Source organism: Paenibacillus sp. FSL L8-0708 (assembly GCF_038009325.1).
Taxonomy (GTDB): Bacteria; Bacillota; Bacilli; order Paenibacillales; family Paenibacillaceae; genus Paenibacillus_AQ; species Paenibacillus_AQ odorifer.
Genome location: NZ_JBBPBC010000002.1, coordinates 173015 through 218770, shown reverse-complemented (window position 1 = coordinate 218770; position 45756 = coordinate 173015). Strand labels below are relative to the sequence as shown.

The following is a 45756-nucleotide window of genomic DNA, read 5'->3' as shown; positions in this document are numbered from 1 at the left end:
CCGTTCGTATTATGAGGTCACCAGATCTTTCTGGTCGACCTTTTTTTTGTATGGTCGTAAGATAGCGGTAGCCGGGGATCGAACGTTTCTGCCCGTGGGACTTGGATCCCGAGAGCTATTCTGTTCATCCCCCCTACTTGTTCAACCATGGTTAGGCTGGTTGGGACGTTGATCCCGTATCACATGCGATAGTGTGGAAGACAAGAAGGTTAGGGGTTGCCGGTGAAAATACTACAGGAGTGATGTCATGAATCCAGTCATTGGTTTGGATGTGTCCAAGGGAGAGAGCCATGCACAAGCTTTTTTAGACCGTGGAGTACCTCATGGGAAGATCTTTAAATTTAATCATGATCTAGAGGGATTATCGTCTTTTCTTAATTATGTTAGAGCAGTGGAATCAGCTGCTGGGGTGAGCCCTTGCATTGTAATGGAGGCAACAGGTCATTATCATAGCCCTGTTGTTCAGTTTCTGGATGAGCACCAGTATCTATACATCGTCATTAATCCGTTAATCTCATATGAGGCCAAAAAAACTAATTTAAGACGGGTCAAGACGGATGCTGCTGATGCCTATCAACTTGGGGCACTGTTCTATAAAGAAGAGTTTGAACCCATCAAAAAACGGGGTCAGCATCTCATGAATTTACGCTATCTAACACGACAGTATGAATCCCTAACGGGTATGTATGTTCAAGCAAAACTACAATTCCAGGCCATTCTGGATCAAGTTTTTCCCGAATACCATGGCGTGTTTGGTGACCTTTATTCGAAAGTTTCACTTCGATTTCTAGCCTTACACCCGACGTCTAAAGAAGTCCTGGGTATGACTGTGGAAGAGATTACAACAACAATCCAACGTCTTACTGGACGCGGAAGATCCGTCTCATGGTGTTTGGAACGCGCTCAAATCCTAGCGGCTGCAGCAAGGCGAAATCCCTTTAAGGAGACGGCTTTTCCAAGTCATTTGATCTCCATGCAGCTGCTCATCAAATTACTTCTTCAATACCAGGACCATCTATCAGACCTTGATAAATCGATAGAGACCCTGGCTGAAGAGTTACTTGAATATGATTTAATCCAATCGATACCCGGTATCGGCACGAAAATTGCTGCAACAATTTTGGCTGAGATTGGAGAAATCGATCGGTTCGATCACGCAAAGAAGCTGGTGGCCTTTGCTGGTGTTGATCCCAGTGTATTTGCTTCAGGTAAGTTTGTGGCAACCCAAAATCGAATCACGAAACATGGCTCGAGAAGGCTTCGTACAGCCCTGTATCAAGCTGTGCGCTGTGGTATTCGTAGTAATAGAAACAAGAAATTAAGAGCTTACTACGATAAAAAGCGTGCGGAAGGAAAGCTGTTCAAAGTAGCGGTAATTGCTTGTGTAAACAAACTCATCCACTGGATTTTTGCCATCTTAACTTCAAAAGAAGCATTTCGTCTAGAATGAGCAGCATGAAATAGAAAAAGATGAAATATATTCCTGTGCCGAAGGGGACGGTTATTTGTCATATCTTTTTTTAAGTATACCACTTCAGGAATCGGCCATTAATAATTAAATATTGACAAGCTATTAGCTGGAATAGCTTAATGATGCTTCGTCAGTCTAATACTTTATTTTCTCAGTCTAGAACTTTATTTGTTCAGTCTAACACTTTATTTCCCAGTCTATAACCTTATTTTCTTCTGACACCGATATCGCCTATCTCTGCGAGGAAACCGGCCACTGTATCTCTACCGACTCCTGTGATTGCTAGCAAATGATTAACGCCAGGAATCTGATGGAGAAGTTGATCTAGCTTCGTTTCAAGCTCTGCGAACTTACATTGAATCAATTGATACTGCGCCAACAACAACTGAAGTTCCATCTTGGCCAATTCTGTTCCTTGCTTAATGCCTACCGAACGGTTAGCCGCTGATTTCAGGCTCGTTATGCGCCCCAGCCCTGCACCTCGCTTTGCCACTTCTCGTAGGTGCCCCAGTAGAAACTCATCCGGTAACTTAACGAGTTCATGCGGCAACAGGTTAAGGCTGAGCATCTGAATTGCCGATTTACATTCCCAATCCTTAAACACCGTGAGGAATTCAGGAAAATACCGATCTAGCCAGTTATGGACTCGCCCTTGCACAACGCGCAAGTCAGTCGACAGGTGTTCGCGAATTTTCATAGCTTCACGCAGCTCTGCATAGATGCCTTGTGGAATATTCGGTACGGCGTATCTCCCGTCTTTGACAAGCTGTGCGATGACCTTGGCGTCCTTAATGTCGTTCTTAGTTGGTGAATTGTCGTCTAATTCTTTACTCTTTTTAACGTGCAACGGATTTACCACGCCAAAGACAATCGTCTGTTCTCTCAGGTAGTGTGCAAGATTCAGCCAATACTGACCGGTGGGTTCCATACCTACCACGACGTCTTCGCATCCGTGTTCCGACATAATTTTCCGGAACCAGTTTACGAACAACTCAAACCCTTCCAAGCTGTTTTCAAACGAAATTGGCTTCCCGAATTCAACCCCACGAAAGTCTTGTGCTCGAGCCACATGTTTGAACTTTGCAATGTCCACACCAACAATGAGTGTGGAGGAAGTGATTTGAGTAATTCGCTGATTTTGATTAAAATGCATAGTGTAGTCTCCTTGGAATGTATTTGGATCTGTCGCTGGCCAGCAACTGAGATCCTTTTATATCTTACCAAGGAGTCTTTTTGTTTCTCAAACCCGATATTTCTTCATAATAGGAATGCTGCCCGTTAGCTGAATGAAAAGCCTATCAGTCTAATAATTTATTTTCTCTGAACATATATCCCCCTCCCGAGCTCCCCACTGGAGTCTTACCTTAGCGGTATCAGACAGATACTTTAAATTACGCGCCAGGACAACCACAAATCAATCCTTGTCTCTCTAGGAGTTTTTATGTGGCATTCAAATTATTTTTCTTCGAGTTTTAATAATACATCCTGCAAAATTGAAATTAGATTTTTTCTTAGTATTAAATCTTGAATTAAGACTTCCTCTTTTACTTCCTGATATGCCCTACTCATTACTGTCACTAGCATAAGGACTACCAATGATAGAAGAAATATACCAATAAAAATATAACCCTGAGCATTATACTTTATTACATCAGGACTTTTATATAGATAAGGAAGATATTGATTTATGTTTGGAACTGTCAATGTAAGCAGTATGCTTGGAGCGATCAAAGGTGCCAGTTTTCTATTTTTCACTTCTAATTCATATGAATCGATTAACTTTTCAATTTTCCATTTATAATGTAATCCATTGTCTAGCAAAAATGTTTGAATTAATTCTATTTGAAGAAGATTAAATTGTTCTCCTCTCCAACCCTTTAAGGGAACCATAAGCTCAAGCTCATTCTCAAGAAATGTTCTCGCCGCTAAGTCTAATTTCCTTTTCCCCCAAACAAATAGAAATATAGAAAGTGGAAATAATAGAAGGGAGTAGTTAAAAAGCACTTTATTCCAATGATAAGAAAATGATGCGCCAGCAACTAAGAATAAACAAAATACCATGAACCAAAAAAATAAATTAAACATTTTGTATTCTTTCTTAACATAAACAAAAACCAAGGCATACGCACGTACGTTGTCCTTGTAATAATCGAGCAACTTTCCCTTCACAGTTCGCACCTCATAGAAATAAAATAAGTAAAGTATATCATCCATTGAAATATAATCCATTTTCAGCATTATGTATGTGACGATAAATAGAATTTCCCTTAAATAAAAAAAGCCCCAAATTGGGGCGATAACTCATTCTATGCTGCTAGAAGATTCGTGATTTCCTGTAAACATTGGATGTTGTCTGTTTTGATTAATACTTTTACAATCTCATCAATACGGCTGTACACAGTAAATGTACTCTCATTCTCAATCATTTCGATTTTTTGAACGAAGCCTTTGCTGTTGAAGTAATAGTGGGTAATAATCTTCTTACCTTCATCAAAAAAAACCACTTCCGCCTTAGTTCCCTGCATGTAAGCGTCGAAATTAACACTTAGATAATCCGGATCTCTAAGGTTCTCCAATAAATCCTGTGGCCACACTGAATTTTTGTAAATTAATTCATGTAATTCGTTTGTAATTTCGATCATATTGCTCACTCCTTTACAATGTGGATTGTATCATTTCAGCTAAGTGCTTAACAAGCTCATCTAGATAATCTTGTGCTCTGAAATAATTATCCAATGTCCAAACATCTCTCTGACCAAATTCCTCTTTTAATTTATCATTAAGATAGAGTGCAATTAGAGCAGCGTTATCCAGCTCCTCATTATTCTTCAAATAAAAGTACTTTGAAGGTAATGCTTTAGCAAATTCTCGCCCCTCTTTTTCAACCCCAAATTCACTAATTAGTTTGGCAGGAAGGTTCATACGTACGTTTTCATGGAACTCCTTGCGGACAAACATACGGTACTTTTTGGGCGATTTGAGTAACGGATTCTCATCTCTTGGCTTCTCTTGCGTTATGATGAACTTTCTTATTTCTTCTTCTGATGAATTTGGAAGAAGGCTTTTGAATGACTCAATTTTTAATTTTATTTCCGCTTCAAATTTCTCGTTTTCTTCAGTTAATGCTGTAGACAAATAGTATTCTGATTCCGTGTCCAATGTTCCTAATAATTCCACATCAGCAATACCTTTATTATATTTTTGGCCTAAGTCCCTTGTCAGGGATCTTTCAAACTTCTCTTGCTCTTTAACTTTTTCTATTACTTCTTTAATTTTGAGTTCTTTCTGATATTCCCTCCACAAAGGATCAAGACCAAGATCTCTGTGAGCTATAACAGTTCCAATATTATCTGAAGGTTTAACTACATCGGGACCATCAATATATCTTAATATGCGTCCTATAAACTGAGAATACGGTGCAAGTGATTTAAAGGGTCTAAATATAGCAGCAACTGATAGAAAAATATGATCATATCCTTCACCTAGCATTGCCACGTGAATAATTACATCGCATCTATTATTCTCGACATCAGATAATATCCTCTTTCTCGTTTCAGGTTCTAACTCACTATGGATCAATCGAGCCCTGAGCCCCTGTTCTTGATACATTGTTTCAAGTGTTTCTCCGTGATTAATACTACAAGCTACAGCAATGATTTTATGTGGAATTGTTGATCCAATTCTTTTTGAATTTAAAGCACTTATACTTTCATTTATTATTTGTTCATTACATTCTTTTGAAAGAGCTACGCTTCGAGCTATGTAATTTTCATCTTTAATACCAAGTTCCCGTAATTGATTTATTGTATACTTTCGAGTAAAGTCGTTATCTATTGTTAAGTAAACTTCTTCAGGGAGTAATTTGAAGTTTTCTAATGATTTTACGATGTTTTGTTGCATGGCTCTTCCAAGTCCATAATCAGTTATAATTTTACCTTCTATAGGCTTTCTATCGGTTCTGAATGGCGTACCAGTAACTTTCACCACTTTTGATTTGCTAAAATAATTCAGAGCATTTTGCCAAGTTTCTGCTGGAGAATGGTGGGCTTCATCGATAATAATCATATCAAAAAAATTAGGACCGACTTTTTTTAGAAGAGAGTTTCTAAAACGCGAGCTTAATTTATGAATGTTTAAAATAATGATATTGCTATTTTCTAATTCTTCTTGATTAATGTCGTTATCAAATTCATTCACAATTGGTAAGTCTTTAAATTCATTAAACACCTTTCTTTTAAGCCAGAAGTTTCCTGGTTCGGACGGGTCCAGTGATTCAACAACATGATCCTTAATAACAAGTTGTGGAGTAATTATTAGAACACGTCCTTGACACATTCCATACGGAACCAAGCCTATTACTCCAGTTTTCCCGGCACCAGTCGGTAAGATGATAACTGCATCCCTACTCGAACCCTCTTCTTTAAAATGATTAAAGGCATCAATATAAGCTAAAACTTGTGGCTCTCTTAGTTCATCATTTTCCACTATTGCAGGTTTAGCATTCATGAAATAATTGATATCAAATGGCATATTACTTCCTCCATTGTTGTTATTTAATACCACTTTTTTGTAATTATTTCGCCATACAGAAGCATTCACCTTTATATATTTGGAATTTTTTTAAAAATTTCATTTTTAATTATCCTTATCCATAGATCCGGTTGCCACTTTAGGAGTATATTGAATTCCCAATATATCCATATACTAGTATGAAATAGCCAATTCTGAACAAATGAAACGTATCTTCAATGAAAATCCCGTACCTTTAATCGGGTACGGGATTTTCTCAATCTATTGAGAATTCTATTAAAAAATAGTTAATCATCAGACTCCATGTTTACTAATAATCCTATATATGAATGCAACTGAGGTCGAACCTTAAGAACTTTTTCATAAGTAAGGCCTATTTTTTCACAAACCGCTTTTTTGGTTAAAACCATATTCCCCAATACCCTTATTTCTTCAACAGCCATTTTCGCCTTTTCTTTTAATACATTTATCTCGTTTTCGTACATACGTTGTCTTGATGCTATATACTGCTGATCAATGTATTCAAACACTGATAAATGCTTACGCTTCAAATCCTCACCACGTATACTCAGATCATTATAGATATCACTTTTTTTCCAATCTTGTTCTTCTTTTGCACATTGCCTGATAAATTCTTTAGCTCGTTCGATTAATCTTACGTTCTCATTTTCTAGCAAGCCCATTTTCACCTTTTGGTTATGTAAAACTATTGGTTTATTAAAACCATAATATAATAATTGTCCCTTGGTTATATCTAGTGTCGCAGCCACTTCCTCCATGTTAACCACAGTATTTTGAATCAAATAATGTTCAAGTAATTCTTTGTTTACTATAGGCTTACTCTTATTTTTTTTGCGGCTTGTTCTTTTCCTATACTGATGGCTATCAAAAAATAAAAACTGCTTTACCTCTTTCATAGCCAAAGCACTATAATATTCAAAAGCATCCCATCCAAATCGCTTTTTAGCTGTTATACGCAGTTGACCTCCTTCGCTTATCATTTCTTTAAAACATTGCACTGCATTTGCTGGAGCTATTTGCACCATCGGATAAAATTGTGTCCCAATATAGTAATCCGAGTAGCATAAATCTTTCCATAACTTCTCTCCTATTATTCCTATCCTTTTTTGAATTTCTTTATGAGAAGCAAGTTGTTTCTTTAAATCATGAATTCCCTGAATCCTTTTTATTACATTATTAACATTTTCCCATTTCCCCGTTTCTTTGGAATAACCATACTCCATGTAGCAATCAGTACACACTGAACATTCGTCATAGGATTTACGATCTGTAAACCAATAAGGGTGAGTCACTCGAGACATTCTTTTATTCGTTTGGAAAGATGGACACCACGGTGCTAAACACTCGCCTAGCGGTTTTAGCGTAGCTCTTTTTCTTGGGTATAGCATGATATCTTCAATGATCTGATCCGTTAGTTGAATTTCATTTAATCCCCATAACGATTTTTCTGTTAATGTCACCACTTTAAATACTGTTGCTAATGAAACATTTTTCTTACCGGCCTTTATTGCCAATCTAAAGTTGTACAACCCGCCTTCCCTAAACAAGTTTTCTTTTTCAAAAGATTTATTTTGAACGGCATACATGAGTTTAAGCCCTAATAATTGACCTGCTGAGAAGTGATTATGTTTAGGCATTCGTTCGTTAGTAAGTAGCCACTTCCAAGAAAGATTATACGGGCTGTTTTGTTGCATTAGGAAAGATGCTGTGTTTTTACAGCTTTCAGTAGTCATTATCTTTTCACAATGTGGACACCTTCCTTCAAAAAAGCTGGCATTTGAATACTTAAAAGATTCCTTACAATGGGGACATCGATCAATTAATAAGCTTTGATGTTTTTCGCAATAGTCCACTCCTATAACATTCCAAATGAGTTTATGCCCTTCGCCTTGAGCAACACATTCAGCGCAGATTTTTCTTGATATCCCGTTAATATATTCACGGCCATACACAGTCTCAAAGTTAACCTTCGTTATATCCACTTCGCTAGTCGATAACTTTCTTATTAGTATATAATATGTAAGGAGTTCAAGTATTTCTTCAGATTGCCCTGTAACATAAGCTGTTTTTTTTAAGTCCAGATGTGTATACGGGTTTGAATCTAATGATTTCATAATCCTTTTACGACACTTCCCCCCCGTTTTATTTGAACGTATTAATGGCCATATGCTTTCAAATGATATACTATTCACTTGGCAACAACGAAAAAGATAGCTACTTAAAGACTCCCCATCCTGAGGCTTCAACCGTATAGTAAATCTCATTATTTCCCCTCCACTATTCATTAAAAAAGCTTCTTCATTTAGAAGAAGCGGCTTTCTCTACCAGTAATGTCTCCAGTTCATCCTCGATTAAATCGCCATAAATGTTGTTTTTTGCTGCTTCAAGATCTTCAATCTTCAAGATAGGACATTGCTCTACAGTCAAGTCAAACAATCCCGCTAGTCGATATGCCTCAATTAATATTTGAACAACCAGGCCAATAACTCCCTTACTCCAATTATGGAAAAGTTGGGGCAGGTAAGAATCTGGATCGCCTAATCCGATTGGTTCGGGTGGTTGCAGATTACGTTCCATTTCTTGCATAAATTCAATAAACGTTTCATCACACTCTTTGTATCTATTTAAGCGCATCACAGGATAACGGCGTAAATACTGAAAATCAGAAGTTCTTAAGCTATCGATTACTGGAGTTCCTACACATACTAGAGAAACATGAGCTGAATTCGCAACGTGCTTGATGTGCTCCATAGCTTCATCACCTCGCATGGTGCGACCCTTTACAATATAATTCATCTCGTCTAAAATGATCATCTCTACCTTTTGCTGCTCAATTAAGGTAAAAGCTTGGCGCTTAACATCCCCGATTGTCTTTTTGCCCATTAATGTAGGTGCCCCAAGTGCTCTGACCATGCTTTGATAGAATTCCATCACTGTAAAGGGGTTGGGCAATTCCATAACGATTACAGGCTTAATATCTATTTCTGTCCCGTCCTCGTACGTTTGTGTATAGCCGACGTTTGCATCCATATATTTGTTAATCAAATGGGATTTCCCTATACCGGAATGTCCGATTAGAAACAAATGTCTGGGATACCGCTTTTTATCTCCAATTTTCTGATGCGCCCTCATTGAATCGAAAATTTCCCAGGTTTTTTTTACGGATGGAGATTCAACATGCAATTTCTTTAGTCTTTCAGCAAACTCTTCTTTAGTAGTATTCATGAACATTTACCCCTCTCTATTGTTTCTTGCTTGTTTTGCTAATGCTAAAATGTCACTTGCTTTTGGTTTAATTACAATACCAGCCTTAGGCTGAGCATAGTCTACGGACACATCCAATTTCATCTTTTGTGCTTTCTTTCTGGCACTTCTATTTTTCCTGTATTTTTCTGTAAGCTCTCCTCTCAATTTTCCACGTAGGCGTTGAACGTCTTCATTACTTGGTAATCCCTTTGCTTTTTCCTCCGATTCATTCTTCCACCTCACCCTAAGTGCCTTGTACACATGAAGGTTCATCCCATCAAGCAAATCAACTGCAGGTTGCTGTGCGTAGACCTCGATGTATTGTTGTAGTTCGGGATGCAAAAAGTATATTTTGGAGATGTCATCCGGATCATATTTGATTTTGTATTTGGTTTCTCTAGGTCCAATGAACAGGTTGAGACTGTCCGATTTATACGATACATTGTTCAATACCACTCCATCCTTCGTGTAAGGCTTCATATACGTTGGGAGCAGTTCCATTCGATAATCTTCTTCATCCTTGTCAAGAACAAAACGTGGAAGGCCGAACTCTTTACACCCTTCGGTAAACCGAACCATTGGCTTATTTTCATCAAGAGGCAGCCCGCCATGTGTTTCATAGTGGTAGATATCGACAATATGCTGAGTAATAAAATTTTGTAATTCATCTAAGGTAAGTACAGCTTCTTCTTCCGATTTGTATTCACCTTTATCTGCAACATTCGACTTCCTGGTCCCATCCAATTGATGAATAAGATCGTCATTTAGCCTTTTGAAGAAGCGTTCGATAACGCCGGAATAATGAGGTGTTTTTTTGGGTCTAAACATTAAATGTGATTTCATAACTTCATTAACAACGCGCTCAAACTCAATACTGCGGAAGTCCTTACCGTTATCAACCATAATATTGTATGGAATTCCATGGACTACCCATTCACTTTCAGTACCATTGCGTTCTTTCGATTTCTTAAGAAACATCCCCTGCAGGAGAGCCTTTCGTAATACATTTGAAGAAGGATCTTCAAATGAAATATACAAACACCAGATACACCTGGAGTATAAATCGATTCCGACAGTAATGAATGGTCTGCCAATTTCGCATCCCGTCTTACCATCGATGACGTCAACATCAAGCTGTGTATGGTCGATAGCAACAATATGTAAAGGAAACATCGCTTCTTCGTTAGTAAATCCTCGCTGCACCGGTTCATATTCCCTCACGGCCTTTGCCCCTTCACGCATGCGATCTCGTATTTGGGGGTCAATGCGATCTAAGAGTTTGTAAATCGTACTCCTAGCGGGTTTTTCAAGCCCTTCCCGCAAACATCTGTCTTCAATTCTGTGATATGTCTCTTTTTTTGAAATCTTTTTGAGCTTAAGATATTCCTGCTCAATAACATCTTTGAGGACTGGGTGAGTTTCAGGAGGAAGTCTAGTTGTGATAATATCAAGGACCAGATCTTTTTTTGAAGGATGACATATTTGAAGCGTGTAGTTGTCTTTACGCTGCAGATGTCCTTTTCCATACTCCGGTATTAACCCCAACTCTCCTCGGCTCTCCAATTGTTCAGCTCTTCGGTAACCGGCAAGATATCTTTTAATCGTTCTTTTGTTTAGTCGGTGCTGATCTGCAATTCGCGTAATTAACGTTTCTTGATGCACACCTTCAAGTGTTTCACTCTCTTTAATAAGGTTTGAGTATTTTTCCAGAAAGAATAATCTCGCTTTTACATTTTTTCGAACTTTGTAATCTTCCAGTACTATAATAGGGCGAATAATTTCAAAGCGTTTTGAAACCGTACTCTGAAATTGCTCCGTGATTATATCCAGTAAATGCTTTCGTTTAGGGTCTTTATTCTTCTGAATCTCACTTCCTTCTGCAGCAAACATTGGATGGCTAATCAGCTTATAGTAATCCATTTCAAAAGTTTCCCCATCCCCTTCTGTTCGTTTTAAAACCACATTTGGGGGAGTTATAGAAATGACCGTATGCTTTCTACCGAATACACTAATTTCACTATTAACTTTAAGCTCAAAGGAATGCATCTGAACGACTTCCTTTCTCAAGGTATTTAGAAATCCCCGTCGCTCCTGCATTATTAATAGTTACTACACTCATAGAGGTAATGGGCACTGATAAATCTGTCGACAAAATACTTTTTGCAATCATATGGAAAATCACTGGTTTGGCCTGATATGGTTGATAGTCTGGCTGATAGAATTCTGATAATTCAAGAATCGAAGCACTTCGTCGATAATGCAAAAAAGATTGGATGCGATTCACGAGATCTACGGGGATAATGTCTAAGTGAAGAAAGTTAACCAAGAACTTAATATTTTTCTGTAGGTGAATCGGAATGTTCTTAGGATACAGGACACTATACTCCCACCCCTTTGATCGAGCATAATCCTTGCAGATTTCTTGAAGTTTTAAAAAAGAGACATCCTCCAGCAACTTTGGATCTGGTTCTTTAATCTGTATAAGCCAGGGAACATGATTTTCTCTAAAAACTAAAACATCCGGAACATGGACACTCTCTTTAATGACCCCATGCTCACTTAGGAACCGAACCGGTATTTCTACGGGCTGCTCATAAAACCGAATAACCTCTGGGGCCAGGTCTAGCAAAAAGAAAAACAGCTTCTCGTTGTTAGATTCGTAACGCATCCCTCTTTGCATTTTGTAGCCTTGATAGACGCCAAACATATGACGATGATAAAAGCTATTTTTGTTATCTACTTTCCGTTTAGCTTGGTACTCCTGATCTTCCATTTCCCAACTTCCCTTATTAGACCAATCCATAATGCACCTCCGTAACATATTGTTTTACAAAAAAATAAATTTATGTAACATAAAAATTGACAAGTCCTTTGAAGCCATATTAAACCCACTTCGTGTTACAGTCAACATTTTTTAGGTAAAGCAAAACGTGATTTGCAGTTTTTTATATGCTAAAATTATAATAGTCAATGAAATGAGGGATATTATGATACATTTTGGTAATCGGTTAAGAGAATTACGTACTAGCTGTGACTGGAGCCAACAGGACTTAGCAGATCGGTTAGAAATATCAAAACAAGCTATTTCTAACTGGGAACGGGACGCTGCAAAACCCGACATAAATCAGGTTGTTCGACTTGCTGAGGTCTTTAATATTTCAACTGATTCCTTACTTGGCATGGATAAAAACCCCTCCTATTTCCATCCACAGGGCCGAAGCCAGCTTATCCTAGCTCGTTCGAAGCACTGGGATTGGATTTTCCAAGATTCATATGATTTAATCGATGTCCTTCAATCTGGATATCAATTTCATGTTGGCAACCGGCCTTTATCTACGGATGAGTTGAATGTGTATTGTGAATTAATTAAAGTGACAGAAAGAGCATTAGCAAAAAAAGAAACTGCGCATCAGTGGGAAATTGATGAAATAGTATCTGAGGTAGAAGAAAAAAGTGAACTAAAAGCCGATATAAACGGATCAGGAAAAGTCAGTTTTCAATAAAACTAAATCTATTCATTAATTCAGCCTCTCTCTCATTTTTCACGAAATCCGAAATCCGATATTTCGCAACAAAAAAATATTGAATGTTAAAAAAATCTTTGAGTTGCTCGGATATCGGAACGGATTTCTTGAATTAAAGCTATAAGATTCGGTGCAATCTTTCGAATTACAGCTGGTTTTACTCCGATATATTCGTATATATCATTTGTATGAATATCACCTGCTTCTTCCTCCAAGAATAAGTTGATACGCCTCTCCCATTCTACTTCCATTTCTTTGTGCTCACGCTGCTTAACTGCTTTTTTGCAATCTTCTATAGTATGTAACATCCCCCATTTGCGAAGGGTATTGTCACTGATCCCAATTTGTTTTACTACTTTCAAGTTAGTGATCTTGCCCCCTTTCAGATGGATATCAGTGCAGATATCTTCAATTTGTTTAGAAACAGCATTGTTATATTTCCTTGGAGGTTGAACCACTTTACGCTTAATAAGCGGAGGGCTACTCACCATTTTCAGTTGTAAATGACCTGTTAGCCGGGCAGTAAACGTACCAGGTACTTTCAGCTGTATAAAATCATCAATCGACCATTTGTTTATAAATAATAAATCAAATATCTGTAGTAGATGAACTCGTCTGAGGGAGCTTCCTCTTGCCTGCTGTAATAAGTATTCTGCGCAAGCCCTTCCTCCCATTCGGTTTTTTAGTTGCTCATTATCGATTGGTTGATCCTTATCCACCAGCATATAAATTAATTTCTGTGCTACCTGCTGAGTATTCATGTATGGTATTGATTCATCCTGAAGTCTAGTGAACGAGTCCCGGATAAAGCTTTCATATATATCGTCCTTATTCACTTTTCGCTCCTTCCCCTCTCCCCCCAGGTATCCACTGCAATACGGACAAAGCGAACAATCCCGTAGATGTGTTAATTTAATTGGTTTTCTACAATGAGTACATACTTCATTTAGATGCAGATTATGATCAGGACAATAGGATATAACTTTCAAGTTCCACATAAGCTTCCTGTATTTGTACTCATATATACATTGTGGGCAATATGCATAGTCTATACGTATCATTTCTCTCATTATCTTTGTTGAAGAGATCTCACCATCGTCTACAAAATGACTGATGGTGGACCATAAAGAGTGCTGTTTTAGCTTACTTGAGCTCACTCCTATATACTGCTCCATGCTTTTGAAATTCAATATATTTTTAGCAATGCAGTCAATTCTAGCAATGTCTGCTTGCTTCAACGTCTTTTTTGAAGGATGTAGAAAACAGTATAATAATGAGAGCATTGAATGCCCATTTCGATCGGCTAATCGCTGGAGAAACCCTCCTAATGCCTCCCCATCATAAGGTGTTAATCTCACTCCTAAGTTCATCTTTTTCCTCCCTTATATATCAGATCATATCTATCATTATTTATCCGAAATCCGATATTTATACTATGAGAAAAAAATTTTACATAGCTTCCTAGTCTTGGTCAAGGAATAAAAACGCCTATAACTCGTAAGTACTTACGAGTTATAGGCGTTTTTAACAAATATACATAAACAATTAAATACCCAATGCCTTTCCTTGTCCTCAAATTAATCCCCTTAGGTGGCCAATGAATATCTGATTAGAATCTGTCGGATCATATTTTCTATGGACTGCCTTGTTTAGCTCATGTACTAACATTGCAAACTCTCTTGCATTGAGATAGAAGCCATATATTCTTTTAATAGATCGATAAAATTGAATTAATAATTCTTTTGCTTTACCGGGTTCGTAACCAAGACTTTGCAAGTGCTCTAATATATCTTGAATATATGGCCGATCCAACATATGAATGTTATGCAATTATTGACCTCCTCAAATTTCATCAATAAAATGATATCTAACACGATAATTAGTTTTATCCATTACACTCCCGGTTCAGCATCATTAAATACCCCTCTTGAGAAATATTGATCTGCGCAGCTCTTCACAAGGACTTCTCGATTTTCCTCATAAATTTTTAGCAGCTGATTTATGACGAAAATTCGTTGAACATTATCTTCTGCAAACATGAATAGTTGCCGTTTATAATAATTGATTTGACTTTGATCCGTGCCGGAATACTTGGTGTTTTTTTCATAAATACTGAGTAGTTGTAGATGCAGCTCATAAACATTTTTATAATCCACCTCTTACACCCTTTCTGAAAGTACAGCGATTAATAAACCATTATCCCCTCCTTACTAATTATTACTCTCATCTTTATTGATAAATTTTGATTCATCTTTATTTAAAAGGCCCCTGCTTGATATGATTGGTATGACATTTTCTCGACAGTATTATCCACTAATATGAATCGTTGAAGAGACTTATCAAGTAAAAACAACTACCATATTGACAAGTCGCTATAAAAAAATCTAATGTATATTGTTACTGCTAGCCCATAATGTCCAGAGGTTGACGGCATGAGTTGTCCTGCTATTGACGGTCAATCTGTCCGCAGCGAGGGAGAAAAACAGGGAGAATTATGACAATTCTCCCTGAATCACACGCTTGACCATATGGTCGTCCACAATCCGGTGCTTATTCTGTGCGCCGTAGATTAAGGCGTGCGTGCATAGCTTGTTCACCAGCCGGGCGGCTCCGCTGGAGTAACGGTAGATTTCATCTATCGCCGCCTCCGTAAACAACTCGTGTGCTGCACCCGCAGCGCTCAAATGCCTCTTCATATAGGCTCCCATTTCTGCGCGGTCCAGATGTGGAAGATAACACTGCATATCGATTCGCTGGCGGATCGCCGCGTACGCTTGTAGCCCCAGTCGGTCCCAGAGTTCACTTTGTCCAACCAGAATCAAGGCCATAGGGCTCTGGGAATCCATTTTCATATTCAGCAGAAAGCGCAGCTCCTCCAGCATCTCCCGGTCCAATAAATGGGCTTCATCTACCACCACCACGGGCTGCAGCCGGTGAATCCCCCGCATAAGCTCAATCTCCCGGTGCAGTTGCCGTTTGGCATCCCCTCGGTAAAATTTCGACTCACATCCAAGCTGTTCGAGCAGCCCTTTGTAAAAGTGGCGCGGTGTTAGTTTGGAATCCGACAGGTATAAAAGCTTAAACCTCGTCTCGTCTAGCTCCTCGCCTAGCCGCCGAATCGTCGTTGTCTTTCCCGTTCCGCAGTCTCCCGTAAGCACGGCAAACCACTGACGCTCTGCCACATAAGCGAGGCGCCCGAGCGTTTCGTCCTGTGCAACAGCCGCATACAGTTCAGGTACGGCAAGATCTCTGGAAAACGGTGCGCGGTGCAACTCATAGAAGGACTCAAACATCTTCGTCCTCCCTTTGCACCCGGCGGTACGTCACCGCAGGTGCTTCTCGTTCCTTCCGGCGCTGGTGCCGGATTTCTGCGGCCTCCAGCAGTCTCGAGCTGCCTGTCAAAGAGGCGCCCAGGTGTTCCGGCAACGCTGGCCGGGTTCCCGCACGTTCTCCCACGACCATCTCGCGAACCCGCCACGGAGCTCGGCCTTCGTATTCAATCGTCAGCTCGGTGGTGTCTGCCGGGTCATAAATGACTTCGACCGTACAGCCCATCACGCTCAGCCCGACTTCGTATTTCCGGTTCATAAAGCTAATGCAGCCGGATTTGTCGACTTTACGTTTTTCGCTATGCAGGAACGCGTCTGTCAAAGTGTCCGGGTCCATGAACCGCAGCGCTTTCGGGTCACTGCGAAACGCGGTTTCCGGACTTCGTTTGTCCGCTAGCGCCGAATGAGGCTTGTGCTGGTAGCACTCCGAGAGCCACACCTCAAATCGCTCATTGAGCCGTTGAAGTGTCTTTGGCTTCTCCAGGGCGACTTCGCTCAAAAACGAATCGACGACTTGGTTAAATCGCTCCACTTTCCCCTTCGCTTCGGGTGAATACGGCTTGGTGTAGAGCAGCCGTGTCCCCAGCTTGGAGCAGGTTCTTGTCATCCCTTGGTTGCGGTACTGCTTCCCGTTGTCGAAATAGACGGCCTCGGGAACTCCATATTTTTGGATCGCCTGACGAAATGCGGATTCCACCAGACGCTGGTCCATGACGGGTACAAATTCACCGTGCACAATAAACCGCGTGGCGTCGTCAATAAATACTACCAAGAACACTTGCTTCATCGTTCCGCCTTCGCCAAGGGGCAGATACGGGCCATACTTCAGGTCAGATTGCCACAGCTGGTTGCGGTGGCGCTGCTGAAAGCGCCGGGCGGCCACGCCCGATTCAGCGTACATTCGTAAATGACGCGAACTGTAGCCACGGGCCGTCAGCCGTTCCTGAAGCGTACTTCGCTTGACTTGGCCAGGGGCAATTCGGCCTTCCCATTCCAGAATTTGAATGAGCTGCGCCACACTGCGGCCGGGGACCTCCCGGCGCAAGAGGATCGCCTGTTCCAGGACGTCTGTCGGTATCGCTTCGTCCGAGGGCTGTTTTCCTTTGCCTTTGGGCTTCAGCCCGGTAAATCCCTCGCTTCGGTAACTCGCCATATACCGGCGTAGCGTGCGTTCGGAGAGTCCGGTCTGTTCACAGATTTTCGTCTTCATCTCCCGGGCTTTGGCCGGGTCTAAACCGTCCGCAAGCAGAGGAGCGAGAAGTTGCATCCGCTCGGCGGCTAGGGCTTCGGCTTTGGTTTGGTCTTTCATGGGGGGCGACTCCTTCCTTCTTTGAACTCAAGGAGAGTCTACCGCAGAGGTGGGGCGGACAGGTAGGCAAAACGGGTATGTACCCATAACTGGGCGTTGGCGATGGGGCGGACAAGTCTGGCCAGCCAGCCGGGTCCTTCGTGGTGAAAGATCTCTTTGGAGACAACGGGCGGAGTAAAGGAAGCCTCTCGGGGCAGAGAAGCCACACTGGTAAATCGGACGCTCAGCGCTTGCAAGGCCAGCATGAAGTAGACGGCAAGAACCCGAAACCAGGATTTCCAGCGTCTTAATGTAGACGTTTCTGCGCAGACGCTCACGGACGCCTCCGGCTCCGTGAGCACCTGTTCCATACTGCTAGATTCGTAGCGTTTGTAAGGCACGAGTAGATCCGGAAGCTCGTGGTGAATCTTGCGGCATCCCGCACACCGTAGCCTGCGAATCACGAGCCGGCGCAGCTCACCGTCCCCACCCCGGACCTTCCGTTCCCGGCTACCGATCACCACTAGTTTTTCTGTGCAGCACGGGCAGGGCACCTCCTCCGCACCCCTCACAAAAAACACCAGGGATCTTTTCAACCAGCGCATACTTTGTTACAATGACCATGTCTAGTGATGAAGGATATTTCCGGCGCGGCCTGTTCCAGCAGGTAACCAACGCCACGGAGGTATCCTTTTTCCTTTGTTAGAATACGGTCATTATATCCGGCAACTTCCGGACAGGCAATCCCACCAGCTTCGCGGCGTTATGATTCAGCAGAAACAGTATATCTCTACTATAATCAAAATAAGCTTAGCCTAAAGCTGCCCTTATTTTGAATGTTCTAGGACTACAACTTATATTCCTTGCTAACAGATGATTTACAGCCACCATCACTTCATGTACAAAGAGTAAATGTCGAGGATGTTATTCAAACCACACAGCAATTCTTTAACTTCTGCACTTTTCTCTGAACCAGAATCTTGATGTGCGTAAGTGTTTGTTGTTGTTGACATTTTAGGACTACCAGAGGATATGAAATAATCTTCTGGTAGATCAAATGTTTTATTGATCTTTATAATTTTTGTATTGTATTGCTTAGAATAAAGTCCTCCACCATTGATGATCTGATCAATGGTATTTCGATCGATATTCGTTAATTTTGACAAAGATAATTTGGAATAACCTTTCAGCCGAAGAAATGTCACTAAGTTTTCAGCAATCGTTTCACGATGATCGGAAAAATTTAAGTTCATGCTCTCCCCCCTTTAAACAGTTTACTTTAGTTTTTTCCTAATACTGATCCATTAAGTATAAATTATTAAACTTTTTTTCAGGTGTAGTATTGAGTTTTCAGCTACTATCACACGGATGCTTCCGTTAGGAGTCCCCCTTTAATTTTAAAAAAACAGCAGCAGTCGTTGACACAAAAATAATGTCTATGACTGCTGCTGTTTAAATAAAACTCTCGTATCCCATAAACACAACTATATATCTACTGGTTGTTAAAATTGCTATTTTTCTTACACAATCTTTCTAGATACCATTTTATGAAGTTTCCCTGTTACTGATAACTCTGCATCTGGATTTTAAACACCAAAAAAACATAATTCTAAATTCTATCTCAAAGCCCTCTGTATTTCTTCAATTTTCACCTGAGTAAACAGATATCTTTTACGCCTATTCTTAAATGTAACCGTTTGGTCAGGCATAATCCCTGCTCTTGAAGTAACAATTTTAGCCTTTTCTCTACAACATGCATTATCTTTATTATTTCCGAAAAATAATATCCTTTTATTTCCTGACAATCATCCGCTATCCCTGTATAGACATAATCTCTTATCTTCATGACAATTCGGGACAAACAGGGCTTAGAACAAGCCTCGCTTAACAGCAAAGACAAATATCAAAAGCCGAATTAAAAAGATGAACGGCTTAGCTACCGGCTACCCCCCACTATCCCCGGTATCCGCAGCTTCCTCTTCCGCCGTAGATACCGGAATATCCTCGCCGTATGCATTGAGAGGGCTAAGCTTCAGCTGTACAAGCCTTTTACCGTTCTGGGTTGATTCTGTCTGCTCGGTGATATACCCTTCGCCTTCGACGGAAATCTTGACCTTCAGCAGATTGAACACCTCCAGCGCATCACGCAGCGACTGTCCCCGGAGGTCAGGAATGGATGCCTGGTCGCCCTGCTGACTTAACAGATAGATCCGCTGTCCCGAAGCAAGTAGGGTGCCCGCCTCCGGATACTGGCTGACCACGTTGCTTCCGCCTCCGACCGTTTCAAAATCAAAGCCCTGATCAATCAGCATTTTTCTGGCCGCCTGCACCATTTTGCCGGTCAGATCGGGTGCGGAGCGCTGCGCGGAAGGTGCATTCTTGGCGGATATGGAAACACTGCCTCCATCGCCCGTTGTAACTTTTGGCACACCCATATATGACAATGCCTCGGATACGATCTCTTTAAACACCGGTCCCGCCGCAGCACCACCGCCAGCAGCATTAGCAGGCTCGTCTATGCCGACATAGACCACAATCTTCGGATTATTAGCCGGTGCGTATCCGAGAAAGACCGATTGCACCTTGTTGCGGTCATACCCGCCCTTACCGTCAGGTTTAATCGCCGTACCGGTCTTGCCTGCTACCCTATAGCCTTCAATGTACGCACGACGGCCGGTTCCATGGACCAGGTCTGCAACGACCTGCTCCAGATAGCTGCCGGTTTCACTGGCGCTTTCCTCGGAAATAACCTGACGTACCACCTGCGGCTGGGTTACGGTAGTCTTGCCGGTATTGGGATTGGTGGTCTCCTTGACCACGTGCGGCACCATCAGCTTGCCGCCGTTGGCAATGGCCGAGATGGCGGTAAGCTGCTGAATCGGAGTAACAAGCACTTTGCCGTGCCCGTATGCGATCGTCGCATTCTCCGAAGCATTGTTTGGTGTCGGATTGACGATTCCGCTGATTTCGCCCGGCAGGTCAATACCGGTAAGATCGTTAAATCCGAAATCATCCACGTATTGCAGCAGCCTTTCCGGACCGAGCATTTCATAGCCAAGCTTGACGAAGGCCACGTTACTTGAACGCTTCACGCCTTCCAGGAAGGTGATTTCGCCATAACCGCTTCTCTTCTGGTCATACAGCGGCTTGCCGTACCCCTTGATGCGGATAGAACCGGACATGAAGGTTGCGTCCGGATTGAACAAATTCTCCTCCACCGCTCCGGCAAGCGGTACAATCTTGAACGTGGAGCCTGGTTCAAATCTCGTTTTGATGGCATGGTTGAAGAATACCCCTGGATCGGAGGCATATTTCCAGAACTCATTCGGGTTAAAGGTCGGCATATTCGCCATCCCCAATATTTCCATGGTGCTGGGATCCGCGGCAATTACCGTAATACTCTTGGGCTTATATTCTTCATAGGCCCTCTGCATTGCCTGTTCGATATAATACTGGATTGTGCTATCGATCGTCAGCTTGAAAGTACTTCCATTGACCACCGGATGGTAAGTATCCTCCGAGTCAGGCAGCTTGATGCCTTTGGCGTCGCTCTGGTAGAATAGCTTGCCATCCGCACCCTTAAGTTGCTTGTCAAAATATTTTTCGAATCCCATCACCGCATTTCCGTCGCGGTCCGTATAACCCAAAATATGTGCAGCCAGTGTTTGTTGCGGATAATAGCGCTTCTGTTCTCTAATCAGGCCGACGCCAGTCTCCAGAATGTCATGTTCATCCTTCAGTTTCTCAATGAACTCGTTGACCTTGTCGCGCAGTTCCTGGTCTATCTTCCAGCCTTCATTACGGATCTCCCGGTTCTTCAGATACTTTCCGTTCTCGTCTTTGGCTTCCACGAGCGCTTTAAGCTCATCCTCAGGCTTGCCGAGCAGTTTATGCAGGCCGGTGATAACCTCTTCCCCGATGCCGAGCGCGGTAATCACTTCCGGATTGACCACTACCGTATATGCCGGCACATCGCTGGCCAACACCTTGCCGTTGCGGTCCTCAATCGTGCCACGTACCGCTTTAGTCACTGAAGTATGGGCCCATTGCACTGCGGCCTTGGCTTGCCAGGAATCACGCTCCAGCACCTGAATCCAGAACACTCTGACGAGCAAAACAAGAAAAAAGAAGGTAATACACCCTCCTATAAACAGCGTGCGAAGCTTTATTCTCTTCACCATAAGCAAACCTCACAAACATATATATTGCGATTTCCGGCAAATCGCTCGTTAAATGTCCCCATCCGCGTTAGCAATCTGTTATTTAGTCTCGGCAATGCTCTGGTCTCGATTGACTGCGCCTTTATATTCAGAACATAGATATGGACGTAACGCCAGGCAAGAGGGCAGCCACGAGAGAAAAAACGATCACCGCCATCATATTTAGCAAATACCCAGTATTCCTTTTCGATGAGCCGTTTCCTAGAGGCCATGCGCTGAGCATCTTCAATCGACTGGAACAGCTTGCAGCTTCGCTGAGAAGGAATATCTGCTGTAAAGGGGGTGAATATGCATACGCTACCAGTGAGAAAAGCGGCTGAATGAGTTATTCCCTCCCAGAATCAGGTAATAGGTGATGCACAAGAATTCTTGTAGGTGTTAGGGAAACAAGTCTTGAGATCGGTTTCAACGCCGGTGGCCTGTCCGATTTGATTCAAAAAGGTAAGATGCGCCGTAGGAACTGCGCTGAAAGCGGGTGATCGGTAGGAGGCCTCGCTTTTAGCAGGGTCGCCAGACTCCGTCACCGACACTCTGCAATACGCATGGAGGGTACGAACTCTCCTGTCTTTAGATTGACTCTCCCGATGAGCGTTCGCTTGGAGCAGGATTGCTGGTTTTCCTTGTCCCAGTAGGGCTCATTGTTGTAGACATAGGTAATGGCTGGTTTTTTATTAGTTTGATAAATAATCGCCCTAATAAGCACCAGCCTCGTTACACATTGTACAATGTACAATAAGGTAAAATCAACCATTTTTGCGAATCTCTTGTCACTACGCTATTTTCAGAACTTAGTGATAGACAAATGAAGCATTTGTGTAAAGTCTCCATTTCTCAGTATGCAAACGCATTCTGTAGTTTGCGGTTTCGGCGCACTCAAAATATGGGCGGCATCTTGGAGAGGTTTCTGCCAATGCTTCCACTTTGTTGTAAAGGGAGCGGCGGAAGCTATTATCCTCTTCTTTAGCGCCTCGTTCAAGCAAGTGTTGAATTGCTAATGCTTCTTCGTATACCCGAATGCCAGGGAGATCGAGCGGCATTCCTTCTGGGAGTCGTTACCTCCGAAAGAAACTGCAAGCATTTGGGAGATTCCCCGTTGTTCAGAAATATAACTTCTTAAGACTTTTTTCGGTTACATAAATTAGATGATTAATTGGCCTGAACGGTGCTTGGCCTATGGCGGTTGTCAAACCTTTTAAATTGAACAATATTTATCATAAGAACAGCCCTTGCTAAAGTTGATTTCGTAATAATTTATCTGCCCATAGCTTGTAAATTAACCGTAGATTACTTGACCCATACGTTGAAAGATAGTAACTTCGCCACTTAGTCTGTAAAAAAAGTACTTTTCTCGGTTAATCTGATTATCAAAATGATATTTTAAGAAATCCACTTACTTGGAATATTTTTATTATTCAATATATTTTACATAAATAGGATATTGGTAGAGTACATTTCCATCCTCATATAAGCGGATATAATGATTCCCTGGCTTCGAAATAATGGATTTAAAAGTAAAATTGCTATCGATACCCTTATTAATTCCACTCTCTCTTTTATTCACAAGTTCTTCTTCGCTAAAGAATCTTGCTGTCTCAGTATCATCAAATATTGCGACTAAAAGATTAACTCGATCTTTGTTATTAAAAAACCAAAGTTTAATGAATATATTAAATTCAAAAACAGTTGGAAACACGTCACACTCAATATAATTTAAAATTTGATAAATAGAATGTTTTTTTTCATGTGGGTCAAACTTAATTGTTTCTGCTATAAGAAGAGAAGCCATAATATCAACTGACATTTCAAATTCCTCCCTTTAATAATTTGTCTTATATAACTGACAGTAAAGAGTTATGCAATTAAGAGCGGTTAATCCTCATCAAATCAGGATGTATCCTGATAAATTTTATTTTCTTTATAGATATATGCACATTTTTTTGTACAAACAGGTGAAAAATAGACTGTCGTAAATAAACACTACGTTAGTCTCAGAGACTACGGCATGAGGGGGACAGGAAAATAGTCATGGTGTCAGCACTGAACGTAAGACGACAAACTATAGCATTCCTCACGCAATGTATTGAATCGTGACATGTCCTTAGATCTTGAAGCGGCACCTGTACAAGCGAATGATATCCGTGACCGCCAGAGTAAGATCTGTACTGACTAGAATAGAGCAACGGCCCTAATGCTTCAACAGTACACAGCGTAATTCCTAATACCAGCCGCCTTAGCATGTCATTGACAAACCAATCGAACGTAGCATGTCTGAGAAAACGAAAAGGAAGTAGAAGGTTATTCAAATATTTGAAAGAGAAATCGCTTTCCATTTACACTAAAATCCAAAAAAACATAAGATTTGTTTTCATGCATAATTTATTGATATGGACAAGTAAGAGAAATTCTTAATCGGTATTGATACCAAATTTGATAGGCAATTACAGAGTTACCGTAACGATTTGAACTTCAATAAAAAATCCTTGGGGTTAGCATAGTTACTGCCGTAGCGCTCATTGATGAAATAGGCATTGATATGGAGTAGTTCACCAGCGATGAATACCTGACATCTGGGCAGGTATCACGCCCGTAAATAACGAAAGTGCAGAAAAAAGGTTGATTATTGGTTCCCACCTTTTGAAGAATCAGAAATCTTATGTTGAGGGGAGGCGAAGTCTTTCTCTTAGAATAGCTAACTTAACAGGATTACCAATACTTCTTATATATGTAGCTTTTCCTTATACAGAGAGATTACGAGCATCCCATTGTTTTTTCGGAAACTTAGCACCATACAAATGTCTTCACTCTTCCTTAAATTTTTTTAAATAAATTTATTTGATCTAACTCGACCAACCATGTATTTAATTGAATCTATCAAATACTCCATATCTTTTAAACGAATTGATTCATGAAAACTGAGTCTAATACTACTAGAAGATATTTCAAAATCTCCATTCATTGACATAAGAACCCGACTAGCCTGCTTGGATGATGAACAAGCAGACTGTGAAGATGCAATAATACCCCTTTTTTCTAATATGCTAAGCAATATTGCAGAAGGGATCCCCTTGTAAGAAAAATTATATATATGAGGTGAACAGTCCCCATTTTTCGGACTATTTACTGTAAGCTCAGGAACACCCCTCACAAATTCATCCAACATATTATGTAAATTAGTGAGATAACCCCATCTGTTTCCCTGTTTTGTAATGGAAATTTTCAAAGCCTCTGTAAGACTCAGAACTCCCGGTACGTTAGTAGTACCTGGTCTAATCCCATTTTCCTGATTCCCTCCAAAAAACATTGGTGATATTGGCACATGTTCTTTCACAACCAAGGCACCAATTCCCTTAGGAGCACCAATTTTATGGCCTGAAATTGTATATAAGTCTATAAATTCTAAATTCAAAGGGAGTTTACCAATCGCCTGTACTCCATCAACATGAAAATATATATTTGATTTATTTTTAACCAAATCCCCAATTTCCTGTATGGGTTGAGTAGAACCCGTTTCATTATTAACGTGCATAATACTAATAAGAACAGTATTGTCTTTTATTGAATTTCTAACATCATTAACACTTACCAATCCGTTCTCATTAACGGGTAAAAAGGTTACTTCAACACCCTCCGCTTCAAGGATTTTACAACAATTGTAAACAGAGGAATGTTCTGTGTCCGATGAAATTATATGCAGCTCTTTTTTAAAAGACTTTTTCATTGAGTGAATAAGGCCAATAATTGCGATATTATTGCTCTCCGTTGCCCCTGAAGTAAAGATCACTTCCGATGGATTGATATACAATAAATCTGAGATATCTTGTCTGGATTTATCAACAAGACTTTTGATATTCTGGCCTAATATATGTGTTGAAGAAGGATTCATATATAACCTTTCAGTACTATCTAAAAAAACTTGAAACACCTCAGGGTAAAGTGGCGTTGAAGCGCAGTAATCAAAATATAGTTTTTCCATTTTATCCTCCGATATTTTTAAAAATTTATATGTCTTTATTCCACTAAACATTCTTGAGATCAAATAAGCTTTTAATATCAGTTATATTATTAATGAATTTCGTCTCAACGATTGTCCCTTCGTTATTCCAAGCCATTAGGTTAGGAGTTTTATTGATTTTTAAATCATTCACAAAAAAATCCAAATCTGTATTAATTGTCGGTATCTTTAAGTTAAAATGTGTAATGATATTTTGCATTTCTTCATTTGATGAATCGAAAATTAGAACACAACCATTTTTAGATAAGCTCTCTTCTTCCTTTTTTAATTCAGGTAATAATTCTATACAACGCAAACAATATACTGAAAGGAAGATAGCTATATTAAAGTTCTCAAAAATCAATTCTTTCGAAACAATTAATTGTTTAATTAATGTAAGTTCTGTTTCATTACTTTTATTCTTTGGATTATTAAACAGGTTAGAAAAATCAACTTTCATCATTATCCCCCCACATTTTCGAGTATTCTCCATTTTTTTGAATTAGTTCGTGGTGAGGGCCCTCTTCAATTATCATTCCATTTTTGAAGACAAATATTTTATCTGCCAGCGAAGCTAATTTCAAATCATGAGTTACATAAATAATTATTTTTTCCCGCTTTATTTTCCCTAAATATTCAAATATTTCTCTTTGCGTAAAGGGATCAATTTCGGCAGTTCCCTCATCTATAATTAATAAGTCACTATTTTTGTAGAAAGCTCTGCTTAATGCAATTCTTTGCCACTGTCCACCAGAAATCTGCTTTGAATACAGATACTGGTTTCCCAGAGTTACATCTAATTTGTCATACAAATCTTCTTGAATTAAAAAGGAGTTTTCACTTAAAAATCTATGAATCGACTCTTTTTCCAACTCATCTATTTCATCTAATTTTATATTTTCATAGATTGTTAGCGGAAATCTTGAAAAATCCTGATTATGAATAGATACTTTCTTTTGGAAAGAAGATCTCTCCAATTCGCACATGTCCGTTGAATTCACAAAAAAAGAATTACGTGGAACTGCATGTAATCCTGCCAACAACTTCGCCAATGTAGATTTACCCGAGCCATTATCTCCTACAAATGAAATTAGGCTGCCCTTTGATGCGAAAAAATTAATATTAGACAGAATTTCATTTTCATAATTAGGATAAGAAAAATCCAGGTTTTTTAACTCGAGAGTTTGTATCGTAGAGACTTGTACCTTCCCATTAATAGAGTCATCATATTTAGAAAAGAACTCTTTAATATTGGCAACAAAAATTGAAAAATTTTTAAATCCACTTACCGGTCTATTAAGTGTTTTGATATTTGTTTCAACTACACCAATAGCTGAGGTTATAGCTACTAAATCTCCCAGAGTTAATTCACCATGAATTAACCTAAATACCACATGGATTTGAATAAAAAAGTATATGAGCGGAAATATAGTGCCTATTAAGGAATTTCTATAAAGGTATTTTCTATAATAATTAAAAGTATTCGTCATTATATCACTATATGCTTTTCTCCATTTTTCAATAAAGAAATTACGGTTTGAAAATATAATCATTTCTTTTTGATTAGAAGGCTCCGTTAATAATGTCGATAAATTACTTGCTTCCATACTTTTTTGTATTAAGTTGCGCATATATTGATCAGTATCATTAGCATATTTTATATAATGATAAATTAATGGTACTGCACATAAAATTAAGGAAGCTGAATAATACCAAGCATACTGGCTTATTAAATACAAATATATCGCAAGTACACTTATATTTTGAATTATAGAAAATAAAGCCTCGACTAATTGCGGTAAACGACTAATGGTTTGACGGAATACGTTTAAATCATTTCTATACGCAGGCGTTTCAACCAAAGTTATAGTGATTGGTCTTAATATTTCCATTAAATATTGTTCTATTTTCGTAGAATATATAAGATTTAATTTTTGCTGAATATAATAAGACAACTCAGAAATAAAAGTTTGAGAAAATTTAATTATCAACATAGCTAAGCAAAGAATTAATATTAAATTAAAACCACTCTCAATCGTGAGGGAATCAAATATTTCTTTAGTTATTTTAAAACTTCCATAAGCAATACACGGTGAAATTAACAGAATTAAAATATTCACAATAAATGGTTTTACATTTCCCTTAATCAAATATAATAACCATTGCCTTATAGTTCTCATATTTCCCATCCAGCCGAGTAAGAGAACGGTTCCATTATTGCAAGAATACTATTTTTTGTACTACATGCATTTGATGTAATAATTTCTCTTTTTCGATTAATACCATACCCCCACGGAAAGCCATTGATATTATATTCGCGTTGCATGGAGGATAAACTAGCATAATACACTTTAGACTCACCAAAAACTCTTTTTAAAGTTTTTATATTTTCCTCAGATGTATTAACAAGTAATATAAAATTGAAATTTTTATAGCAATCCTTAAATTCGGACATTACTTCCAATGTAGTTTCACATGCATCGCAAGTTGTTGTTAAGAGAAAAATAAATAAATGATTATCCAAAAAATCATATAAAAACAAAGAGTTATCTATTTTAACATTTGGAATTTTATCTCCAATATTAAAATATTCAGTCTTTTTTAAAAACAAGTAAATCCCACCTTATTCCCTTAATTATCTCCAAAAAAAATAAAGAGAGGGTCCCCCCCCTCATTATTTTTCTAACAACAAGTGCTTGGGTCCGTATACCCTTCCCCAGTGTTGATTCTAATCTGAGTGGTATACGATGGAGTTGCGCAAATTAAGACTGTTTCTGTCCAACGATTTCGACCTTTCGAGTCAACCGGACAAGGTGAAGTTCCGCATCTCGAAATAAAATCGGTACCAACCTCATTAAACCCGGATGGACAAGTTGCCATATTCAATCACCTCCTTTATTTTCCATTGTAAATGAGGAATCTTGAAAAAAACAGGTTTTTTTGTCATAAAATGCTATAAATTATATTGTTAATTACATTTTATCGTTAACATAGAAAATTACCCTGAATTTAGAAAATGAGGAATAACGTTCAAATCAGTAAGCTGAGATTGAGGTATCCGAACCAAATATAGGGAATTAATCCATAAGAATGGCCACGTGCAAGGCCTACAGGAGCGACGATTCCAGCCCATATGATTTTGCCACTGTACTGAAAACTAGACCTGAATGAACCCAGAGATCATAAAAAAAGAAGACCGACTCCTTAAAAGATAAAGGATTCGGTCTCATTGGACTTTTTCAGTGTCCAAACATAACGAAACGGGATTTTTTATCAGTGGGTACGATGGGTTTTTGTAACGTCCCAAATGCTATCTCTGATTTTATCGGTACCGAAGTATTCTTCATAACCCCGTTCGATTATGACACAGCGAATTTGAAGTTGTATATCCCGTCAGGCAGCTTCGCATCAAAATTATTTTCGCCACATTGATTCTCCCCAGTGGAGCCCGGACGTATTGGTCAGGTTGGCCAAAACCCTATTTCAAACAGAGTGACCGTGTTGTTGTTCGCCTTATCCCATGACGAACCAGTGCTTGTTACGCTTGAAACGAGAATGAACTGTTCTCCCGCCAATAAGTGTCTCAGTTCGTAGACTCATATAATTGGCAAAGTTATAATTCACACGATTGGTTTCCCATTGCGCAGTGTGCGAGACGGTACCGGCAATGCCCATTACATTCACATTCAATGTGTGTGATATACAAAAGGTGCCGTTTTATGATCGCTCAGGGTCAGTGTCACCGTATAGGTTCCTCCTGCGTCGCCTTTTCTATTGAGGATTTCTGCGCAGGACAAATGATCTATTATGTGCTTCCCCCTTTGGTTTTTGAATCCAAATGATAATAAAAATATGTAACTAGCGTTAGCGTTCGATTCGAAGGACACATGTATGATGATCGGTGATTTATTAAGTCGTGCATGTCAAACCATTAGCATTTATTAGTAAACTCCCTAAAACAAGATCAACTGGTCTGGTGATGGGCGCCCCACCAAACTTACAGAGGAACAACGTCCTTCGAGATTTGAACAGCAACAGTGAACTAAGGTAGTCTTTGAAGCCATCACACTTGGACTATTCTCCTAGTGGCCGAGTGGATTAAATGGGGATTTGTATCACCATAAGCTTATGTGGAACCAATGCTCTACCGCGTTTTTTTTTGCGAAATTTGTAACTTCGGCATGTCTAATGAATTCGCGAAAGAATAGAACTTTCCTTCCAACAATTGCGAGTAAGCAACCACTTAGTTGGTTGGCTGCCACGCTAAACTGCCCGTTAGCCATCCATGTCGCTCACGCGACACCACAGATTATGAAAGTAATTGCGTTCTTCCATGGGAGCTTAATGAAAACTTGACAGTCTATTATATTATTTCCCACGAATACTAATCCAAAAGAAAGATTACCTAAAGAAGATAATCAACCAGTAATATCTTAAAGATTTAATACTAAAAAAGCCCATCCAGTATCGGATGAGCTTTTATGCCCGTTGGTTTATTTTATTGACTACGTCTATTATATCTTCCAATGGTTACAATGGTCATCAACATCCCCATAAATCCGATACCAGTTAATATGCCTTGCGAGAAATCCATTATATTGCTTCCGTTGGATTGAATGATTTGACTAGCCATAATCGATGAAAATGAAGCTAAGAAAAGCATACATTTTGTTGTTGTTTTTTATTCATTATCCCCACTCCTATTTTATGGTTTAAGAAAACTTTATTTAATCATTAATAGATTACCTCGACTCGAGTATCGTTAATTTTTCCTGGAGCTATTTAGTTTAAATTTAGCATAGTCAAGAATCTCTAATTGGGCTTCATGGGAAAGTATCTTCATGACATTAATTAACTCTTCCACATTACTTATTGTGTCTTTAAAAATAATCTTCGCTGATTGATTATCTTCAAATCCTTTTAAAATAAATTCTAAACTGGCTCCATACTTTTCATGTATAGATAGAACCGTTTCAACCGAGGGATTACAATGGCCTTGTTCTATATCGCTCAAAGTCCCTTGTGAGATATCTATTTGCTTGGAAAAGTCAATTTGGGTTAATCCCATTCTTTTTCTTAATAATCGAATGTTTTCTCCAATTTTATTCATAACTCCCCCAAATTTCTGATTCGGAAAGTGCTATTTCATATTCACACGATAGGATTCTCACTCCTATGAAAAGACACTTTCCGAAAATTTGAAATTCTAAGCAATAAATGCCCAAAACCCTTGATGTATAAGCATTTATCCTAATACTTATTATGAACTCTGTGACAATTCTTCAGATTTTTTATGACATTAGTACGTCCTGTGTATGACAACATTACGTATTACCCACACCATTCTTCAATATTTTCAAATACCTTGATCTTTTGTTCTAGCATTTCTAAACCTTCAGATATGTTTTTTGCAGAAACTACTGGTAACCATGATCCTTCGTTATTAAAGTAAGATGCCAGTTCAATTGCTTCAATATCAGCACCTTCTGTGATTTCTCTGATTTGGTCCAACTGTTCAGCAAGAGGCGAAGCAATCACCCATAGTTCTGTGCCATACCGAAATCGCCAGCTTTGAATATTCCAACCTTCATTACTTACCAATTTGTCGATTGTATTCAATGTCATTGAAAATCCCACCTTTATTTAATGTCTGGAACTAAGCAGAAACCTAACTTTAATTAAATCTCATTCAATAGACCGGTAAACAAAAGAGAAAATTCTTCTGCTTCTTCTTTAGAATATATTACATCTAAAAAATTTTAATAAAAGTTCGAACATAAATATCAGTGATGTTTAATTGTGTTTTGATTTTTTTAGTGCAAGATCAATTAAAACAATAATAATCACAAAAGCCTCCAGTGAAATCAGGGATCTTCCGATAAAGGACAACGGAAGAAACCAATTCATCCATACTGAGATAAGAATTAATAGCATTAGTGCAAAAGCAAATATATTAATCCATTTAGTTGCAAATCGATTTAACATTATGTAACACCCTCCCAATGTCTTATTTCGTTTGACGCTAAAGATCTGACTATAAATGGATTACGTACTCTATCAGATATTTGTTGCAATTTTTAATGGTTTTCGCTCATTTCTTGTAAAAAAACGAAAAGAAGGTTTTTTCACAAGTTAGTTCTAAGTTTTTGAGAGCTGTATCTTTCTCTTTTTCTAAATATCAATTATCATTATTGAGGTCTGTTATTTCTTCAAACAGTTTTATATCCTCGAGGTAAAAATGCCTTAAACTGTCTGCTGTAAATACACGCACCATCATCCCTCTTAATACAATTTAATATTTTGTAATTTCACCAGACGTTCGTCACCTGGATAATGCTTTTTAAGGTATAGAAGAAATGCATCATTTAATTTTTCATGTAACATTTTTGTAGTTTCAAAAATCAGTTTAGAATTATTAAGGATTTTCAAATTACTTTCCCATTCTCTCAGATCATCAGGCGTGCTCTGATTAAGCACGTCTCTCACTCTAAGTCGTTTTAACTGTTCACGAGCTTCTTTGCTCTGGGGGAATATTATTAAGGAATTGAGAATATTACGAATATAACTCATTCAAATCTACCTCCATACAACTTAATATTCAAACGGTGTTCATTCGGATTTGATTGGATAATTCTCCATGATTTCAGCCAATAAACGTTTTGCTTCTTCCGGATCTTCCGGAAGAGTAATCGCCTCTGCCTTTCCTTCTTTCACAAGCTCATCTAGCATTACTTGCGGGTTGAACTTTCGTTCAGATTTAGAGACGGTTTCGAACCATTCTTTCGCTCCAGGTACATTTTCAAAAGTTCTATTGAAATCATCTTTTTGCATATAAATCCTCCTTAAGATACTTAATATTCATTGAAGATCATTGCCCTCATAGGCGTGATTTAACTATTCTCCGTCTTTAGTTGAAAGAACATCAGTTCCGCAATCGTGTTGACTGAATCGATTATATTCATTCGTCCAAACTTGACAGCGTGGACACCACATTGTTACGACTTGTATTCTTTTTATTTTTGCCATCGCTCCGCAACGGCAATAAAAAAACTGGGTTCCATCCAGGTATTCTATTTGTGATGGTTTGTCAAAAATGTGATAGTGCTTACCTGTCAATTTTTCAAGGAGCTCATAGAGCCATTCTTTCATATGATCACTCCATGTTCATTTTGTTTCATTATCGTTTTCAGAGTCATAGAGGATTTCAGATCTCAATCCTCCGCCTGGCTGGTGCGGTCATGGTAGCAAATATAAAACTGGGGTCCTTCTTTTAGCGAATTTCACGTTTGAAAAATGGATAAGAGGATGCATCTTCTAATTCACTATCGAAGTTTTTATTATTTATTTCTTCAAGTGTACAATCAACACGAAGTGAAGTATTTATTCGATAATCTACAACTACTTTGCCATTATATCTTTCGATTTGCCCTTCTTTGAAGTCTCTTAACTCTTTAGAAAATACATAATCAACGGACTTAGGAGCAATAGTTTTTAGTTCTAAAAGCTTTGTCTTTATATAATCAAATGTTGCACGAGCATATTTTTCTGTCTTTACACGAGACGGAAATATCCCCTTGTGTGTTACATCATTACGGAAGGTTATATATTTATCTTTCATTAGAATAGGTGTTCGTTTAAATGTAATAAGGTAGAGCATGATGTAAGCGCCGTATTGCCGTTCAGACTGTTTACTTATCGCTTTCCAAGAATTTTGATACTCATCATCGAATGTTTGGCTAATAATTCTAAATACGTCTGAAGAATCGCTTTGCTCACCCCCATGTTCGTGGGCAAAAACAGCAATAGAGAATTCATGGAATCGTTCTATAGCAGCCGCGAAATTTGCTGCTGCTTCACGAGAATAACCATCGTTTAATGCATAGAGTCCCATTTCAAAAAGCATTTCAAAGCTATGATTTCTTAAAACAAGAACATTTTCATGACCTTCTTTGCAAGTAAACTCATAAACTTTTTCTTCAGTTAATTCTAATTCATACAGATGATCGTCAGCTTCATCTTCAAGGCTATTGCACATAGGGCATTTCGTTAACATTTTCATTGTAACCTCCGAGGTTTAATCTGGACGCAGTGTATAAAAACATTGATACGTCAGACTTCTAATATTTCTTAATCTCTATTTCGCTTTTCTTCAAAGTCAGTCAAAATTTGATGCAGAAGTTTGTGTTTAAAATGCCGGTATATACTCGAAGCAATATACCAAAGATTCGCGGATTAGATTCGGGTTCCTTCTTGGCATCTTACTTTGCCGCCTTACACTGATGGTATTTATGATTTGTACCAATCGAATGATAGATCGACTTTTTCCATTGCCGAGAGGATGGCCACCCTACAGTTGATATGAAAGGAGCAGGAACGTTCATAACACTTCTACACTATAAATACTAATATAATAATATATTAATTAAGTAATATGGGGAGTTAAGATTATTCAGCTCCTTTTGGTAAGTATCATGCCAATGCATAATTTCTAATAATTAATCCGATAACAAATAACAATATACCAAATACGAAAATATATATCTTTTTTTCTTTATGATCGAATATTTCCACGATAAGTATGAAAAAACTTGTAGCAAATAAACAGTAGGCTAATAATATGAGTAAAGAAGATATCATATCGATCTCCTTACATTGTTTCGCTTCTCTTCAAAGTCAGTCAAAATTTGCTCCGGAAGTTTACGTTTCAAATGTGCCGGTATATGTTCAAAGCAATATACCAATGATTCGCGGTTTAAGTTCGGAATCCTTCCTAGCAGCTCCCACTCGGTATTAGTCAGGTTCGTTTTACACTTCAGGCATTTATGGTTTGAAACCGCAAATGATTGCATTGGAGCGGCTCCATCCTCCACTCCTGCAGGTGGTCCATTCTGTAGTAAATGTGCAAGCGCTGGGTTCCCTGCCCAGTCCTCAAGCTTGTAGGGGGCGAGATCCTTCCAACCCATCTCATAAGTATCAATCGCGTCGATGAAAGCTTCATTGACTGCCTGATCGACCGCTGTACGAATTAACTTGGGCTCGGCAGCAGGATCTCCATTCATAATCGATACTCCGTAGCCATCACGAGTATAGGGTCCAATACGGATCTGTACGATCGCCTTTACATAGCGGTGTGGCACACTAATATCCAGCTCCTTAATCTCCTTATCCCACTCACTGCCTGTTGCAGTCTCAAGTCGATCTGTATAGACCTGGTTGGGGATATAAACCCCCTTCTTATCTTTTCGGTGTGTTACTGTCCCTTCCGGAAAGCGCTGCTTCAGCAAAGCTATGATCTCCTGATAGTTATCCATCCTCTCATACCTTTCTATTAGTCATATTTTTTCATGATTTTAGAGAACCGTTCATAAACCTGAATGGCCATGTTTACTCTTTCCGGTAATTCACGCAGGAGTTGCTGGAAATACTCTTCTCCGGAAGGTGTGATTTCATAGTAGCGGTTATACCGGTTATCGTCTTCCCACCTACTTGTGGCATGCCCCTTCTCAGCTAGCTTCTTCAATCGCTGTGACAGATAAGAGTCATTCACGCCCACACCATCAAGAGACTGAATAATAACCTGGTCAATTTGCTTGCCATAACGCTCGCCCTTCTGCAGCTCAGCCAGAACCATGAAATCAATGACTTGCTGAACTTTAACGACTGAACCAAGCGTAGACTCTTTTTCTACCTTATCTGTATTTCTCATTTGTCTGTATCCTTTCTATAATCCAATCGCTATGCGTATGGAAAGAAAAATGAAGTTTTAAATTACTTTTAGTTTGTTCATAGCATTTTGGAAAGCATTCTGGTATAAATCAATCAGATTGGCAAGAACAATAGTAAAGTCATTTTGATTTCCGTATTTCTGCTGAATCTCATGAAGCTCTAAGGCTGATGGTGAGAAGTAGTCATACATTTTTGCAATATCAGTTTCACTAATTCCTCTAAAGTGAATCTCAGGAGCCTCTATGACTTCGAAATACCAAACATCATCGTTGTTCAGTTGATCTATAGAATACTTTCTCAGTAGTTGATCACGAACCCAAGTAACATGGCCTTTAAGTATCCAAGGCATTTGTCTTTTCAAGTGATCACCATCCAGTCTGTAACGTCTCAATGTCTTCTCCCTACCAGTAACTTGCCCGATGGGGGAGAGCTTAAACCCCGCTCCTAGAACAGAGATACAAACTCCCAAAGAAAACTCCTTATACTCCTAATTATACCATAACACACGTGATAATAACATACGTGTTAGCACGTATTCACATTATTTAGCCGCATCATTCCCCTCTTTATCTGTATCTCCTCCCTTTATACCGCACTTCAACACTCTCCGTACTTAGACTCCACTTAGTAACAGAATTCAACTCTACATCTATATCCGTGTTTATTCTTTTGCTATCTACGTATCCAGTCGAAAAGTTCAACTCTACTACTAAATCCGGATCAAGTTACAATTTTAGATGGTTTGGGGGGCGGAGCGGCGCGGAAGGCAAAAATCGGGTTAAAAGGTAAACCCAAAAGATCCAAAAATGCAGGTTACAACTGCAGGAGTTTATTATCGGCTATGTTGAAGAAATGGGTTCAGAAATAGACATAGGAATCATAGTCTTTCCTGGATAGATGATAGATTCGTGAATATGCTTACGTGCAGTGTCCCAAAGGGACAATACACATAAATAGAATTATCGATGTAGCTAAGCAGCCGTATCGAACGAACAAAATAGTAGCAAACAATCAGTGAAAGAAGTAGAAATGCGGGGATCAAGCTCGTAGGAGCGGGACGCTGGGGACGGTATGCGTGTAAACACGTATGTTTAAAACACGTATTCATACGGAAATATATGTTTATGAGCCTTGTTTTACAAAGGAATTAGGCCTGAATACGTATGCTGTTATAACTGTATACATATTGTTGATGTCACGCGAAATTCTGAATGGTTAAACCGTAATAGTTCGTATGAACGCACTAGACCTATCCATAATAAACCCAGAGCAGTCTAGGCAATAAAGACTTAGACTACCCTGCTTTATGAACAAACTTTTAAATCAATGGAACCAGATTAAAAAAATAGCTGTAATTTTAAGAACAACGGTTTAAGACAAGTTCCCTTATTTATATCTTTGGTATAAATTTATCTGGGTTCATTTTGATTTGAGTCGCGATAATGCTATGCACCTTCTCAATATCCTCATAGGTGCTTTCCCAATCTAAGAATGAGTCATTAAGTGGATCTATAAAATTATCCTTTTCCTCGTAATCTATCCATTCTAAGGTTACTGCAGCCTGTTTCCAAAAGTCATCCTCATTTTCTTTTAATGATTCTTTATAGTAACTGAGTTTTTCTAGGATTGTTTCGTCAGATCCATCCTTTATAACATTCTCACCAAAAATTTTTGTAACCTTTTTCAGCGCGTCTCCATAGTTCGGAAGTGTGCCTACAAGCCAGTTCTCCAGTTCATAAATCAAACTATTGTATTGATTTACTTTGTTTTCAAATTTACGGAAAATCTCTGAACGTGATGCTTTGAGTTCTAAAAAAACTACATAGTTCCTTAATAGATCTATTTCTTCGGTTGCCTCGTCAAAGGCTCTTTTACTATTATATAATTCGACGTGCAGATCTTGTGCTTCGCGAATCGCCATATTAAGATTGCTATTAAGCTCCCTTACGGTTTCGACTTTTGTTAATGCTTCATTATTAAGCTGTTTCATTTCAATTAGCTTTGTCTCTACCTCTTCTACTTTAGATGAGAAGGTCCTTTTGGAAATCCAGACAAACATTCCGCCGAATAATGTAAGTCCAGCAACAATAACAGCAATCAATGACAATAGAGCGTTAATATTTCCTTCAAGAATTGCTATTCTCGTTTTTTGAGTATCTATTAATTGCTGGGTGATCTCTTCCTTCGTAAGTGTATCCCCTGGTTGCTGAACCATTGTCTGTAGATCTTCTTTTGTGACCATATCCATCTTGAGTTTTTCCAAACTGTTTTGTAATTGATCGCTCGTAACAAAATTGCTTTCCGTTGCTGCATTGACGTTTAAACCCGCTGAAAAGATACTAATTAAAATACAAAACGCCAGTACCTTAAGCCTAAATGTTTTATTCATGTGTCCTCCTAGTATTTATCCACTTTAAATCTCCTAAAGAGTAGGAAAGACTAAGAAAATTGCCTAGCCTCCTTCTTAATCTCATCAAATATTACCACATGCTGAATAAATAGAGGAATGATATTGTATCCTCCCGTAAGTTAATGTCGTTCCCAGCCTATTAAAATTCGGTTGGTGATTTATTATTTCTACAGAATAGTCCACCTTATTCAGGAACGACTAAGCTATAAAATCGTATAGATTTGTAATGGATATAACATCGTAGAATTGCAACATTTCTAGAGACGAAAGAGGTTGCCTATGAGCAAAAATAAAGCCCATAAAAATAAAAAAAGCAAACATAGAAGTCCCAAAAACCCCGTACTTGAGAGTGGATCTAATACCTCTTACCCTATAGGGATTGAGCTCCTAAAACAAAGAGAAAGTCTCATTAAAACCTCTGATAAGACTTTCATTCTTGCGAAATGGGATAAAAGGCTCTACTTAGACAAGATACGCCTAGTCTTCTCTCCAATAACGCTCATCCCAATGATTGTCACCTGGATAGAGACGCCACTCCATAAGTTAGGGGCAGCACCTCACGAGCTACAAAACACATTTCCTATTATTCTAAAAACAGTTGAGATTTGTGATACGGTTATGTATTGGTTACAAACTAGCGGGTACATCCAGATACTATACCTTCTATTATCCATTAATTTCATTCAGATATTATACAAACATGCTAAGCATAATAATCAGTTACAAGAGAAAATGACACCACAGATAATCTACAAAATGCTATTCGACTTAGTTTTGTTATACTCTGCAACACAATATTTCCCTGGAGTAATGGGCTCCATATTAGCTAAGGGAACAATCCTGTTAATCGTTCTAACTATTCCTTACTTAATTCAGATACGTCACTATCAAAAACGAAATGGATCATTTGATCCCGATCAGTTGTTAAAACGGGAACGTAGAAAAGAAAATAAACGTCTAAGGAAATACAAATAAACAGTAGAACGAACCTATTCAGAATAGGACATTCTACTGTTTTTTTATAATCTAAAGTATCCTCATTTATGAATCATCATACGATTACCCGTTCCAGGACCGGCAATCTCAGCTTGCCAGCTTTTGTCCAGTGACGAAAACGAACCTCTATCTTCACAAACGGCTCAACGTATACAAAATCCTTTGTTTCTCGAACGGCTGCTTGCTTGAGAAATGGAAAAACAGTTTTCCCGATCGGGGTGTTAAGTCCGTGTTCAAGTAAACCGGCTGAGATGATCTTTCCATTACGCTCGACCCCTATAGACCAAGCATGTGTTTTCTTTGAAAAACCCGTGACAATGCATTCTTCTCTATTATATACAACGACGCGTTGCCAAATCCCCCGAGGTCTTTGCCCCTTATAATAGAGACTATCTCTGCGCTTTAGCACGATGCCTTCCAGCTCTTGCTCGCGGCACTTTTCATAGAGAGGAATAAAACCTTGTTCTACATAACGAATACGTTTAATGAACTCATTCTCCTTCACCGCTTCATCAAGCAATGCTTTACGCTGCATAAGTGGTAAAGCGGTCGTATCTTTCCCCTTGTATGACAATATATCAAAGGCCACAAAGCATAATCCAGGTGTAATCTTCTTTTGCCGTGTAGACTGAAACCGCGCCATTGTGGATGCAAAGTCAGGTTTTCCCGTACTAGTATCACAAACAACGATCTCACCATCTAGTTTGGTTCCAAAATCAATTGCAGCTGTCGCAGCTTCAGTGATCTCATCAAATCGAGAGGTTATTTCATTATGATGCCGGCTATATATTCTCGTTCTACTCTCTTTACCAACAATACCGCGTATACCATCTATTTTTAGTTCTGCTATATGAAGATCTGACTCAAATGGAACATCTACTTCATCTAGTAACATTGGATCAGTAAACATTATCATCACCCATTATAGCGTAACAAACTCTATGAGTGATTGATATCGGTAGATGGTGGTAATCATCATTAAACATCATAAAATATTATGGTCTAGGTAGCCGCTTATACAATGCTGGTCCAATGTATAAAACCCTAGGTAAAGAAATGCAAACCAACATTTCCCCGAGCTTATATGTATTTGTCCAAAGAAAATAAAGTATTAGACTGGGTTGGTTGATTTGACGCTGTTTCAGAGTTTGAAAAATATCAGGTATTGAAAAATAAGTTTTAGACTGACCCAAATATTTTCACCAGCGGCAGCCCTGAACGAGAAAATAAAGTATTAGACTGCCGCCGCTTTGTTGAACTAACGTGTCCCGTTAGAATTCCTGTAAACTGAATAATTTGGAGTTTGAACAAAAACGAGCGCCTCGGTAACATGGGAGTTGGATACGGGTCTACAGCCCTTTTAATCTCACCATTTAGGAGGTCGCTCTACTATGAAGTTTAAAGCTCAAGACAAGCAAAATCAACTCATTGAAAACATTACCGTTCATCATTTGGTCATTGGCGTAGACATCGCCCAAGAAGTCCATGTGGCCCGCGCGGTCAGCTTTCGTGGGATTGCTTTGGGAACTCCGCTCGAATTCGGTAACCATCGTGAAGGGTTCGATCTGTTCGAACGCTGGATCCAAGATCTACTCAAATCCTACAAACTTAGCAGCGTCATAGTTGGTATGGAACCCACTGGCCACTACTGGTTTAGCCTGGCACGTTGGCTCCTCGATCAAGGCATGGAGCCCGTTCTGGTTAATCCTCATCTCGTCAAAAAGAACAAGGAAAACCGAGATAATACACCGTCTAAAAGTGACCATAAAGATGCGCTTGTCATAGCAGACATGGTCAAAAACGGGTACTACTCCCCTGTTCGTTTTCATCCCGAAGATTACGAGGAACTACGTATTCTAATGGCGAACCGAGAGACGGTTACCAAGCGCCTCAACGCTGCGGTTAATCAGATTCATCGCTGGGTAGACATTGTTTTCCCTGAACTTCGTCAGGTTTTTAAAATCCTCACTTGCACCAGTGCAATCGCAACACTCCGACTCTTCCCCTTGCCAAAAGAGATCCGTCTGTTAAATACGGAACAGGTCCTTGCCGGTTGGAAGCAATATGTAAAGCGTCATGCTGGAGTTAAACGTGCTGAGCTACTCATTTCACTTGCGAAATCCAGTGTGGGTGCCACTCAGGCACTCCACGCATACAAGCTCCATCTTGGGCAATTGCTCGAAGAATATGACCTGGCCCAGCGCCAGCTTGAACAAATTGAGCATGAGCTCCGCCTCATTCTTAAGCGTATTCCTTATGCACAGAAGCTCCTTGAAATACGAGGCATCTATGTTACGAATCTAGCTGGTGTACTCGGTGAGGCTGGTGATCTAAGCGGATATACGCACGGAAATGCTTTACTGCGTCATGCTGGGTTAAATCTAGCTGAAGCTAGCTCCGGGAAATGGCGAGGAAAGATGGTGCTCAGCAAACGAGGCCGGCCACGTTTACGTCATTTTCTTTATCTCATGACAATGAGTATGGTTATGACAAATCCGGAGATACGAGCGGCACATCGTTATAATGTAGAGGAAAAGAAACTGAAGAAGATGAAATCCATTATGAAATTAATCGGTAAAGTAGCGAGAATGCTAGTCGCATTGGCTAAAAGCAGTACCGCTTACGAACCGATCAAGGTATTCCCACAAGCAGCATAAAACCAATTAATCCTCATCGACTCATGCATTCGCAGGATAACAAGAAGCACGGAGTATCGGGAGACGTTACGCAAAAGGGCTCGGACCCGTTCCGTTAGAAAGACCGACCTCCACCCCTTAGTTAGATGTGACGAAGGAATGAAAGGGCTATGACCCGTTGAGACATGGGAGTGAGAATCGCTAGGGCGAAGTGGAGACGTGCATATAATGGAACAATATGGGTGATCCTTATTCACCCTTATTTACGCATGCCCAATTCCCCATCTCCCAGCCACCGGCTCCTTCATCATCCTCTTCATCACTTTAACTACAGGATGAAATCCTGCGAATTCATGAGTCTGAGTGAGGAAACTGAATCATTTCGAGGGAGCTTAACGACATGACGCGCGGGTCCGACGGACTTCGCCATGCAGAATTGTCTGCCTGATTGCTCTTCCTAGAAATGCTTCGGACAGAATCAAGGAGTGAATGCGACTCAGCAGGAAAATGGTGTTACAGGATGTCAACGCCTTCTTAGAGTTACTACTATATAAATCACAATAATAAAGTATCAATGATTTGATGAAATTTCATTCTATTCTCGTCTAATTCAGATATTCCATATCCTTTCATAAACTCATCTATTTCTTCTTTCCTATCTGTATAATAAGTAAGGCTTTTTACAAGATAATAAATATCATAGTATGGATCTGATATCCCTGATGCTCCTAAATCAATAAATGCTTCAATACGTCCATTATTTATCATAACGTTTCCAGATCCATAGTCACCATGGGTAAAAACTAGTTCCTCTGTCGACGCTTTATTCATGGGGTACCACCAACATTTTGACATGAAACCCACTCTAATACATTAAATGGAAAATAAATAAAATGGTTTCCTACGTTAAGTGTCAAATCGTCTCTTTGACCATGATGACTAACGTCTCTGTTTTATTAAAAGTAATACTATAATACAAATCAGTTATGATCCCAAGAATAGACAATCCTGTCTCTTTGGTAACAAACTTTGTGCTAAGCTGAATTATGACTTAAAAAAAATAAGGTAAGGCCTTTCTACCTGCCTGCCCATTATTTTCTAAAATTAAGTAAAATAATTCTTAACGCCAAACCTATTACGAGTCCCAGTGGCAAAGATAGAATCGGTAACCAAATCGGTCCAAGTAACATCCCAAATATTTTTAAATTTGGGGAATAAATGACCCCAACCGTTACGAAATAAGCAGCAAATACGAACGGAAGAAATGAATAGAGAGCTTTCGCTCCCCCGACATTTCGGTAACCATCCCACATTGCAAACATATAAAGACACGGATAAAACATCAGCCATTGGTAATTGGTTTGCTCGATCGCTTGGTTTATTTCGCCATGAAAACTCAAAAGAATTGCTTTATTAAAGTTCGCTTGAACGTTGATAAGTAACTCCAAAGCAATGAATAATATTCCTTTCACGTATTTACCGCTTAAGAGCTGACCAAATCCTGGAAGGGCTATATTCCAAAGCAATATTTCAACAGAACGGTCGTCTTTTCTCATTTCCTTCCTACTTTACATTCACTTGTGAAAAACTATGTTTTTATTTGTAATCTATGTTTAATCCCATTTCTAATCTTTTTGCATAAGAAATGCTATGTAGCAAGTTTCCCCCATTTCCTTCCTTGTTTGTAAAAGAACATAAAAGAGGTTTTTATTATATACAACTTAACCCAAATTCTTATGTGCTTGCTAATTGATCTCTGTCGGTTGCTTGAGGCGGTTGCTCTAACCATTCGTTCTCAATCATAATATTCGTTCCGTCTTCCGCAAATTGTGAAATTTCTGCCGTTAGTCTAACGTAATTGGCTCCTAAATCACGTCTGGGGCTCAAACTGAGTGCTCTGCCATAATGGGCAATTCCTATGGCGTTTAATGTGGCAGTTTGGAACATCATCAGTTTATCTGAAAATGGCGTAACTGTTGACTCAGTCGGCATTGTATCCCATGCACTAGCTGAAGGTAGAAATTCTTTACTTAATAATGAACCAAAAATTTCAACATGCTTGTCAGCAATATCTCTCCCTCTTACCATATAATCACGGACTTGTTTGGATTTCGCGACCTGACTAAATCCCATAAGTAATGTTCGTCCTAACTGATTTTGTATCAGATTAAAATAAATTTGGGACATTTCAATCGCGTTTAAAGGGCGTCGATGACCGAACCATCCAGCTATATAACTTTGTTTTTGAACATATTCCACTTTTTTTGAAACAGGGATAAATGGTGCTCGGATGAAAGTTCCCTTTGTTAACATGATTTCCGTAGCCTTATTAAGAAGCCTTGCTGATTCATTTAAGCATTCAGTAAAGTATTCACATATATCCAAACGGGCACAATTTGACAAACTCATGGTGTAAAATTCCATCCCCATTTTTCCTACATTTTGAATATAAAAAAGGTAAAAATCATCCGTAAATAAACGAGGAGCTTCTTTATTAACATCTGTATTTAGGGGTAGCGTCAGGAAAATGCGGATTTACAACGATAAGGAAACTTTTCCTATAAAAAAAGCCGATTTCAAGGAATCGACTGTTGAACTAAAGCACCCGTTACTTTAAGTATACTAATTCACAATCCAAATTATAATTTTAACATAAGTTGCCAATTCCTTAGTTATTTATCAGAGGAATTAGCTTAGTTATTAGGGCGTGTTTTGCTAATGAATTATTCAGTTGACACAAATTTATGTCATCTTGGTAAAATAAGTGCCAAATAAGTAGCCATTTCTCTTTCTTTTTGTAGATAAACATTGTTAAACCAACAAAAATTAGCAATCCATTTTATATGCTAATGGGATTGCTAAAAGGTTTGTTATTTTATGTTTTGTACTATTAAACCGAACCAGGTTAGTATGATGGCACGCTGCTCTGCTTATATTTATTCAGTATGAAGTAACAATTGATCTAAATCCATTATTTTAATTTTCTTTTTCGGTAACTGTTTAATCAATCCAAGTTCTTCTAGAGTAGTAAATTTACGGCTGATTGTTTCTGGTGTGGTACCAAGATACGAGGCTAAATCCTTTTTGGACATTGGTAAGGTAACCGTTGGACTATTGCCACTTCCCTTTTCAACATTTTCAGCTAAAAAGGATATAATGCGGGATTCTACATTTTCAATTGCTACTTGTGTGGTTTGTTTTTCAGAATCCTTCAAACGTATCGTTACTTCTGACAGTATTTTTAATGGGATCTGCGGATATTCCACCAAATACTTCTGTAAATCCTCTCGTTTAATTAAACAAATGGATGTATTTTGTAGTGCTTCCGCATAATTTTCATGAACACTTCCAGGTTGGAAAATGGCCACTTCACCTGTAAAATCACCTGGATTTAAAATGCGAACAAGTTGTTCTTTTCCGGAATCCGATAAGCGGTAAATCCGAGCCTTACCTGAATTGATAATATATAAGGTGTCATCTTCCTCACCTGCACGGAATAACATTTCCCCTTTTTGTAGATGAAGTGTCTTGGCAGATTCCGCAATCAAATCCATTTGTGAGTCTTCCAGATGGTTGAAAATGGGAACGATACGAATACATTCTGTATGTCCATGTTGGTGATGACAACATTGATTTTGTTCCAAAATAACCTCTCCTTTTTATAAAAAGCCCAAGAGGGCATCTTAGGCTTCCATTCTATTTACTCGATTAAGCAGGTTTTACCTTTGATTTGACAACAGGATATCCTAAGTCTTCAATTGATTTTTCGATATCGTTAATAGCGACTGCATCTGAATCAAAGTCTACTTTTACTTTACTTGCATTGAATAATACTTTCAAGCTACCTTGATGAACACCGTTTATTCCTTTCACCGCATTTTCAATCTTTTGCATACAAGATGGGCAAGATAAGGTTTCTAATTGAATGGTTGCTTTTTGCATAAATCATTTCCCCTTTCTTATTTTAACGATCGTAAACCAAGTTCATTCTTTTGGTTTTGAGTTATTTTAAGCCTGATAGGCATTATCTACTTCTGATAACATTTCGTAGGTGCCTGCATATGTTTCACAAACATCTCCAGGAATGGTGTAGTTGTCTGTGATTTTTCGTAATTGAGCAAATTCAGCATCTAAGTCAGGTTTGTTCGTACCTGCGTCCTTTATCTTTTTACTGATTTTATCGAATAGTTCACGTACTTCAAAGGCTTCTGGATGGTTCTTACCATGGGCCCGTGTAATCGCAGTAGTGTATAAATCCAGTTTTTCAAAATGGTTTGTTATTATTTCGTTAAATGTTTGTTCAGACATTATTATTTCCCTCTTTCTATAAATAATTTTTGTTATGTGTGTTTGTCTTAGGCAGATTTT

43 protein-coding genes and 3 pseudogenes (1 of these 46 running past the window's edge) are annotated in these 45756 nt (G+C 39.0%); 5 read left to right on the top strand and 41 right to left on the bottom strand.

The features are described from left to right. The first annotated feature begins 247 nt into the window (after positions 1 to 247). Entirely contained in the window at positions 248 to 1450 is a 1203-nt protein-coding gene (locus NYE58_RS37035) for an IS110 family transposase (protein WP_076121959.1), read from the top strand. 244 nt (positions 1451 to 1694) lie between these two features. On the opposite strand, the pseudogene NYE58_RS37030 reads toward NYE58_RS37035, so the two are convergent. The 8 genes and pseudogenes from NYE58_RS37030 to NYE58_RS36995 form a co-directional block, all read right to left on the bottom strand. Continuing rightward, positions 1695 to 2624 (bottom strand): annotated as a pseudogene (locus NYE58_RS37030) (IS110 family transposase); the annotation flags it as partial. Between the two features lie 302 nt (positions 2625 to 2926). Further along, positions 2927 to 3709: a hypothetical protein gene (locus NYE58_RS37025; protein WP_076225170.1), complete on the bottom strand. Its 783-nt coding sequence runs from the start codon at positions 3707 to 3709 to the stop codon at positions 2927 to 2929. Between the two features lie 68 nt (positions 3710 to 3777). Beyond that, positions 3778 to 4113 (bottom strand): hypothetical protein, encoded by a 336-nt coding sequence (locus NYE58_RS37020; RefSeq protein WP_076179509.1) that lies wholly within the window; start codon positions 4111 to 4113, stop codon positions 3778 to 3780. 13 nt (positions 4114 to 4126) lie between these two features. After that, complete coding sequence (locus tag NYE58_RS37015) at positions 4127 to 6001, bottom strand: DEAD/DEAH box helicase (protein ID WP_076179508.1); 1875 nt, start codon at positions 5999 to 6001, stop codon at positions 4127 to 4129. Between the two features lie 287 nt (positions 6002 to 6288). Beyond that, positions 6289 to 8286 carry a TniQ family protein gene (locus NYE58_RS37010; RefSeq protein ID WP_076179507.1) on the bottom strand — a complete coding sequence of 666 codons (1998 nt, stop codon included), beginning with the start codon at positions 8284 to 8286 and terminating at the stop codon, positions 6289 to 6291. 34 nt (positions 8287 to 8320) lie between these two features. Next, entirely contained in the window at positions 8321 to 9247 is a 927-nt protein-coding gene (locus tag NYE58_RS37005) for a TniB family NTP-binding protein (RefSeq protein ID WP_076179506.1), read from the bottom strand. A 6-nt stretch (positions 9248 to 9253) separates the two neighbouring features. Then, positions 9254 to 11314 (bottom strand): Mu transposase C-terminal domain-containing protein, encoded by a 2061-nt coding sequence (locus tag NYE58_RS37000; protein WP_076225168.1) that lies wholly within the window; start codon positions 11312 to 11314, stop codon positions 9254 to 9256. After that, the gene (locus NYE58_RS36995; protein ID WP_076225167.1) at positions 11301 to 12071 is read right to left on the bottom strand and encodes a TnsA endonuclease N-terminal domain-containing protein; all 771 of its coding nucleotides are present in this window, start codon (positions 12069 to 12071) and stop codon (positions 11301 to 11303) included. The genes NYE58_RS37000 and NYE58_RS36995 overlap by 14 nt, the downstream gene beginning before the upstream one ends. A 184-nt stretch (positions 12072 to 12255) precedes the next feature. Here NYE58_RS36995 and NYE58_RS36990 point away from each other — a divergent pair, with 184 nt between their 5' ends. Next, complete coding sequence (locus tag NYE58_RS36990; protein ID WP_340961879.1) at positions 12256 to 12771, top strand: helix-turn-helix domain-containing protein; 516 nt, start codon at positions 12256 to 12258, stop codon at positions 12769 to 12771. A gap of 86 nt (positions 12772 to 12857) precedes the next feature. Here NYE58_RS36990 and NYE58_RS36985 read toward each other — a convergent pair whose 3' ends face one another. The 5 genes from NYE58_RS36985 to NYE58_RS36965 all read right to left on the bottom strand — a co-directional run bounded on the left by NYE58_RS36985 (position 12858) and on the right by NYE58_RS36965 (position 17430). Further along, a complete protein-coding gene (locus tag NYE58_RS36985; protein ID WP_076179500.1) occupies positions 12858 to 14162 on the bottom strand; it encodes a TniQ family protein in 1305 nt (434 codons plus the stop codon). A gap of 202 nt (positions 14163 to 14364) precedes the next feature. Next, complete coding sequence (locus NYE58_RS36980; RefSeq protein WP_076225166.1) at positions 14365 to 14622, bottom strand: hypothetical protein; 258 nt, start codon at positions 14620 to 14622, stop codon at positions 14365 to 14367. Between the two features lie 62 nt (positions 14623 to 14684). Further along, positions 14685 to 14948, bottom strand: coding sequence for a hypothetical protein (locus NYE58_RS36975; RefSeq protein WP_081383690.1), 264 nt, complete (start codon positions 14946 to 14948; stop codon positions 14685 to 14687). A gap of 336 nt (positions 14949 to 15284) precedes the next feature. Further along, the gene (locus NYE58_RS36970; protein WP_341004423.1) at positions 15285 to 16085 is read right to left on the bottom strand and encodes an ExeA family protein; all 801 of its coding nucleotides are present in this window, start codon (positions 16083 to 16085) and stop codon (positions 15285 to 15287) included. Next, complete coding sequence (locus NYE58_RS36965; RefSeq protein ID WP_341004422.1) at positions 16078 to 17430, bottom strand: DDE-type integrase/transposase/recombinase; 1353 nt, start codon at positions 17428 to 17430, stop codon at positions 16078 to 16080. Before NYE58_RS36965 ends, NYE58_RS36970 begins: the two co-directional genes overlap by 8 nt. Positions 17431 to 17573: 143 nt before the next feature. On the opposite strand from NYE58_RS36965, the gene NYE58_RS36960 reads away from it, so the two are divergent. After that, positions 17574 to 17720 carry a hypothetical protein gene (locus tag NYE58_RS36960; RefSeq protein WP_341004421.1) on the top strand — a complete coding sequence of 49 codons (147 nt, stop codon included), beginning with the start codon at positions 17574 to 17576 and terminating at the stop codon, positions 17718 to 17720. A gap of 48 nt (positions 17721 to 17768) precedes the next feature. On the opposite strand, the pseudogene NYE58_RS37620 reads toward NYE58_RS36960, so the two are convergent. The 20 genes and pseudogenes from NYE58_RS37620 to NYE58_RS36870 all read right to left on the bottom strand — a co-directional run. Next, positions 17769 to 18014: pseudogene (locus NYE58_RS37620) on the bottom strand (DUF6431 domain-containing protein); the annotation flags it as partial. A 285-nt stretch (positions 18015 to 18299) separates the two neighbouring features. Next, on the bottom strand, positions 18300 to 18662 hold the full coding sequence (locus tag NYE58_RS36955) for a helix-turn-helix transcriptional regulator (RefSeq protein WP_076179499.1): 363 nt from the start codon (positions 18660 to 18662) through the stop codon (positions 18300 to 18302). A 690-nt stretch (positions 18663 to 19352) separates the two neighbouring features. Continuing rightward, positions 19353 to 21590, bottom strand: a complete 2238-nt coding sequence (locus NYE58_RS36950; RefSeq protein ID WP_076179498.1) for a penicillin-binding transpeptidase domain-containing protein — start codon at positions 21588 to 21590, stop codon at positions 19353 to 19355. A 206-nt stretch (positions 21591 to 21796) separates the two neighbouring features. Further along, positions 21797 to 22380 (bottom strand): annotated as a pseudogene (locus NYE58_RS37615) (hypothetical protein); the annotation flags it as partial. A 657-nt stretch (positions 22381 to 23037) separates the two neighbouring features. Beyond that, positions 23038 to 23430 (bottom strand): hypothetical protein, encoded by a 393-nt coding sequence (locus NYE58_RS36945; RefSeq protein ID WP_076179494.1) that lies wholly within the window; start codon positions 23428 to 23430, stop codon positions 23038 to 23040. Positions 23431 to 24447: 1017 nt separating this feature from the next. Beyond that, entirely contained in the window at positions 24448 to 25602 is a 1155-nt protein-coding gene (locus tag NYE58_RS36940) for a cysteine desulfurase family protein (RefSeq protein WP_076179493.1), read from the bottom strand. Between the two features lie 43 nt (positions 25603 to 25645). After that, entirely contained in the window at positions 25646 to 26083 is a 438-nt protein-coding gene (locus NYE58_RS36935; RefSeq protein WP_143766580.1) for a hypothetical protein, read from the bottom strand. Continuing rightward, a complete protein-coding gene (locus NYE58_RS36930; protein WP_081383688.1) occupies positions 26070 to 27809 on the bottom strand; it encodes an ATP-binding cassette domain-containing protein in 1740 nt (579 codons plus the stop codon). The genes NYE58_RS36935 and NYE58_RS36930 overlap by 14 nt, the downstream gene beginning before the upstream one ends. After that, positions 27797 to 28231 (bottom strand): TlpA family protein disulfide reductase, encoded by a 435-nt coding sequence (locus NYE58_RS36925; RefSeq protein ID WP_076179490.1) that lies wholly within the window; start codon positions 28229 to 28231, stop codon positions 27797 to 27799. The genes NYE58_RS36930 and NYE58_RS36925 overlap by 13 nt, the downstream gene beginning before the upstream one ends. A 1887-nt stretch (positions 28232 to 30118) precedes the next feature. Further along, positions 30119 to 30253 (bottom strand): hypothetical protein, encoded by a 135-nt coding sequence (locus NYE58_RS36920; RefSeq protein ID WP_340901314.1) that lies wholly within the window; start codon positions 30251 to 30253, stop codon positions 30119 to 30121. Between the two features lie 129 nt (positions 30254 to 30382). After that, entirely contained in the window at positions 30383 to 30730 is a 348-nt protein-coding gene (locus NYE58_RS36915) for a helix-turn-helix domain-containing protein (protein WP_076179489.1), read from the bottom strand. 221 nt (positions 30731 to 30951) lie between these two features. Beyond that, entirely contained in the window at positions 30952 to 31245 is a 294-nt protein-coding gene (locus NYE58_RS36910) for a hypothetical protein (protein ID WP_076179488.1), read from the bottom strand. A gap of 657 nt (positions 31246 to 31902) precedes the next feature. Next, positions 31903 to 32190: a hypothetical protein gene (locus tag NYE58_RS36905; protein WP_076179486.1), complete on the bottom strand. Its 288-nt coding sequence runs from the start codon at positions 32188 to 32190 to the stop codon at positions 31903 to 31905. A 39-nt stretch (positions 32191 to 32229) separates the two neighbouring features. Next, complete coding sequence (locus NYE58_RS36900; RefSeq protein ID WP_076179485.1) at positions 32230 to 32451, bottom strand: hypothetical protein; 222 nt, start codon at positions 32449 to 32451, stop codon at positions 32230 to 32232. A 63-nt stretch (positions 32452 to 32514) separates the two neighbouring features. Then, the gene (locus tag NYE58_RS36895; RefSeq protein WP_076179484.1) at positions 32515 to 32769 is read right to left on the bottom strand and encodes a hypothetical protein; all 255 of its coding nucleotides are present in this window, start codon (positions 32767 to 32769) and stop codon (positions 32515 to 32517) included. A gap of 121 nt (positions 32770 to 32890) precedes the next feature. Further along, positions 32891 to 33679: a hypothetical protein gene (locus tag NYE58_RS36890; RefSeq protein ID WP_076179483.1), complete on the bottom strand. Its 789-nt coding sequence runs from the start codon at positions 33677 to 33679 to the stop codon at positions 32891 to 32893. Positions 33680 to 34253: 574 nt separating this feature from the next. Beyond that, positions 34254 to 34904, bottom strand: coding sequence for a hypothetical protein (locus NYE58_RS36885; RefSeq protein ID WP_256715952.1), 651 nt, complete (start codon positions 34902 to 34904; stop codon positions 34254 to 34256). 44 nt (positions 34905 to 34948) lie between these two features. Next, positions 34949 to 35326, bottom strand: coding sequence for a PadR family transcriptional regulator (locus tag NYE58_RS36880; protein WP_076179481.1), 378 nt, complete (start codon positions 35324 to 35326; stop codon positions 34949 to 34951). A gap of 57 nt (positions 35327 to 35383) precedes the next feature. Further along, entirely contained in the window at positions 35384 to 35737 is a 354-nt protein-coding gene (locus NYE58_RS36875; RefSeq protein WP_256715951.1) for a hypothetical protein, read from the bottom strand. A 999-nt stretch (positions 35738 to 36736) separates the two neighbouring features. Next, positions 36737 to 37735: a hypothetical protein gene (locus NYE58_RS36870; protein ID WP_076179480.1), complete on the bottom strand. Its 999-nt coding sequence runs from the start codon at positions 37733 to 37735 to the stop codon at positions 36737 to 36739. 300 nt (positions 37736 to 38035) lie between these two features. Here NYE58_RS36870 and NYE58_RS36865 point away from each other — a divergent pair, with 300 nt between their 5' ends. Then, positions 38036 to 38731, top strand: coding sequence for a hypothetical protein (locus NYE58_RS36865; protein ID WP_076179479.1), 696 nt, complete (start codon positions 38036 to 38038; stop codon positions 38729 to 38731). Between the two features lie 76 nt (positions 38732 to 38807). Here NYE58_RS36865 and NYE58_RS36860 read toward each other — a convergent pair whose 3' ends face one another. Continuing rightward, positions 38808 to 39647 carry an ATP-dependent DNA ligase gene (locus tag NYE58_RS36860; RefSeq protein WP_341004420.1) on the bottom strand — a complete coding sequence of 280 codons (840 nt, stop codon included), beginning with the start codon at positions 39645 to 39647 and terminating at the stop codon, positions 38808 to 38810. Between the two features lie 496 nt (positions 39648 to 40143). Between NYE58_RS36860 and NYE58_RS36855 the strand changes: the two genes are divergently transcribed. Then, positions 40144 to 41409, top strand: a complete 1266-nt coding sequence (locus NYE58_RS36855) for an IS110 family transposase (RefSeq protein ID WP_036684113.1) — start codon at positions 40144 to 40146, stop codon at positions 41407 to 41409. A gap of 534 nt (positions 41410 to 41943) precedes the next feature. Here NYE58_RS36855 and NYE58_RS36850 read toward each other — a convergent pair. The 7 genes from NYE58_RS36850 to NYE58_RS36820 form a co-directional block, all read right to left on the bottom strand. Next, positions 41944 to 42219, bottom strand: a complete 276-nt coding sequence (locus tag NYE58_RS36850) for a phosphotransferase (protein WP_076179624.1) — start codon at positions 42217 to 42219, stop codon at positions 41944 to 41946. Between the two features lie 260 nt (positions 42220 to 42479). Then, positions 42480 to 42944 carry a hypothetical protein gene (locus tag NYE58_RS36845; protein WP_076179623.1) on the bottom strand — a complete coding sequence of 155 codons (465 nt, stop codon included), beginning with the start codon at positions 42942 to 42944 and terminating at the stop codon, positions 42480 to 42482. Positions 42945 to 43122: 178 nt separating this feature from the next. Continuing rightward, a complete protein-coding gene (locus NYE58_RS36840; protein WP_256715961.1) occupies positions 43123 to 43911 on the bottom strand; it encodes a DUF3231 family protein in 789 nt (262 codons plus the stop codon). Between the two features lie 413 nt (positions 43912 to 44324). Beyond that, positions 44325 to 45032: a Crp/Fnr family transcriptional regulator gene (locus NYE58_RS36835; protein WP_076179622.1), complete on the bottom strand. Its 708-nt coding sequence runs from the start codon at positions 45030 to 45032 to the stop codon at positions 44325 to 44327. A gap of 64 nt (positions 45033 to 45096) precedes the next feature. Beyond that, positions 45097 to 45330: a heavy-metal-associated domain-containing protein gene (locus NYE58_RS36830; protein ID WP_031538006.1), complete on the bottom strand. Its 234-nt coding sequence runs from the start codon at positions 45328 to 45330 to the stop codon at positions 45097 to 45099. 66 nt (positions 45331 to 45396) lie between these two features. Further along, the gene (locus tag NYE58_RS36825; protein ID WP_031538007.1) at positions 45397 to 45696 is read right to left on the bottom strand and encodes a hypothetical protein; all 300 of its coding nucleotides are present in this window, start codon (positions 45694 to 45696) and stop codon (positions 45397 to 45399) included. A gap of 47 nt (positions 45697 to 45743) precedes the next feature. Beyond that, positions 45744 to 45756 carry the end of a heavy-metal-associated domain-containing protein gene (locus tag NYE58_RS36820; RefSeq protein WP_033827363.1) on the bottom strand. Its footprint extends 221 nt past the window's final position, so only the last 13 of its 234 coding nucleotides appear in the window; its start codon lies beyond the right edge, outside the window — the gene reads right to left on this strand; its stop codon occupies positions 45744 to 45746.

Excerpts from the sequence above, each read along its gene's own strand:
- NYE58_RS37020 (WP_076179509.1), bottom strand. The coding sequence starts at position 4,113 with ATGATCGAAATTACAAACGAATTACATGAATTAATTTACAAAAATTCA.
- NYE58_RS36935 (WP_143766580.1), bottom strand. The coding sequence starts at position 26,083 with ATGATGAAAGTTGATTTTTCTAACCTGTTTAATAATCCAAAGAATAAA.
- NYE58_RS36900 (WP_076179485.1), bottom strand. The coding sequence starts at position 32,451 with ATGCAAAAAGATGATTTCAATAGAACTTTTGAAAATGTACCTGGAGCG.
- NYE58_RS36860 (WP_341004420.1), bottom strand. The coding sequence starts at position 39,647 with ATGTTACTAGATGAAGTAGATGTTCCATTTGAGTCAGATCTTCATATA.
- NYE58_RS36950 (WP_076179498.1), bottom strand. The coding sequence starts at position 21,590 with ATGGTGAAGAGAATAAAGCTTCGCACGCTGTTTATAGGAGGGTGTATT.
- NYE58_RS36970 (WP_341004423.1), bottom strand. The coding sequence starts at position 16,085 with ATGTTTGAGTCCTTCTATGAGTTGCACCGCGCACCGTTTTCCAGAGAT.
- NYE58_RS36915 (WP_076179489.1), bottom strand. The coding sequence starts at position 30,730 with ATGAATAAAATTGGAGAAAACATTCGATTATTAAGAAAAAGAATGGGA.
- NYE58_RS36965 (WP_341004422.1), bottom strand. The coding sequence starts at position 17,430 with ATGAAAGACCAAACCAAAGCCGAAGCCCTAGCCGCCGAGCGGATGCAA.
- NYE58_RS36990 (WP_340961879.1), top strand. The coding sequence starts at position 12,256 with ATGATACATTTTGGTAATCGGTTAAGAGAATTACGTACTAGCTGTGAC.
- NYE58_RS36995 (WP_076225167.1), bottom strand. The coding sequence starts at position 12,071 with ATGGATTGGTCTAATAAGGGAAGTTGGGAAATGGAAGATCAGGAGTAC.
- NYE58_RS37010 (WP_076179507.1), bottom strand. The coding sequence starts at position 8,286 with ATGAGATTTACTATACGGTTGAAGCCTCAGGATGGGGAGTCTTTAAGT.
- NYE58_RS36940 (WP_076179493.1), bottom strand. The coding sequence starts at position 25,602 with ATGGAAAAACTATATTTTGATTACTGCGCTTCAACGCCACTTTACCCT.
- NYE58_RS36920 (WP_340901314.1), bottom strand. The coding sequence starts at position 30,253 with ATGGCTAGTCAAATCATTCAATCCAACGGAAGCAATATAATGGATTTC.
- NYE58_RS36825 (WP_031538007.1), bottom strand. The coding sequence starts at position 45,696 with ATGTCTGAACAAACATTTAACGAAATAATAACAAACCATTTTGAAAAA.
- NYE58_RS36870 (WP_076179480.1), bottom strand. The coding sequence starts at position 37,735 with ATGAATAAAACATTTAGGCTTAAGGTACTGGCGTTTTGTATTTTAATT.
- NYE58_RS37000 (WP_076225168.1), bottom strand. The coding sequence starts at position 11,314 with ATGCATTCCTTTGAGCTTAAAGTTAATAGTGAAATTAGTGTATTCGGT.
- NYE58_RS37035 (WP_076121959.1), top strand. The coding sequence starts at position 248 with ATGAATCCAGTCATTGGTTTGGATGTGTCCAAGGGAGAGAGCCATGCA.
- NYE58_RS36855 (WP_036684113.1), top strand. The coding sequence starts at position 40,144 with ATGAAGTTTAAAGCTCAAGACAAGCAAAATCAACTCATTGAAAACATT.
- NYE58_RS36905 (WP_076179486.1), bottom strand. The coding sequence starts at position 32,190 with ATGAGTTATATTCGTAATATTCTCAATTCCTTAATAATATTCCCCCAG.
- NYE58_RS36865 (WP_076179479.1), top strand. The coding sequence starts at position 38,036 with ATGAGCAAAAATAAAGCCCATAAAAATAAAAAAAGCAAACATAGAAGT.
- NYE58_RS36930 (WP_081383688.1), bottom strand. The coding sequence starts at position 27,809 with ATGGGAAATATGAGAACTATAAGGCAATGGTTATTATATTTGATTAAG.
- NYE58_RS37005 (WP_076179506.1), bottom strand. The coding sequence starts at position 9,247 with ATGAATACTACTAAAGAAGAGTTTGCTGAAAGACTAAAGAAATTGCAT.
- NYE58_RS36845 (WP_076179623.1), bottom strand. The coding sequence starts at position 42,944 with ATGAGAAAAGACGACCGTTCTGTTGAAATATTGCTTTGGAATATAGCC.
- NYE58_RS37025 (WP_076225170.1), bottom strand. The coding sequence starts at position 3,709 with ATGCTGAAAATGGATTATATTTCAATGGATGATATACTTTACTTATTT.
- NYE58_RS36945 (WP_076179494.1), bottom strand. The coding sequence starts at position 23,430 with ATGTCAGTTGATATTATGGCTTCTCTTCTTATAGCAGAAACAATTAAG.
- NYE58_RS36850 (WP_076179624.1), bottom strand. The coding sequence starts at position 42,219 with ATGAATAAAGCGTCGACAGAGGAACTAGTTTTTACCCATGGTGACTAT.
- NYE58_RS36955 (WP_076179499.1), bottom strand. The coding sequence starts at position 18,662 with ATGAACTTAAATTTTTCCGATCATCGTGAAACGATTGCTGAAAACTTA.
- NYE58_RS37015 (WP_076179508.1), bottom strand. The coding sequence starts at position 6,001 with ATGCCATTTGATATCAATTATTTCATGAATGCTAAACCTGCAATAGTG.
- NYE58_RS36895 (WP_076179484.1), bottom strand. The coding sequence starts at position 32,769 with ATGAAAGAATGGCTCTATGAGCTCCTTGAAAAATTGACAGGTAAGCAC.
- NYE58_RS36890 (WP_076179483.1), bottom strand. The coding sequence starts at position 33,679 with ATGAAAATGTTAACGAAATGCCCTATGTGCAATAGCCTTGAAGATGAA.
- NYE58_RS36830 (WP_031538006.1), bottom strand. The coding sequence starts at position 45,330 with ATGCAAAAAGCAACCATTCAATTAGAAACCTTATCTTGCCCATCTTGT.
- NYE58_RS36880 (WP_076179481.1), bottom strand. The coding sequence starts at position 35,326 with ATGAGAAATACAGATAAGGTAGAAAAAGAGTCTACGCTTGGTTCAGTC.
- NYE58_RS36985 (WP_076179500.1), bottom strand. The coding sequence starts at position 14,162 with ATGAACTTAGGAGTGAGATTAACACCTTATGATGGGGAGGCATTAGGA.
- NYE58_RS36910 (WP_076179488.1), bottom strand. The coding sequence starts at position 31,245 with ATGACATTGAATACAATCGACAAATTGGTAAGTAATGAAGGTTGGAAT.